Annotated in this window: 56 protein-coding genes, 1 tRNA gene and 3 pseudogenes; 4 read left to right on the top strand and 56 right to left on the bottom strand. The window is 58.4% G+C overall.

Translation table 11 applies throughout. From position 1 onward, the window contains the following. The 18 genes and pseudogenes from QQS53_RS10340 to QQS53_RS10255 all read right to left on the bottom strand — a co-directional run. A pseudogene (locus QQS53_RS10340) lies at positions 1 to 645 on the bottom strand (hypothetical protein); the annotation flags it as partial. A gap of 11 nt (positions 646 to 656) precedes the next feature. After that, positions 657 to 971, bottom strand: coding sequence for a collagen-like triple helix repeat-containing protein (locus tag QQS53_RS10335; protein ID WP_472775754.1), 315 nt, complete (start codon positions 969 to 971; stop codon positions 657 to 659). Between the two features lie 1,375 nt (positions 972 to 2,346). Continuing rightward, positions 2,347 to 3,675 carry a hypothetical protein gene (locus QQS53_RS10330; RefSeq protein WP_472775753.1) on the bottom strand — a complete coding sequence of 443 codons (1,329 nt, stop codon included), beginning with the start codon at positions 3,673 to 3,675 and terminating at the stop codon, positions 2,347 to 2,349. Positions 3,676 to 3,684: 9 nt separating this feature from the next. Continuing rightward, a complete protein-coding gene (locus tag QQS53_RS10325) occupies positions 3,685 to 4,761 on the bottom strand; it encodes a phage tail protein (RefSeq protein WP_472775752.1) in 1,077 nt (358 codons plus the stop codon). A 58-nt stretch (positions 4,762 to 4,819) separates the two neighbouring features. Beyond that, positions 4,820 to 5,212, bottom strand: coding sequence for a hypothetical protein (locus tag QQS53_RS10320; RefSeq protein WP_472775751.1), 393 nt, complete (start codon positions 5,210 to 5,212; stop codon positions 4,820 to 4,822). A gap of 411 nt (positions 5,213 to 5,623) precedes the next feature. Continuing rightward, positions 5,624 to 6,001: a hypothetical protein gene (locus QQS53_RS10315; protein WP_472775750.1), complete on the bottom strand. Its 378-nt coding sequence runs from the start codon at positions 5,999 to 6,001 to the stop codon at positions 5,624 to 5,626. After that, positions 5,994 to 7,643 (bottom strand): GH25 family lysozyme, encoded by a 1,650-nt coding sequence (locus QQS53_RS10310; protein ID WP_472775749.1) that lies wholly within the window; start codon positions 7,641 to 7,643, stop codon positions 5,994 to 5,996. Before QQS53_RS10310 ends, QQS53_RS10315 begins: the two co-directional genes overlap by 8 nt. Positions 7,644 to 7,704: 61 nt before the next feature. Further along, on the bottom strand, positions 7,705 to 9,189 hold the full coding sequence (locus QQS53_RS10305; protein WP_472775748.1) for a Gp37-like protein: 1,485 nt from the start codon (positions 9,187 to 9,189) through the stop codon (positions 7,705 to 7,707). After that, the gene (locus tag QQS53_RS10300) at positions 9,183 to 10,112 is read right to left on the bottom strand and encodes a hypothetical protein (protein ID WP_472775747.1); all 930 of its coding nucleotides are present in this window, start codon (positions 10,110 to 10,112) and stop codon (positions 9,183 to 9,185) included. The genes QQS53_RS10305 and QQS53_RS10300 overlap by 7 nt, the downstream gene beginning before the upstream one ends. Beyond that, positions 10,109 to 15,610: a phage tail tape measure protein gene (locus tag QQS53_RS10295; protein ID WP_472775746.1), complete on the bottom strand. Its 5,502-nt coding sequence runs from the start codon at positions 15,608 to 15,610 to the stop codon at positions 10,109 to 10,111. Before QQS53_RS10295 ends, QQS53_RS10300 begins: the two co-directional genes overlap by 4 nt. A gap of 356 nt (positions 15,611 to 15,966) precedes the next feature. Continuing rightward, complete coding sequence (locus QQS53_RS10290; protein WP_472775745.1) at positions 15,967 to 16,434, bottom strand: DUF7426 family protein; 468 nt, start codon at positions 16,432 to 16,434, stop codon at positions 15,967 to 15,969. 76 nt (positions 16,435 to 16,510) lie between these two features. Beyond that, a complete protein-coding gene (locus QQS53_RS10285) occupies positions 16,511 to 17,098 on the bottom strand; it encodes a phage tail tube protein (RefSeq protein WP_472775744.1) in 588 nt (195 codons plus the stop codon). Between the two features lie 9 nt (positions 17,099 to 17,107). Continuing rightward, entirely contained in the window at positions 17,108 to 17,548 is a 441-nt protein-coding gene (locus QQS53_RS10280) for a minor capsid protein (protein ID WP_472775743.1), read from the bottom strand. After that, on the bottom strand, positions 17,545 to 17,874 hold the full coding sequence (locus QQS53_RS10275; RefSeq protein WP_472775742.1) for an HK97 gp10 family phage protein: 330 nt from the start codon (positions 17,872 to 17,874) through the stop codon (positions 17,545 to 17,547). Before QQS53_RS10275 ends, QQS53_RS10280 begins: the two co-directional genes overlap by 4 nt. Continuing rightward, positions 17,867 to 18,250 carry a hypothetical protein gene (locus tag QQS53_RS10270; RefSeq protein ID WP_472775741.1) on the bottom strand — a complete coding sequence of 128 codons (384 nt, stop codon included), beginning with the start codon at positions 18,248 to 18,250 and terminating at the stop codon, positions 17,867 to 17,869. Before QQS53_RS10270 ends, QQS53_RS10275 begins: the two co-directional genes overlap by 8 nt. Then, positions 18,238 to 18,654 carry a head-tail connector protein gene (locus QQS53_RS10265; RefSeq protein WP_472775740.1) on the bottom strand — a complete coding sequence of 139 codons (417 nt, stop codon included), beginning with the start codon at positions 18,652 to 18,654 and terminating at the stop codon, positions 18,238 to 18,240. Before QQS53_RS10265 ends, QQS53_RS10270 begins: the two co-directional genes overlap by 13 nt. A 72-nt stretch (positions 18,655 to 18,726) precedes the next feature. Beyond that, entirely contained in the window at positions 18,727 to 19,620 is an 894-nt protein-coding gene (locus QQS53_RS10260; RefSeq protein ID WP_472775739.1) for a major capsid protein, read from the bottom strand. Between the two features lie 11 nt (positions 19,621 to 19,631). Next, positions 19,632 to 20,360, bottom strand: a complete 729-nt coding sequence (locus QQS53_RS10255) for a hypothetical protein (protein WP_472775738.1) — start codon at positions 20,358 to 20,360, stop codon at positions 19,632 to 19,634. 102 nt (positions 20,361 to 20,462) lie between these two features. Between QQS53_RS10255 and QQS53_RS10250 the strand changes: the two genes are divergently transcribed. Beyond that, complete coding sequence (locus QQS53_RS10250) at positions 20,463 to 20,636, top strand: hypothetical protein (RefSeq protein WP_472775737.1); 174 nt, start codon at positions 20,463 to 20,465, stop codon at positions 20,634 to 20,636. A 52-nt stretch (positions 20,637 to 20,688) separates the two neighbouring features. On the opposite strand, the gene QQS53_RS10245 is transcribed toward QQS53_RS10250, so the two are convergent. The 17 genes from QQS53_RS10245 to QQS53_RS10165 form a co-directional block, all read right to left on the bottom strand. Next, positions 20,689 to 21,789, bottom strand: a complete 1,101-nt coding sequence (locus QQS53_RS10245; protein WP_472775736.1) for a phage minor capsid protein — start codon at positions 21,787 to 21,789, stop codon at positions 20,689 to 20,691. Further along, positions 21,789 to 23,327: a phage portal protein gene (locus QQS53_RS10240; RefSeq protein ID WP_472775735.1), complete on the bottom strand. Its 1,539-nt coding sequence runs from the start codon at positions 23,325 to 23,327 to the stop codon at positions 21,789 to 21,791. The genes QQS53_RS10245 and QQS53_RS10240 overlap by 1 nt, the downstream gene beginning before the upstream one ends. A gap of 2 nt (positions 23,328 to 23,329) precedes the next feature. Next, entirely contained in the window at positions 23,330 to 24,595 is a 1,266-nt protein-coding gene (locus QQS53_RS10235; RefSeq protein WP_472775734.1) for a PBSX family phage terminase large subunit, read from the bottom strand. After that, positions 24,592 to 25,056 (bottom strand): helix-turn-helix domain-containing protein, encoded by a 465-nt coding sequence (locus QQS53_RS10230; RefSeq protein ID WP_472775733.1) that lies wholly within the window; start codon positions 25,054 to 25,056, stop codon positions 24,592 to 24,594. The genes QQS53_RS10235 and QQS53_RS10230 overlap by 4 nt, the downstream gene beginning before the upstream one ends. Positions 25,057 to 25,107: 51 nt before the next feature. Then, the gene (locus tag QQS53_RS10225; protein WP_472775732.1) at positions 25,108 to 25,620 is read right to left on the bottom strand and encodes a ParB N-terminal domain-containing protein; all 513 of its coding nucleotides are present in this window, start codon (positions 25,618 to 25,620) and stop codon (positions 25,108 to 25,110) included. Between the two features lie 41 nt (positions 25,621 to 25,661). Beyond that, complete coding sequence (locus QQS53_RS10220; protein ID WP_472775731.1) at positions 25,662 to 26,303, bottom strand: hypothetical protein; 642 nt, start codon at positions 26,301 to 26,303, stop codon at positions 25,662 to 25,664. Between the two features lie 98 nt (positions 26,304 to 26,401). Then, positions 26,402 to 26,593, bottom strand: coding sequence for a hypothetical protein (locus QQS53_RS10215; protein ID WP_472775730.1), 192 nt, complete (start codon positions 26,591 to 26,593; stop codon positions 26,402 to 26,404). A gap of 212 nt (positions 26,594 to 26,805) precedes the next feature. Next, a complete protein-coding gene (locus tag QQS53_RS10210) occupies positions 26,806 to 27,372 on the bottom strand; it encodes a transposase (RefSeq protein ID WP_472775729.1) in 567 nt (188 codons plus the stop codon). Then, positions 27,372 to 28,244 (bottom strand): hypothetical protein, encoded by an 873-nt coding sequence (locus tag QQS53_RS10205; protein WP_472775728.1) that lies wholly within the window; start codon positions 28,242 to 28,244, stop codon positions 27,372 to 27,374. Before QQS53_RS10205 ends, QQS53_RS10210 begins: the two co-directional genes overlap by 1 nt. 604 nt (positions 28,245 to 28,848) lie before the next feature. Further along, on the bottom strand, positions 28,849 to 29,076 hold the full coding sequence (locus QQS53_RS10200; RefSeq protein ID WP_472775727.1) for a DUF3310 domain-containing protein: 228 nt from the start codon (positions 29,074 to 29,076) through the stop codon (positions 28,849 to 28,851). Then, the gene (locus tag QQS53_RS10195) at positions 29,077 to 29,592 is read right to left on the bottom strand and encodes a hypothetical protein (RefSeq protein WP_472775726.1); all 516 of its coding nucleotides are present in this window, start codon (positions 29,590 to 29,592) and stop codon (positions 29,077 to 29,079) included. Beyond that, the gene (gene dut, locus QQS53_RS10190; RefSeq protein WP_472775725.1) at positions 29,592 to 30,134 is read right to left on the bottom strand and encodes a dUTP diphosphatase; all 543 of its coding nucleotides are present in this window, start codon (positions 30,132 to 30,134) and stop codon (positions 29,592 to 29,594) included. The genes QQS53_RS10195 and dut overlap by 1 nt, the downstream gene beginning before the upstream one ends. A gap of 539 nt (positions 30,135 to 30,673) precedes the next feature. Continuing rightward, positions 30,674 to 31,039 (bottom strand): RusA family crossover junction endodeoxyribonuclease, encoded by a 366-nt coding sequence (locus tag QQS53_RS10185; protein ID WP_472775724.1) that lies wholly within the window; start codon positions 31,037 to 31,039, stop codon positions 30,674 to 30,676. 167 nt (positions 31,040 to 31,206) lie between these two features. After that, entirely contained in the window at positions 31,207 to 31,971 is a 765-nt protein-coding gene (locus tag QQS53_RS10180; RefSeq protein ID WP_472775723.1) for a DNA-methyltransferase, read from the bottom strand. A 1-nt stretch (position 31,972) separates the two neighbouring features. Further along, positions 31,973 to 32,590 carry an NUMOD4 motif-containing HNH endonuclease gene (locus QQS53_RS10175; protein ID WP_472775722.1) on the bottom strand — a complete coding sequence of 206 codons (618 nt, stop codon included), beginning with the start codon at positions 32,588 to 32,590 and terminating at the stop codon, positions 31,973 to 31,975. Continuing rightward, complete coding sequence (locus tag QQS53_RS10170; RefSeq protein WP_472775721.1) at positions 32,590 to 32,892, bottom strand: WhiB family transcriptional regulator; 303 nt, start codon at positions 32,890 to 32,892, stop codon at positions 32,590 to 32,592. The genes QQS53_RS10175 and QQS53_RS10170 overlap by 1 nt, the downstream gene beginning before the upstream one ends. Next, on the bottom strand, positions 32,892 to 33,161 hold the full coding sequence (locus QQS53_RS10165; protein ID WP_472775720.1) for a hypothetical protein: 270 nt from the start codon (positions 33,159 to 33,161) through the stop codon (positions 32,892 to 32,894). Before QQS53_RS10165 ends, QQS53_RS10170 begins: the two co-directional genes overlap by 1 nt. Before the next feature lie 158 nt (positions 33,162 to 33,319). On the opposite strand from QQS53_RS10165, the gene QQS53_RS10160 reads away from it, so the two are divergent. Continuing rightward, positions 33,320 to 34,006 carry a hypothetical protein gene (locus tag QQS53_RS10160; protein WP_472775719.1) on the top strand — a complete coding sequence of 229 codons (687 nt, stop codon included), beginning with the start codon at positions 33,320 to 33,322 and terminating at the stop codon, positions 34,004 to 34,006. A gap of 3 nt (positions 34,007 to 34,009) precedes the next feature. Here the strand turns inward: QQS53_RS10160 and QQS53_RS10155 are convergent. The 20 genes and pseudogenes from QQS53_RS10155 to QQS53_RS10060 all read right to left on the bottom strand — a co-directional run bounded on the left by QQS53_RS10155 (position 34,010) and on the right by QQS53_RS10060 (position 44,886). After that, positions 34,010 to 34,933, bottom strand: a pseudogene (locus tag QQS53_RS10155) (DNA cytosine methyltransferase). Between the two features lie 13 nt (positions 34,934 to 34,946). Beyond that, positions 34,947 to 35,090: a hypothetical protein gene (locus tag QQS53_RS10150; protein ID WP_472775718.1), complete on the bottom strand. Its 144-nt coding sequence runs from the start codon at positions 35,088 to 35,090 to the stop codon at positions 34,947 to 34,949. Continuing rightward, positions 35,083 to 35,532, bottom strand: coding sequence for a hypothetical protein (locus tag QQS53_RS10145; protein WP_472775717.1), 450 nt, complete (start codon positions 35,530 to 35,532; stop codon positions 35,083 to 35,085). Before QQS53_RS10145 ends, QQS53_RS10150 begins: the two co-directional genes overlap by 8 nt. Next, positions 35,525 to 35,875, bottom strand: a complete 351-nt coding sequence (locus tag QQS53_RS10140) for a hypothetical protein (RefSeq protein WP_472775716.1) — start codon at positions 35,873 to 35,875, stop codon at positions 35,525 to 35,527. The genes QQS53_RS10145 and QQS53_RS10140 overlap by 8 nt, the downstream gene beginning before the upstream one ends. Positions 35,876 to 36,029: 154 nt before the next feature. Next, positions 36,030 to 36,377, bottom strand: coding sequence for a hypothetical protein (locus QQS53_RS10135; protein WP_472775715.1), 348 nt, complete (start codon positions 36,375 to 36,377; stop codon positions 36,030 to 36,032). Between the two features lie 200 nt (positions 36,378 to 36,577). After that, the gene (locus QQS53_RS10130; RefSeq protein ID WP_472775714.1) at positions 36,578 to 36,838 is read right to left on the bottom strand and encodes a hypothetical protein; all 261 of its coding nucleotides are present in this window, start codon (positions 36,836 to 36,838) and stop codon (positions 36,578 to 36,580) included. 120 nt (positions 36,839 to 36,958) lie between these two features. Further along, complete coding sequence (locus QQS53_RS10125) at positions 36,959 to 37,165, bottom strand: hypothetical protein (RefSeq protein ID WP_472775713.1); 207 nt, start codon at positions 37,163 to 37,165, stop codon at positions 36,959 to 36,961. Positions 37,166 to 37,721: 556 nt separating this feature from the next. Further along, positions 37,722 to 38,006: a hypothetical protein gene (locus tag QQS53_RS10120; protein ID WP_472775712.1), complete on the bottom strand. Its 285-nt coding sequence runs from the start codon at positions 38,004 to 38,006 to the stop codon at positions 37,722 to 37,724. A gap of 3 nt (positions 38,007 to 38,009) precedes the next feature. Further along, positions 38,010 to 38,264 (bottom strand): hypothetical protein, encoded by a 255-nt coding sequence (locus tag QQS53_RS10115; protein ID WP_472775711.1) that lies wholly within the window; start codon positions 38,262 to 38,264, stop codon positions 38,010 to 38,012. Between the two features lie 13 nt (positions 38,265 to 38,277). Further along, the gene (locus QQS53_RS10110) at positions 38,278 to 38,742 is read right to left on the bottom strand and encodes a single-stranded DNA-binding protein (RefSeq protein WP_472775710.1); all 465 of its coding nucleotides are present in this window, start codon (positions 38,740 to 38,742) and stop codon (positions 38,278 to 38,280) included. A 2-nt stretch (positions 38,743 to 38,744) separates the two neighbouring features. Further along, positions 38,745 to 38,960: a hypothetical protein gene (locus QQS53_RS10105; protein WP_472775709.1), complete on the bottom strand. Its 216-nt coding sequence runs from the start codon at positions 38,958 to 38,960 to the stop codon at positions 38,745 to 38,747. Next, positions 38,960 to 39,202 (bottom strand): hypothetical protein, encoded by a 243-nt coding sequence (locus QQS53_RS10100; RefSeq protein ID WP_472775708.1) that lies wholly within the window; start codon positions 39,200 to 39,202, stop codon positions 38,960 to 38,962. The genes QQS53_RS10105 and QQS53_RS10100 overlap by 1 nt, the downstream gene beginning before the upstream one ends. A 366-nt stretch (positions 39,203 to 39,568) precedes the next feature. Beyond that, positions 39,569 to 39,994, bottom strand: coding sequence for a hypothetical protein (locus QQS53_RS10095; RefSeq protein ID WP_472775707.1), 426 nt, complete (start codon positions 39,992 to 39,994; stop codon positions 39,569 to 39,571). Then, positions 39,988 to 40,365: a hypothetical protein gene (locus tag QQS53_RS10090; RefSeq protein WP_472775706.1), complete on the bottom strand. Its 378-nt coding sequence runs from the start codon at positions 40,363 to 40,365 to the stop codon at positions 39,988 to 39,990. Before QQS53_RS10090 ends, QQS53_RS10095 begins: the two co-directional genes overlap by 7 nt. 518 nt (positions 40,366 to 40,883) lie before the next feature. Beyond that, positions 40,884 to 41,327 carry an HNH endonuclease gene (locus tag QQS53_RS10085; protein WP_472775705.1) on the bottom strand — a complete coding sequence of 148 codons (444 nt, stop codon included), beginning with the start codon at positions 41,325 to 41,327 and terminating at the stop codon, positions 40,884 to 40,886. A gap of 159 nt (positions 41,328 to 41,486) precedes the next feature. After that, positions 41,487 to 41,828, bottom strand: coding sequence for a hypothetical protein (locus tag QQS53_RS10080; RefSeq protein WP_472775704.1), 342 nt, complete (start codon positions 41,826 to 41,828; stop codon positions 41,487 to 41,489). Positions 41,829 to 42,547: 719 nt separating this feature from the next. Beyond that, a pseudogene (gene recT, locus QQS53_RS10075) lies at positions 42,548 to 43,375 on the bottom strand (recombination protein RecT); the annotation flags it as partial. A 21-nt stretch (positions 43,376 to 43,396) separates the two neighbouring features. Continuing rightward, entirely contained in the window at positions 43,397 to 43,585 is a 189-nt protein-coding gene (locus QQS53_RS10070) for a helix-turn-helix transcriptional regulator (RefSeq protein ID WP_472775703.1), read from the bottom strand. 2 nt (positions 43,586 to 43,587) lie between these two features. Then, positions 43,588 to 44,586 carry a YqaJ viral recombinase family nuclease gene (locus tag QQS53_RS10065; RefSeq protein WP_472775702.1) on the bottom strand — a complete coding sequence of 333 codons (999 nt, stop codon included), beginning with the start codon at positions 44,584 to 44,586 and terminating at the stop codon, positions 43,588 to 43,590. Positions 44,587 to 44,694: 108 nt separating this feature from the next. After that, positions 44,695 to 44,886, bottom strand: a complete 192-nt coding sequence (locus QQS53_RS10060) for a hypothetical protein (protein ID WP_472775701.1) — start codon at positions 44,884 to 44,886, stop codon at positions 44,695 to 44,697. A gap of 190 nt (positions 44,887 to 45,076) precedes the next feature. Here QQS53_RS10060 and QQS53_RS10055 point away from each other — a divergent pair, with 190 nt between their 5' ends. After that, entirely contained in the window at positions 45,077 to 45,448 is a 372-nt protein-coding gene (locus tag QQS53_RS10055; RefSeq protein ID WP_472775700.1) for a helix-turn-helix transcriptional regulator, read from the top strand. 212 nt (positions 45,449 to 45,660) lie between these two features. Here the strand turns inward: QQS53_RS10055 and QQS53_RS10050 are convergent, their stop codons facing one another. Beyond that, on the bottom strand, positions 45,661 to 46,851 hold the full coding sequence (locus QQS53_RS10050; RefSeq protein ID WP_472775699.1) for a tyrosine-type recombinase/integrase: 1,191 nt from the start codon (positions 46,849 to 46,851) through the stop codon (positions 45,661 to 45,663). A 68-nt stretch (positions 46,852 to 46,919) separates the two neighbouring features. On the opposite strand from QQS53_RS10050, the gene QQS53_RS10045 reads away from it, so the two are divergent. Then, a tRNA-Ser gene (locus QQS53_RS10045) sits at positions 46,920 to 47,043 on the top strand. The last annotated feature ends 29 nt before the right edge of the window (positions 47,044 to 47,072 follow it).

Raw genomic sequence — 47,072 nt, 5'->3', positions numbered from 1 at the left:
GTCCATCTGCGGCACCGTTGTGAGCGACTCGCACCCCTGGAACATAGTGCTCATTGTGGCCACACTGCGCGTGTCCAACTGAGGCACAGTCTTGAGCGCGGCGCAACCGTTGAACATTCCGTACATGCCGACCGTGTTGCGACTGTCAATCTCGAACGGGAGTTCCGTCACGGTCTGGTAGTCCTCGCCGTACTCTTTGAGCTTCCCGCGCAGCCAATACATCGCCTCCCAGTCCCCCGGTGTGGCGGGCATAACCTCGACGGGTTTGCGCTGCGTCTCCGTGAACACATACGTGCCGGGGTCTGCGAACAGCTTCTTCCCCGCACGTATCACGTCCCCCTCCGCGATAGATTCCCCGGTTTCGGCGTAACGCAGGCCACCACCCCCACCTGTGCGGGTGTAGGTGGCGTTCGCCGCGAGGTACAGACCGTCGCCTGCGATGGACTGCACGAGTGTGTTGTCGCCGGTGACGGAGCCAGTGTCCCACTTAGGGGAGGAGAATAATCTGCCTGGTTTCATGGTCACGGTGAACACTCGGGGTGTGAACGCGGTGTAGATTTTCCGCCCCATGTGCCAGATTTCCTTGACCTTGCGTCCCCGGTGGTACACCGATTTAACCTTGCGTCCCTGATGATAAATAGGCATAATCCCCCCCCTTATTCGTAGACGATGTGCAGCTTGCCGTCCCTAGCGTCCGTGTCACCCACCACGATCAGCGCGTCCGTATACGCCTTCGCATTCGCCAGCGTCGTGTCCACATAGGACTTGTCGGCAAGACTCCCCGCGTCCGTGATATCCGCCAGTGTGTGAGTGTGCGACTCAGGCGGGAACGTTGACGGCTTGTCCGTCAGGCCGGACCACGTGGTGGTACCCGGCTCACCGTCAGCACCAGGCTCACCCGGCTCACCAGGATCGCCCTTGTCGCCCTTCAGGCTGGCGCGCTGCTCCGGGGTCAGCTCCTCAAACGTCATCGTGCCATCCTGGCCGGGGTCTCCTTTAGGCCCCTCAGGACCACGGGGCCCCGTCTCACCCTGGTCACCCTTAGGCCCCTCAGGACCTTCAGGACCTTCAGGACCAGCCGGACCAGCAGGGCCAGCGTCACCCTCAGGACCCTGGGGACCAACATCCCCCTGAGGACCTCGGGGGCCAGTATCGCCGGTTTCACCCTTGGGACCTTTAGGGCCAGCCAGCGAGGGGCTGGTTTTACCATTAACGGTGAGCTTGTCGCCGTCCCACGAGGTGGAATCGGCTATCTGTGCGGCACGGTCAGCATCAGACTTTGCACTGTCAGCACTACCGGCCGCCTGTGACGCGAATTCCTCCGCATCCGTAGCAAACTTCTCCGCACCCGACTGGGCGGACACGGCCCTAGACTCCGCCGTTTTCGCGTTCTTTTCCGACCTGCCCGCATCCTGCGCAGACTCCTCAGCCTGCGACGCCAACGTCTGCGTGTTAGACGCGAACCGCTCAGCCGACGACGTGTGTTCTTCCGCAGTCCCAGCCGACGACTGCGCGGCCTCAGAAAAGCGCTCAGCCGCCTGCGCCTGCTCCGTAGACCTATCAGCCTCCCGATTAGCGCGGTCAGCCCCACCAGCAGCATCTACAGCAGATTCTCCCGCCGTTTTAGCTGACTTGGCCGCCGCTGTAGCACTATCCTTAGCGCTAGTGGCAGCGGTAGTAAACTCCTTGCGCACATTACCAGCGGCAATATCAGCAGCACTTTTTGCTGCGGCATCGGCTTCCGCCCGCACAACATCCTCAAGGGGGATACGCGCCATCTCATACGAACCTGCCTCCGACCGCACACGAAACACCAACTCAGCCCCGTCCACGATGATGCTTTCCAACCCCACGCCGGCAGGGCCGCGCACAATCGGGTCTGGGGTGTTCGCCACGGGGGCTACCATAGTGAGGTCGACTTCCCCATCCGGTACCGCATCAAACACGATAGGCCGCAGGCTAAACGACCAGCCATCAGCCTGCATGTTCGCAAACGTCGCCTTCCACCGCACAATACTAGGCTCACAGCCTTCACCACCGGCGGCGAGGTACACTCCTTCCCCACCCCGGTGCATGATGATGCCATCACTAATCCGGCATTGAATTGGTGCGAGCACCAAGGATTCGGGGCCGTGGGGCCCTGACCACTGAACAACATCGCCCTTGTTCACGCTGGGAGTGAAAGTAACGACGCCGTTAACCTTCACCAATTCTGGGCTGCGGTCTTCATCCCATGAGTCAATTACGACGGCGCTTACGGCGCGACGAACGCGAGTCCATTGCATGGTCTACCCTCCAAAAATGTGATGGGCCTATTGTGCAGCCAACGGGGCGTTGTGCAGCAGGCTAGATCCGGCGTGGCATGACATCAGGGACAACAAAGATGGTTACCGACCGGTAAGCCAGATGCAGGCCGCCAGGAGTCATCCAAAAGATCCCAACGTTGTCGCTGCCCTCTTGGCGACCATCTACGATACGTTCGGATACGATGTCAACTTCGCCACCTGTAGTATTGGCGAACGCCACAAAATAACCAGACCACGTGCCCTTGATGACGATTTCGAGCGTTCGCTCAATCGTGCCCGCTTTGTAGCGTGCAACAACATGTCCGCCGTCTGGGCTAGGTTGCTCAGCGCGTAACCCACTCACGTTTGAGTAGAGGAGTCGTACCTGTGAGCCGTTAATCATCGAGATGGCGTTCGTGTTTGCCGACGTGGCCTTACCTACCGCTTCGACGGCTGCCGAGTTCGCGGCAGCAGCATTACGAATAGACACCACCGAACGATTCGTAGCAGCAATCGCCGTACTGTTAGCCTCATTCGCCGCCACCAACGCCGTAACCGCCTGATTAGTAGACCGAATAGCGCGAGAATTAGCCTCCGACGCAACCACAGTAGACTCCACCGCACGGCCCAACGCATCCACCGACTTATTCGTCGCCGTAATCGCACGCGAATGCGCATCAGACGACCTCCCCAACGCCTCAACAGCCTGAGAATTCGACGCAGTAGCCCGCGTCAAAGCCACAACAGACTGATTCGTCGCCCCCACCGCAGCAGTATTAGCACTAATCGCAATCCGCTTACCCTCATCAGAGGTCAAATCAGCCTCACGAGCCACCCCCAACGCATCCTCCGACTGAGACAACGCCCCATCAGCCGTAGACCGCGCAAGCGCCGCCTCCTCCACAGCATCAGAGGACTCCGACCTAGCCCGCCTCGCCTCCGCCACAGCATCAGCCGAATCGCGCACCGCCCCCGCCGAATCCTGCACAGCCTGACGCGCCTGCTTACGTGCGTCATCAGACACCTGCAAAGCCTGCCCCGAGGTAGACACCGCCGCCTCAGAACGAGTGCGAGACACGTTCGCCACCGACACGGCCTTATCAGATTCCACCAGCGCCGCGTCCGCTTTCTCCAACGCCGCCGCCGACTGTGCCAAAAACCGCGCAGCATCCAACACCCGCTCACGAGCCTGCCGAATCAAATCATCCACAGTGGCTTTCTTCGTCACCGACTCATTTAACGCTTGAAACAAATCAGGACGAATACCAAAAGTATCAGCACGCGACCGCGAATTCTCAGGGTTCACGGGCTGCCCGTACACCTGTTCCCGCCGCTCAGCCTCCACACCCTCCAGCCACGGGTCTTTACCCGGATCCATCGGACTAGTCATAGCCTCCCCCTAGGAGAAATCCGTATTCGTCGGCATCGCCATAAATGACAGCGACGCCCCAGAACGCCAAAAGTCCCATCCACCAATCGTGCCCCTAGTTTTCTTCAGCACAACATAAATGCTGGTAGCCGTATTCGCCTTCACCACACCGACACTATTGCCAGGTGTCATCCGAGAATCCACAGCAGGCACAATCACCGTGTAATCCTCACGCCGCTGGTACGGCTTGCCCATACCCCGGCCCACAATGTCGCCGCGCTGGGCGTTACCCACGCGCACTTCCGCGTCATACTGCACACCAATCGGAGTCTCCACCCGCAACTGCCCGCCAAGGATGACGGGCTTCCAATCGAATGGCAGACCCGGCACCGTAAACGAGGCAATGAGTTTTTCCGAAACATTGCCAGACCCGATAAGCGACTGCGAAAACGACGTGAAATCATTCTCCCCCAGCACCCACGGCCCCACTGGGGCAAGCACACTACGCGGTACCCACTTCGACCCGTTCCACGTCAACGACTCCCCCGGCACCGGAGGACGCGACACATCCACATCCGGAGACGACGACACATTCGACGCCTCACCCTCATCGCCCTTCTCACCCGGCGGCCCCACCGGCCCCTGAGGCAGGACAAAGTCAAGAACAAACGTATCCTCAGTCGAGGCCGCCTGATTCACAGACACACGAGCATCCCCACCAGGCACCACGGAGCCAATCTGCACTCGCGGCGTCACACCCGGCTCACCACGCAGACCAATGAAATTCGGGATTTCGAAATAATCCTTACCGTCCCACACCCACAGGGACTTGGACTTCGTGTCCGGGAATGCCGACCCTCGGTCAACGTCCCGCAGATTCTGTGGCAGCTGCTTCTTATCGGTGATTAATGCACGGAACCAGAAACCAGGGCCAGGGTCGCCCGGCTCACCTTTTTCACCACGGCGGCCACGCGGCAACTCCAGGTAGGCGGCCTCCGGGGTGACCTCAATGAGGGCACGCTGCGTGGATAATAGATCCTCGGTGTCTACCCACTTGAGGATGAGTTTGGTCTCTAAGTCCTTGTAGATGGGGGTTTGGTCGGCCACGATAGTCTCCTAGGTGCGCATAAATTTTGGGGCTACTAGTTTGGTGTACTAGTCGCCCCTAGTTGTCCTTCTGTTGTTGTTCTTTCCACTCCATCAGCGTCAAAAAATCCGGCGGTGGCAGCGTGTACCCCTTGTCTGCCGCCCACACTTCCCAGCCATGCACGAGGCTGGTCACCCAAATGATGTAATGATGCTGGTCCCGCACGGTGCGCTGCAATGTGACGTATTCTTCAGCTTCTTTCTCCGCAGCTTCCGCCCTACGACGCCGCAACCATTTCCCGGGCAGGGCAAGGCCAGAGAGCTTTTCTGATAGGTTTTTCTCCGACAGGGCAGCATTCGACCCCAACACGAGCACCACCACACCAATGGCAAACCCGTACGGGGAATTCGACGCCCACTCCCAAAACCGTTCTTCACCCATTCGCCACCGAGCCCCCGTCCAGCTGCTCATCCTCCAGCTTTTCACGCGTACGGCGATCCACACCCATCCTCCACCACAACGACAAGGACAGGACAGAGTACGTACCAGCGTGCCCCAGGTGGTCAGTTACCAGGCGGGCGTCCTCCGGGGGCCACGGCCAGGGCAACATGCTGGGTGCCCAAATCTGAACCGCAAACATCATGTTGACCCCAAACCCCAGGAATCCCACCCATTTACCGGCGACGGGGGAGCGAGCTAGAACCGCGTACCCACCAGTAACAGCCAGCACGATACACGCGATACCCCACGCCTCCGGTTGGGAGAGATTCTCCACCCAGATAGGGCTCCGGTCGATACTGTCCCCTGTGATGTAGTCCACGCCACGGGACAGCATCATCACCGACAGGATGCCTATCATCGCCTGCATCGTACGAGTCATCACTATGCCCCCGGATAGATGCCCGGCTGGTCGCTGTCCTCCACCTCTACCGGCTCCACCACGGGGGTGACTCGCGCAATGAGGGATTCCAGCTGGTTTTCGACACGGGCGATACCAGCATCCGCTCGTGTGGAGGACACTGCCGCGTTGAGGACGTCCGCTTCGGTGGAGCGGTCACCGGATCCCCGATGAGTCTTCGCAGCTGCTACACCTAGGCCCAGCGCCCCCAACGTGCCCGTGACCTGACCGATTACCTCAACCGCATCGTTTACTTGGTCGCCCGTTACTAGGCCAAGGGTCATCGCGACAAAAAGTGCTACGCCTAGGACGATGTAGACAAACTTGCGTACCGGCCAATCGGCCTTGCTCATGTTATTCATTGGTGTTCTCCTTGTCTGCCAGGGTGGAGACAGTGCCGTTGAGAGTAGACACTGCGCTAATAAGCTGGGTGAACGATTCCGTGATCTGGTTGAGGGCGTTCTCCTGGGCGCTGACTTTTTCCTCCAGTTTGTTCTGACGGTCGTAGGTCAGTGCCAGCAGCTCAAACAGTGTGACGCCTTTGCCGCCGTCAATCTTCTTGTTGGCTGCGGTGAGTACGCTGTTTAAGTCCCAGCCGGAGAAGGTGGGTTCGCCGTCCTTGTTTTTGCCGGGGCCTGCGAGCTGGTCGAGTGACCACTTGATGCGGTTTTGGTCGATACTGGTCAAGGTGAGTCCTTCTTTCTTAGTGGTTGGTGTCTTTTTGCCAGTGAATATTGCTTGTAGTTGGTCGCGGGTGCCTTTAAAAGCGTTGACGTCTACGGGGAAGCGGCCGGCGACTTCGCCGTTGCTGCCGAATTGCAGGATGTCGGGCTTACGGTCACCCAGTGGGTATGGCCAGCCGGGGTGATTTGCCCCGCCGTCAGCGTGATACGTGGCGGAGGCGGGCCCGCGCCGGTTCCACCCGTAGTGGCTCACCCACAGGTGGCCCAGCCCCTGCATGGACGGCTCGCCGCCCGGCATACGCTCCCAGTACCACGCGCCGGAGTAGACGCCCGGGACACGGTATCCGCGCCGCTCCAATTCTCGTTTGGCCTCCCACACATCCTCACCGCGCAGCAGATAGTGACGCGGATCGCTTGGTGGGAACCGGTTATCGACGCTCTCGACGTCAATCCACACGCCGAGGTCTCGGCGCCCGCCCATCTGCTGGTCGATGACATCCACCTGCTGACTAATCGTCGTGCCCTCCGACGGGGCGCGCAGATACCAATAGGTAGAGACCAGGAGGCCCGCGCCCTCCGCGTCCGCCAGGTGCGAGCGGAAGGTTTTGTCGCGGTAGGTGCCGTCACACAGGCGGAGGATGGCAAAGTCGAAACCCTCCTGCTTGGTCTTGCGCAGGCTCATGCCGTTCTGGTGCTCGGATACATCAACACCTAGGAGGGTGCCGTGCGCGGCAGGTTGGGCTGCTGGTCGTGGTGCGGGCGCGGTCTTGCTCTTGGCCGTGGAGTAGGCGTAGCCCTTGGGCACCATGAGTGAGCAGATTTGGTCAAAGCTGCACCAGTAGCCATACGGGGTGAAGCCCGAGTCGGCAATCCACAGTTTGCGCTGTCCCTCGGTGGAGTAGCCCATGGCCGCGATATAGTGGTACACTACGCCCCCGCCGTAGGCTGGTGACTGGGTGGACGGGGCCACCGCCTTAGGGTAGTTCGACGGTGGGGCCACGATGTTGATAATCACACCATGGCCTGCGTCGATGGATCCGGTCATCTCCCGCCAGATGACATCCTTAAGCTGGCCGCTGGGATAGTTGCCCACGTCGCGGTGACGGTAGGCCGCGCCCGGAATCAGCGCGTTCAGAACGCGGGGGAACTGGCCGATGTAGTCCGTGCCGTTAACCGTGGTTCCGAGCTTTCCTGCAAGTTCACGCTCCTGAATTAGCTTGCCCGTGGCTGACAGCACGACTGTCTGGGTAGATGCTGGGCCGCAGTAATAGTAAGTGTCTTGGGTGACATCGCGGCGCGAGTATGGAAGTTCTTTGAGCACGCCCGCCCCTCTTTCTGATTTGTTGTGTACGCCCTTCACCCTGCACGAGTAGGGCCGTTGTCTAGAGTGCTAGGCCGAAATCGCGCAGGGTTTCTGAGGCCTTGTTCATTTTGTCCGTAAAATCAATAAACGGGTTAGACGTGTTCTTCCGCTTACCAATACGTGGACTAATCCGCACGCGCTCATCATGCGAATCTGTCACCGTCACGCCGGTGACGATGTCGGAGACCACCACGCCCGATAAATGCTCCTCAAACGTCACACGGTCGCCAATCCGGTAGCCGTAGCGAATCTTGCCGTTATCGGCCCGCTGGTCATCACCCAAGCACTTCGACACACTATGCCCCATAGTGATCTCCACGCTTTTGCCACCCTGCGCGTCCAATAGGGCACGCTCCGCCAAGGCGGACGTATCAAACGTGAACGCACCAGCACTGGACTGGGTAAACCCCTCACGCAGGTGAAACGGCCCCATATGGCCCGCACGAGTCACATCATTACGGTCAGTGAATGCGAGCACGGTATCTTCTGCTTGGCCCGTCAGCCAGTTACCTAGCGCGCCACCTAATGCCAATCCCAGCGGCCCGGCGGCCACGCCACCAATAGCCGACAAGATGCCCTGCACCGCAAGGTCAATACCAAGGCCGATGGCCTCGTTCACCCAATCGTCAGACTTGCCTCCCACAACTTGCCGGGCAGCGCCCGGGGACTTACCGGATAGTTTGAATGAGTCAATCTCACCCGACCGGGTGTTAAACCGCACGTGCGGGCGGTCGCGGACTTTCTGCACACCAATAATCAGGCCCGGCGCGGTTGGCCCACCAATGGGGTTATCGTCGGGGGAGAATACTTGGTCAATGTTTGCGTGGGTAACGCTGCGTTGTCGTGTCCACGGGTCATTCGAGGTCAGGGGCACAATTTTCCCTTTTGGAAACGGTTGCCCCGGCCACCACATCTGCGCGATTAGCCCATAGTCATGCTGGTTAAGGACGTCACGCAGGAGGGAATCAAGCGGGGTCATGCGTGCCGACAAATCCACCCGTGGGGAGCGATCCTCCATCCGTTTCGGGGGCATAATCAAATAGGCAGGTAGACCGGAGCGGGCGATATTCTCCGACAGGTAGTGGTACACCACGGATTCGAGGGGGCCACGCTGGTGGTCATGTTTCCCCTGCACGGCCAGGCTTGTGCGCGTATTGGCAAACGCCAACACGCTGCCCAAATGCACCTTGTCATCAATCAGGTTTGCAGTGATTGTTTCCCGGCCTGGCTTGCCGCCTGCTTCGAACGAGTCCACGCGGCCGGTCCACCGCCACCCGTTGAACTCAGCAGTGACCGGCACCACGTCCGTATCGCACTGCATGATACGCCCAGCTAGCTTATGGTCAGCAGGAATAACCAACGTGCCCGTTCCTGCGTTCAGACCGAACTCTTCGTTCAGCTCGACACTAATGTACGCCCCAATGCGTATACGCTGCGTGTAATCATTGTTATGCACATACAGATTCAGCGGGTTAGCCGTGTACGACTCATTGATATCTACCATGCTTGCTCCGCCTTCGGGGTGTAGCCAACCTCCACGCGGAAATCAGCGCCTGGGTTCACCGGCGTAATCGTCAACGGCACCGTATTGCCACGATGCACGCCACGCGGCGGTAAGGGCTTCTTCCAATACGTATCCGGGAACATAGGCTGTAAATCCTCCCCCGATGTGGACATCAGGGACGGCCACAGTTCATCTGTGTCAATCCAATAGCCGTCGATGGGGTTCATCCCTTGTTCAATGTCTCGTGTAGACCGCAGGGTGCGCGGGTCAGGCAAGTACACGGATTCACCGTCCGCGCCAATGAACACACCCTCATGGTCGCCGGTGATAGTCCACTTCAGCCATGCTGGTTGGTCACCCAAGTTCAGCATGTGGGCAAGGGGTGCGGTGTCACGGTAAAAGACTTTCTCTTCATCAAACTTCGACCAAAAAGACCGGTCAGTCCGAAGAGTGACCAACTCCCCAATCTCACCCACAGATCCTGGAATCTGGTCGAAGTAATTCACCTCGCTTACCGACTCAAGGCGGGCATCAATCCACCAATAGCCAGACTCCTTTGACACGGCAAAAAGCCGCACCGTTTCCTTCCCTCGGCCCAAAGATTCACGCCACAGGGAATGCTGCCGCCGCGCCCACGCACTAGACCGACGATCCTTCACCCACACCTGAAGGGTAATCGTCGCCTGCTCATCAATCGTGCCCTTATAAATCGCACCATCCATGCCAGTAATCGTCTGATAATCATGCGTCACCGGGGCACCCTGCAATCCCGTGGGAGGCACATTCAGGCGTACGGGGGAGCCAGGCCCACCAAACCACCAACGGGTATGATGATCCACCCCCACCAGGAAAAAACGCAGCAAGTCGGTGGACTGGTACTCATCGCGGCGCGTCCACGCCAAATCAGTTTGCATCAGGCTCATAACAGAAAACTCCTCATTGCCTTTCCTAGCTGCTTATTGGCGTTATCCACCTGGCCCTGCAAATACTTCTTCGGGTCATTAATCTGCACCGGCCCGTTGAATACTGCGCCGACCGCGTTGTGTGCCTGCTGGCCAGCTGCCTTCGCCCCCATCTGCCCACGGTAGGAGGCGGCATCCATGTTGACGCCCAGTGCTTCGGCACTGATAGACCCGCCGGTGGAAAAGTCCAATTTGCCCTGCACCAAGCCCGGCAGGCCAGACCCAATCAGGTTCAGCATCGACATGACATCCACGCCCAAGCGTTTACCCGTCTCAGCCCAAATATCTAGAGAACGGGCGCGCTTATCCGAAGACAGTGGGATATACGCCTCCGGCCCTGCCTCAGCCCACAGCACAGCAGAATCACCCTCATTAATCTGCGCCTGCCTCACCCCGCCAAGAATGCCGCCGTTAGCCATGGCGGTGATTTTCGCCCCTTCAGCGTTCTTGTACTTGTTGAGCAGGTCTTGCGCTTCACCCATGCGGGTGGCATACCGGTCAGGGAATGCGGAGCCTTGCACACGCTGGGCGTGCATTCCAGGGTCACCTTGGTTGTAGTCCGCGTCATCCAGTTTGTCGTAGAACATTCCCGCCGACTTGGCTGGATCCATGCGGTCAGCCAGTGTGCCCCACGCACCGTTATTACGCTGCTGGAAAAGCCCAACACTGTCGTGGTCACTACCAACCGCGTCATGCGGGTAACCCAGCGACTGGGGGTCAGCACGGTTAGCGTACATCTTCAGACCAGACTCAACCAGAGCGGTAGCCAACGCAATCTTGATACCCGTATCCGTGATACCCCGGCGCTGGCCCTCTTTAATGATGGCGTCCGCGTACTTGTTGCCAGACGTGCCACCAATACCCTTCGTCGTCTTCACCAAGTCACTGGTCACATCCAGCGAGTCAGCAGTACCGCGCAGAGCATCCGTGTTGCTAGCCACCGAATCCGCCACAGCCGCGTTCGTGTCCGCAACCTTCGAGTACAGGCCAACAACCTGCCCCCAGGACACCACATCGTCGGCCATTTTCTGGCCCGTGTGCTTCGAGTACAGGGCGGCCACCAGTTCGAGGAATGACCCGTCCTTAATGAGGGTGCCAGCCCCGCCATTGAGTTCGCGGGTTGGCTCGCCCGACACACCCGCCGACGTCGTGTCAGTAGCACCCCGCAGCTGGCTCACAGTACGACCCATACCCGGAGCGCCGATCACACCATTCAGCGATTCCAGATCATCGAGGCCCTCGTTCCCCAGTGGTGTGGCGCCGCGCTTGTAGTACCAGTCCGTGAAGCCGCGGCCCTCCAGCGGGCCTGCTTTACCGCCGATGGTGAACCCGCCGCCGGTGTTGCCGCCGGACTCAATGTAGGTTCCGTCCTCCAGCTGCATGGCAGTATGCCCGCCGCCGGGGCCGCCGTTCATGAAACCGACACGAATATCGCCTAGGCCGCCCTTGCCGGGCCGGTAGCCCTTGGCGCGTAGCCACGCCGCTTCGTTAGCTGTAGCGGTGCGGGAGTCCCACTCGTCGAGCCCTTCGGAGGCGTTAACGGCTAGGGAGATGGCGCCGGAGCAGTCCACGCCGGATGGTGACCAGCCGCCAAAGATATAGGGCGTGCCGTCCATGTAGGCGAGACGTTTTTTAACAGCAGCGGCCTGGAGCAGTGCACCGTCTGCGAATTGTTGGATTTGTCCTTCATCGTCAACGAGGCGGTAGCCAAACTGGTTGGCTACTTGGCCCAGGATTTGACTGCTGCGCGTGCGCTTCGACTCGGCCAGTGGGATGTAGGCTTCGCCGCCGGTTTCGGGTTCAGCGAACACGCGGTACGAGCCTGCTGGGGCGATATGGGCCTTGTGCTCCGGCTCGTGATTGGAGCGGATGCGGCGTTGTACCGCGTTGTTGACGGCGCCGCCTGCTGCGAAGGCTTGTACTGGTGGGGTGAATCCGCCATCTGCGCGTTCGAAAATATCCCTAATCTTGCGGGTGATGTTAATCACGTGGTCGGAGAAAGTGTTAGTATTCTCCGCCGACAAAGTAGTCCGAATATGGTTACGGGTCTCATTCGCATTATCGGTAATCACCACGCGCCCATCCGGCAAAGTCGTGGTCTTCACCCCCAGGTCAGCTAGGCGCTGCTTATTCTCATCCGAGGTGTCCGTAATCTCCACAAAACCACCCGGCAGGGTAGTCGTACGGATACCCAGCTCAGCCAGGCGCTGCATGTTCTGCGGAGACGTGTCCGTAATACCGATATGTCCACCCGGCAGGGTCACTGTCTGAAATCCCAACGCGGCTAGACGCTGCCGGTTCTCCGGCGTGTCATCCGTAATCCGCACATGACCCGGCGGCAGCATCTGCGCACCAATACCGAGCGCGTTAAGGTTCGCCAGAACCTCACCCGTGTTGTCCTTGACGTAGACTTCCCCAGTCTCCAGCTTGACCGCCGCGCCAAGTTCGGTCTGACGCCCGATGACCTCAGCGATATTGTCCTTAATCTTGACCTCGCCGGTCTTTTTATCCTTCACGGCAATACCCAGCTGGATGAGGCGTTCCTGCACCTCCGGGGCGTTATCCGACAAGGTGATAGACCCATCAGGTAGGGCACGAATCTTAGCGCCCATATCCGTAAGTACCTGTGTAATATTCGACCCGTCAGGGAACGACACCTTCACTGTCCCGTCGGGAAGATCCTCCACCTCAAGGCCAAGCTCCTTAACCTGCTTGCGCACCTCCGGCGCCATGGAGGAGACATGAATAGTCTTATCATCAGGGATGCTCACGATGGAGTCACCGAGCAAGTCCATGAACTTGCTGGTCTGCTCAGACTGACGTTCCAGGTTGTTGAGGGCGTCCGCCATCACGGCAGCCTTATTGGCCTCCATGTCCTTATTCAGGTCACCAATCTGCATACCCAGTTTGGCGGCGGCGTCTTCCGACCCGTTGATTTCGTCGCGGAGCTTACCCAGCATCTCCGCGCCGCCCTCAACACTGTTGACCTTTTCCACAGCTTCTGGAACGCCTTGCAGCGCGTCCTTAAACGTGCCCACATCAACACCGGCCTGGTACCACGCGTCAGTCTGCATCGTGGCGGCCGCGTTTTGGTAGGCGCGGGAATTACTAATCGCCTCCTGCATCGCCCCGCTGGTCGCGGATTGGACTTCACGCTGCGCCTGCGCGTTCCCGTTAATCGCGTCCGTGAGAGTACCGGTAGCAATACCAAGTTCGCGGGCGGCGTCCAGTGCTCCAGTTTCCTCCAGCTTCTTTTCCTGCAAAGCGCGGGTCTGCTCAGTGATAGCCCCCGTCGTGGGGTCGAGAGAGTCCTTCAGTTCACGCTGTGCCTGGGCGTGCTCTTCTTCTGCTTGCTTGGCTTCTTGATGTTTTTGCACCAGGTGGCCGATGACAGCCGAGGCACCCATAATAGCGAGACTCCACGGCCCGCCCATGGCATCAATGAGGCCGGAAGCGGCGCGCTTCACACCCCCAAACGCGGATCCCATAAGTGATAGGCCGCCGTTGGCTAGGCCCGCTGCTGCTCCACCCATACGGGCGGTGGAGGCAACCATGGTGTGGCCTACTTGGGAGATGACGCGGTCAGCGGCGGCAAACCCATTCTGTGTGGTGATTGCCTGCTGCTGGGCGGCGCGTGCGGCTGCCGTGTGGGAGGCCGCTACACCGCGCAGGTTTGCGGATGCACGCATGTACGCCCCGCCAGCGTTAGTCAGCGCAGAATCCAATTCAGTGTTGCGGGAGCGCAGAACACTCAGCGCACTACCAACGACCCCTAGTTCCTTGCCGTAGCCCTTCGCCAATGCTTGCTGGACGCGCATCTCCTGCCCAAAGCGGGCAACAGCTCCGCCACCGGCACTCAGCTTGCCGGTAACACCCGTAACATTCGCGGCCAAGCCCACCAGCGCAGCAGACGCAATCGGCACCTGCCAGCCACTCAAACCATCATCAAGACCAGACAGGGCACCCTTCGCTGCCTCAAACGCACCCGCCATGTCATCCGCGCCCGGTACGAGCACACCAGTAATAGCATCACCAGCGGATTTAGCCACACCTGCCAGGAATTGGATTTGGCCGCCAAGGTTTTCAGCCAGCTGTCCACCAATCTTAAAACCAGGCCCAGTAATCGCATTCGTGACCGCTTCAATACCACCAGAGACCACATCAAGTGCCGCAACCATGCCGCCTTCGGTGGCCTCAAAAATCGACGTTTGGGCGGTCTCCCACGCATTCTCCACACGCCCAATAGCACCCGTAATACCCTCAGTCTGGGCGGCAGCAACATCCGCCGCCTGCCCCTGCCGGGTAACAGCGTCACGAAGACTATTAAACTCACCCGTGCCCTGCTCAGCAGCAATACCAGCAAGGCGCATAGCATCAGACCCAAACAGGGTTGCGGTGGCGGCCTGGTACTGCTCATCACTCATTTCACCAGCGGCGCGTTTCAACTGGCCCAGCAGGTCGGCCATACCCACGAACTTGCCGTTCGCGTCATACACCGTCAAGCCCAGTTCTTCAATCGCTGCTTGCGCCGGGGCACCCTGGTCAGTCAGAGACAACAGTGCCGTTTTCAGCAGCGTACCGGCATCACTACCAGTAATGCCGGCGTTAGCGAACATGGCAATAGAGGTTGCGGTGTCCTCAATGCTCATGCCGAACTGATTAGCAACCGTGCCGGACTGCTGGAGTGCTGCGGCCACATCCCCAATCTCAGCCGAGGACGCGTTAGCAGCACCCGCCAACACATCAGACACGCGGGCCGCCTGATCAGCCTCCAAGCGGAACGCCTGCAATGCCTGAGACTGGATAGTCGCCGCCGACGCGGCATCAGTCTGTGCCGCCGCCGCCAACTGGAGTGTGCCCTTCGCCGCCGCCATCGACTGCTCAACCGAGAACCCACCTTTAGCAAGCTCAGTCATCGCAGCAGCAGCATCAGCCGCCGACGTATTCGCCAGCTCATTATCATTACCCAGCTGCTTAGCAGCGTCAGACACCGCCCGCATCTGCGCCTCAGTAGCACCAGACACCGCGTTCATCGTATTCAACTCAGACCGGTACGCCTTACCCGCCTGGATCGTGTCAGTAAACGCCGCCCCTACGCCACCAACAGCTGCCGACAATCCGACAACACCGGCTACACCGCCAAGGTTCGACAGCACACCACGCAACGAGATACCACTATCGGTGGCGCGGTCGAGTTCGTTAGCCACATTCGGGTTAAACTCAACCTGCTTACCCGCCGTTCCGGCCTCCCGCATCTCACCAGCAAGCTCACCAGCTTCACGAGCAGCACGCGTAACATCCCCCGTACCCTTCGGGGTGACATCAATATCAATATTTTCAGCCTTATCAGCGGACTTTTTCACATCGTTCAAGTCACGCTTGACACTACTCAGCGACGAATTAACGCCCGCCGTGTCAACACGGATTTTTGCGGACAGAGTACCGACATCCAAGGCCATGATTCGCTCCTACGCGGTGGTCTCACTCGTTAGTTGTAATTCCGCCCTCAGGCGGGAATTCTGGTTAATAAGGTCTTCAATACGGACACGCAGCCACCGCCACGAACGCCGTTCCAGGACACCGGATTCCACATCAATCTGGAACCGCTCATGCAGGTCACATTCCACCCGCGCCCAATGGGAAAGAATGTCCGACCACTGCACACGAGCAACACCCACAGTGTCCTTCTTCCCCGCCTCCACGGGAGTAGGCGCGTACCAGTCACGCAGACCAGTCTCCGGGTCGTACGGCCCGCCACCCGTGTCATCCTCACCGTAAGCACCGGGGCGGGGGTCGTACTGCCCGTAGGGGCCGTCTAGGAGGTAGTCGTCTTCTTGCGGCGGGTGGCTTTCTTCGCCTTCGGCTTGGCCTCCGCCTCCGCTTCGGCCTCCTGCTTGTCCTTCATCCACTGCTCCGCCGCCTCCGGCACTAGTGGTAGATGCTCTTTTCCCAAGCGAGTCTCCCACCACAGTTCACCGAACTCAGGGGACACACCATAATGCGCCATGGCAGTGTTCCCCACGTGCATGATCTCTTCGTAGGCCACGCCGCCGGCGTTCATTTCATCCCATAGCCCACCGGTCATGGTGTCCGATTCCGGGTCATACTCCGCGCCGAAAAGCTCAGCGATGATGTACACCTCCTGCATGGGGTCGGATTCTGGGTCGAGGAAGTGCCGCTTAATCCGCAGCCCGGCCTCAGCGGTGGGGCACTTGACGGTGTAGGTCACGCCGTTAATCGGTAGATGCAGGTCGGGATCGTAGAATTCGCGTAGATCACGCACAGGACTTCTCCTTTGGCTGGGCATAAAATTACCGGGTCACACCATATGGTGCGCCCGGTACGTCGTTGTCCGTCAGTTAGTAGGATTCAGATCCCTCGGAATCAATGCCACCGGCCATGACCGGGGCGTCGCCTTCTTCACCTTCAGCCGGGACGGACTCAGCATCAGCCGCAGTGACCGGCTTAATCTCCATCGGCTTACCACGGGACTGGAGCTTGAACGAGAACGAGTCCAGGTCTTCGTTACCGCCAGCGTTGTCTTCCCATTCAACGGAGAAGTAGGAGTCGAAGCCCTCCTCAACGCCGTCGGTGCGCCAGCACCGTGCACGAACAGTGTTATCAAGGCCCATCTTGCGGCCCTTTCGACGCAGGATAGTCTGGCCCGGATCCTGCTTGAACTTGCCCTGTTCCTTCTTGCCCTTGCGCTTACCTTCACCCTGGAACACCATTTCGAGGGCGGTAGCAATCTGGGACTTGTAGCCCTGCGCGTTGATATCGGAATCGTCCTGCATGGTCGGGGAAGTCTGCGGCGCGAACTGGGACAGACCACGCACGAAGATCCACTTCGGGTCTTCGGCGGTATCGTCCTGCACCTGAAGTGCCCAGTCGCGGGCGAGGGTGGAAGAAAGGTCGAATGAACTTGGTGCCTTGGCAACGTCTGCCATTTTGGCCTCCTAAGGGTTTAGTGTGAATTCGTACGAATCAACCCGGTGATAAATTCCGGATTCGGTGCGTTCCTCACTGGTCAGCACACGCTGCGACCGTAGAACGCGGGTGCCGTTGTCCACGCCCAGCTGGTAGTGGGTGGACTCATGTAGGGCTTGGTAGATGTCGGCGCTTACTCGTTGCGCGTAGCGTGGGTCACGTGTGCCTTTGATTCGGAATTGCACACGGATACGCGGCGTACCAGTGTCCTGCTGCGGCGTGTCCGTGGTGCCGTGGTGATAATCAATGAGGCCGATGGATGGGCCTGCCTCATCAGGGAGCACGCCTAGGTACACGGCGGGCGGAGTGTATTTCTTATAAATGCCAGCAGGGTTCCATTGGGCTAGGCCCAGTGCTGTGAGGTGCTGGGCAATATCCTCACGCAAGCCCATAAACGTAGGGGCGGTCATAATGCTTTCCTTATCTCCTTGGCAATAGCATCCTGCACATCCGCCTGGCTATCCAGCAGCGCGGACTCTAGGTATTTGGCTTGCCCGTCCTGGTGATGCCAGCCCAATTCTTCATGCTGCCGGGCCGCGTACTTTGTATTGAATGACACCACAGCATCCGCGCCTTCCTGCGAGACTTTCGCACTGTTGCGCAGGGCGCCAGTCTCCACGGGAGCACGATTAACGGCCACTTCCCGTACGAGTTCAGCAGCAGCACGCACACCGCTTTTCACGGCCTGCTCCACCCCGCGCAGCACCACTGTTCCGTTCCACTCCAACCTAGCCATAGGGAGATTCCCCCTCCCCGTGCTTCCCACCGGTCGGGACAGTCAGCGTCAACTTCTGGTGGTCTGGTGTCTGGTTAGCAGCACCATCAAACGCGGCCCGCTCCGTGACCTCCCACGGCCCCACTTCGAACGGCTCCGGCAATTCCACCATGTCGCCGCGCTCAGCGACCAAACCAATCGGACAATACACCATCGTATCCGTGACTGTCTGCTCCCCCATTGGGCCCATCACCCGGCGGGTGGCCTGCCGTACGAAACCACGAAACGGCACCGGCTCACCTGCCTGCCAACCGTACGGCGATTCCCCCGCACCCCGCACCAGCACACACTCATGCCTAAACCACTGTTGGGCGAAATCCTCATCTACCGCACCCACGGGAAACCTCCTAACAGGCCAGCGTTCCCCAGAATCAGCATGGCCTCTTCGCACAACTCCCGCGCCATCTGGTCACGCACCGCGTTGACAGAATCCGTGTTGTATGCCACGGAGGCATCACCAATAGATGAGGACGTCACCCCCACATTCGCGGACTCCATACTCACAGGGTTAATATCGTTTTCCACCCACATCGTGACCTGCTCGCACGTCGCGTCACGTAGAGCATCCATCACATCCGGGTCTTCAGGCATACCCGACGGGGTGACCTCAAACCTGGCAGAGCGTACAGCGTGCTGCACCAAAGACGATGCGCGCCTAATCAACGGCTCCAACTTCACGTCCTTATCGAACGTGTAACCAGCCCACGCGACAACATCATCCGGATGGGCAAATACAAGCATTCTTTTTCTCCTAAATATGCGAAAAGCGGGGCGGGGCAACAATCCCCTACCCCGCTAAACAGCTGTCAAAGACTAGGCAGCAACCGGAGCGCCAGCCGGGTCAACAACATTAATATCAGCGGTAGCGATACCCTCCGGGCGGGTAACAGCAGCACCGTACACATTCAGGCCGCGCACAATGTCACCAAAGTGGGACGGGTCACGCAGCGCTTCAGTCTCAACCAGCTGGGATGCGAACGCGAACGCATCCGGAACACCAGCAATCGCCAGCTCACGGCCAGAAGTAGACGGCGCGTTATTAGAAACGAGCACGTCAAAGCCAACCGCACGACCAACGATGCCGTTACGCAGACCATCCTCATTACCGGAGGCATCCACACGAGTAAAACGCGGATCCATCAGCAGCGCAGAGTACGTCTTCGGCCCAACAACAACGTAGCGACCAGCAGTCGGCACAGACTGCGCGTTCAGCTTCTCGGACAGCTGCACCAGAGTCTTAAACGCCGTGGTCTGCTTATCGCCAGCCTTAGACGGGTCATCATTGACCACCTGGAGTGTACCCAGCTTGTTAGCGGCCAGTGCACCATCCTTGAGCAGGCCTGCAAGATACTTGTCAGCACCATCACGCAGGCTAATACCCGCAGAGTGAGTAGCCGGGCCCTGGAAATCACCGGCGGCCTGAACCTTGTCTACATCGTGGACGCGGAAAGCAAAGTACTTGCCCTGGTCGATGTGGAGGGTGGTTGCCTCAGTGTTGACTTCCTCAACATCGATGGCGGTGCCCTTTTTGTATTCCTTAATGGTGGGAGCGGTCAGGCGGGAAATATGGACGGTATCACCAATACCGGTGATCTGGCCGAGCCATGCGTTGGATGCAACGTTGGGCTGGCCGTAGATGAGGTTCTTCTCGTACGGCTCCTTGATGGCCGCGTTCCAAATCTCGGGAATGAACTTATCAACAGACATTCAGACTCTCCTTAGTCAGTCATGAGGTGGGATAGCTTGCCCGCCTTGACCGCCTGGTTGATTTCATGAGCACTCATGTTCTTCAAATCGTCGCGGGTCAGCGGCTTGTCTACCCCTCGGTGGGTGTTGGACGTATCCACCCCGGATGCCTTGTGAATCGCCTGGATAAGGGAAGGGTGGTTTTCGAGTTTTTGGGTGACGATCTTCTCCACCTGGGAGTTGAAATCATCTGCATCTACATTTAGTTGCTGCCACGCGTTGTCCGACTGGAGCAGTGCGCTGAGCAGTTCGGTATCGACTTTTCCATCAACGGTGGCGACGGCTTCACGCACCGCATCATTCCGACGGTAAGTATTCAACTGCTCGCGCATGGTGTCGCGCTCCTTAGCGGCTTCAGCTTCGCGTTCCTGCGCCGCCTTAATCAGCTTCTCCGGGTCGGTATAGTCATCCTCAATGAGGCCGATCTGCTTACCAATGGTCTGGACGAGTTCGTCGAGTTCTGCCTGCGCCTTGCTGGTGACTTGTTCTTCGGTGTTCTTGGCCCGGGTGCGGTACTTAGCGGCTTCGTCGCGGGCCTTGCGGATTTCTTGGCGCGCCCAGTCGGGCAGTTCGTCCACACTGTTGGGCTGGGAGGCCTGGGCATTATCCTGGGCCTGGTTTTCCTGCTGCTGGGTGGTGTCGGCGGTCGGCTCCTGGCCGTTGTAGTCCTGCGCCTGGCTGGTTTCGTTGGTGTCGGACACCGGTTATCTCCTACGGGTCGGGAAAGTTGTACCCGTTTACTGTGTAAGAATTACACCGTTGTCCTTTGCATCGTAGGTAGTTGTATGGGCTAATCTGAGGGTATGAAGAATTTTGTTTTACGCGGCTGGGCCCTGGTGGCATCCCTGGTTGGGGCGTTCGCGATCGGTGTTGCCGCCACTATTGGTTTTGCTTTCGCCGTGGATGACGGGTCGGATTCGTTTACCCGCGAGGATTACGAGACACACCAGGAAATAAGCGAAAAATTCGACTCCTAGGCCCGCCCGCTGGGGTATGGATACCCCTCCCCTTTAACGTCACTGTGACGATTTAACCCTTCGGGACACGCACCTGCTCACGATGACTCCGACGCGGCAAATCCCACTCAGCCACATGGTCACGCAGCTTCTTCTGATATGCGCGCTTACGCTCCAATGCGGCACGAACATCCGCTTCTTCGACGGCGGCGGCCTCCATCCGCTTCGACGCACGAATCTGCCGCTCAAAATAACGCTGCTTCTGCGTCGCCTTATAGCCAGCGTGGTTATCGTCCAAGTGGACAGGCGCGCCTAGGCGGGTGAACCCAGGCACATACGCCGACGTGGTGTGACGGCAATTCGGATGATGCAGACCGCTTGCTTCCGCGTCCCGCAACGTAGCCTTCACACTGACAATGCCACCGTTGACGCGGTGCGTGCCCGCCGAAAACTGGCCCGTCAACGACAACACCTTCCGCTCAAAAGGCGCACACTGCGGCGCCGGGTTCTTATGGGAAGACACCACAACAAGGTCAATACCATTCGCAATCATGGTCTCCGTATGCCCGGCGCGCAAAGCCCGGTTAGTCGCGGTACGTACAGCCATTTCCGCGTAGGTGTCCAATCCCCATTTGCGGCCTGCTTTATCCGTGAAGAATCCTAGGCCGTCGCGGGCCATGCGGGTAAACGCCCGTGATGCTGCCTCCCTGCTGGTCATCGCCCCTGTGATGCTGTATCCGGTTGCTTCGCGGGTGATGTCTCGCCAAATGTCATCCACGCGGCGGAGGATGTTTTGATGCACCGGTGTCATCACGTCATAGGTTTCTAGTACCAGGGCGGTGACTGCCGCATCGTTTACTGCCGTTCTAGTTGGGGTTAGGTACTCGGTTGGGATGTCTGCAAGTTCTGCCTCTGCATCTGCCCGGCCCCGCATGTAGGCGCGGTCGATGGACTCTCTCCATAGTGTGGGCAGGCGGTCCTGCAATGCTTGGGCCATGCCCTCCACATGGCCGCGTGCCTGACGGATAGCCAACAACTGTGCCTCCGCCCATGTGGGTGACTCCCCCGCCCGTCGGATGGCATCAGCAATCAGCCGAATCAGATACAGTTCGGCCCGCTCATACGTGGCAACCACATCATCGTAGGTGCCATCGATACGTGCTGGGTCGAGCACTATTCATCCTTCGGGTCGAGGGGTTCATCTGCACCTAGAATACCCATGTAGTCAACAGGGGAGGCGCCCGTGTTTTCGGCGCGGATGCGTTCCACCTCCGTATCGATCTGGGCCTGACTCCAGTCAGTGCGCAGCATCCCGACCTTTTCTTCGGTGGAGATAGCCCGCGCCGCATCCAACGCCTGAATAGTGGAGGCCTTGTCCAGCATGGTTTCCTGCACCGGTGGCACCATCTGCACAGTCACCTTCTCAGTCGGGGTTGTGCGGTTGTTCAGCCACGCATCCACCTCCAGCAGGCCATTAGCCAGGTGGGATAGCCCGGCGCGCACATACCGGGATTTAGCCTTCCATGTTTGGACGCTCGATTGGTATTCGGATTCAATTTCACGTGCGGTCTTCTGCGCGGCGTTACTACCCGCAATACCAAACGTGGCGGGGCTGTAGTTCGCCCGCCGTAGGACTTCCAGAACCGTCTGTTCAGCAAGCCGCAAATACGACTCGAACCGCAGGGATGGCTGGTAGAAATTGATTCCCGCGTTTTCATCCGGGCGGGCATTCATCGTGGTGAAAAACTCACGATCTTCATCAAAGGCCATGCCGCCGCCGAACTTGCCACGGTCAAGCCAGTGTTCCGGCACCGTGGCGCGCTGCCGACCGAGGCGCATCTCACGCTTAATATCAGTCCACGTTTCATCTAGCAGGTCAAACAGGCCGTACAGGTCGGGGGATAAATCCGGGCGGCCAATGTGCTTGAGCTGGCCGTCACGGCGGAAACCAACCACCGGCAGGGCGTTCGGGATGTAGGTTGCGGCAATCCCCGTAGTGTGGGATTCAATACTGGAATCAGCATCCACCAATTGGGCTAGTCCACGGGTAGCATCATGGTCAGACAAGCCCATAGCATGGCCTAGGTTGTCCGCATTACCCATGTACAGCCCGTATTGGATTCGGCCCGGCACATAGCGAGACAGCAAGCGCCACGTGTGCTTTTCATCCGTAGGTGCCAGTTCTTCCACAAAAGTGACAGCCGTCAACTCACCATAGGAGAACTCTGGGTAGGCGGCATCCGCATCCACGAAATCAATCCACGGATGGTCTTTAATATCCGTGTCCCACATGATACGGCCGTACACTCCACCAAGTGCGGCGGCAGACTCCCCCATGACCAACAGTTTCGCCGGGAAAAGATCATCATTCAGCATGTGGTCGAGGCGGTCTTGCCCATCCCCATCCACCTTGAACATCGGTGGTGTATCAAACAACAGGGTGGCCGACGTGGCGGCAATATCCGCCGCCAACGGCAAATGCAGCTTCCGCGTAGCCTGCCCCTTCGGAGCCGGGGCACCCCAAAAGAAACGAGACACCGCGCCTACCACCCCGCCCTGGAACTGGGAGTCACGATACGTTGGCGACCCCGCATAATGGGCATCCAACTGCTTAGAGTCCCCCTCCCACCACACGGAGGCGTGGGAAACCATCGTATTGACCGGCTCCCACTTCTTCGGGGGCCAAGGCGTGCCAGGTGCGGGAAGAGTCACTGTTATTCTCCTATCAGGCGTGACCACAGGTAGCGAGACGAATAGACGGAGTACCGGAGGCCATCGATCGCATCGTCCTTTTCTTTCACGGGTTTGTCGATGCCTTTATCGCTGGCTTTATCGTCCCACCGGTAGCCGGGGAATTCCTCAATGAGTTTTGTACACGTGGAGGATATGAGCAGCTGGCCATTGTCCAGCAGGGATGCCACGGTGCGGATACCATCCAACACGTCATTGTCTGCTTTGGTGACACGTCGGTGCCCGTCCTCATGCAGCTGGAGGCTAAATGAGGCGGCGGCCGGGTCAACGAACACCCATTCCGGTTCCGGGTGGGCTTCCCGAAACTCGGCTAGCGAGTCCGACAGGGCTTTATCAGTAAGCCGCCCCGGCAGCCATTCATCCACCGCGTACAGGCGCCCATCGTCACCAACCCCCAGCAGGATACCAACCGTCGGGTGAGTCGTACCGTAGTCAATCCCCATCGCCACATGCCCCCGCATCGTGGGCATGTCATCAGGATGAATCACGTGTTTATCCTCGTCCCACATGTCGTAGATAGCGCCCTGGGCGGCGACCCACTCGCCAAGAATGAACCGTCGGTACCATACACCGGTGTACTCTTTAGCGAGGTCTGTTTTGTACTGCTGGGTCAGTGACGGGTTATCCGCCATGGTGAAATGCCAATAAGTCCAGCTGTTGAGTTCATCACCCGGTTGAGTGTGGTCGTCCCAGTGTGGGGTGTTGGGGATTCGGGATAGGTAGTCTTGCCGGAGCCAGTGGTTTTGGGAGTCAGGGTTGGTCGTGGCGAAAAGCTTGGAATAGTCTTTCGACAGGCGGGATAGTAACTGCTTGACGAAAGTGACATGCAGGAGAGTGATTTCGTCAGCGAATGCTAGGCCGATGGTCATACCGCGAATCTTTGATTCTGCGCCCGCATCGTTCGCACCAATAATGTGGACGTGGCGTCCGAACACGCTGGCCTTGGCAGCGCCTTGGGTGTAGGTAACATACTGGCGGACGGGGGTGAACAAGGCTAGGGTTTCGATGGGTTCGAAAACGTTACGGTAAATGCTGTCACGATTCTTACCCGTAATCACAATCGCGGCACTTCCACCGTAGGCGGCGATAAGCCCCAACATGAGCACCGTCCACGCATAGGTTTTACCCGAACGCACGGAGCCGTCCCAAATGTTGACGCGCCCCGTGGAGCCTATAAACGCTGCTTTCTGCCGCGCCGACAGGCCCATGATCTCCGAAGTGTCAATCACTCCTTCTTGTCCTCACCATCCGCCCCATTGGTGTCATCCTGCCCAGTCAAGGCGGTGATAATCTGCTTCATCGCTTCCTGCGCAGACTCCAGACCATCATTGTTTTCAATCTTGTACAGGCCCATCAGCTCTGCCCGGTGCTGCATGATGCGCACCATTGCGTTAATCGATTGGGTGTGACCGCGCAGGGCTTTGTCTTGCAATCCCAGCTCCATGCGGTTGAGCTTGTCTAGCTCCATGTCGCGCAATTCCACAGCGGATTCGCGGGGGATGTACTCCAGGTATCGACGAACGTCATTACGGATAGTGGCCGGGCTTACGCCCATCTTCTTAGCGATAGCAGGATACGACATACCGGCGGTGCGGAGCTTGTAGACTTCCGCCCGACGCTCCACCATGCGGGCAGCGGCCTTGTCGTGATGTAAACGGGCCATGATAAAACCTCCCGGGTTCTTCGACATCGTTCTTCGACGTCTCCGCTTACTGTAAAAACCCGTGGCCGTTGTCCCCGCTTACACCATCGTGACTGTGAGGCCCTCGGCTGTGAGTTTGGCACGCAGGCGGTTCATTTCCGCCGCGTCCTTGAGCTCTACCAGGAGGTTGTAGCCGGTGGGCATGTTCTCCGGTTCCTGGGCGGCGGCGGTTTCATCCTCTACCGTATCCAAGGCTTCGAGGAGTTCGTCTACTTCGTCGCGACTGAAGCCCGTGCCGGACAAGTCCGGCAGTTCTGTCAGCAGGTTAACCAGAGACTCCACGTCATATTCGGCTTCATCATTGGCCTTATTGTCCACGATGACGATTCGCCGCGCAGTATCATCATCCACGTCCACGCGGTGCACATCAATCTCAGTCCACCCCAGTCGCTGCGCCGCCATAACCGTGTGATTACCAGCAAGGATAGTTCCATCCTTGTTTACCACGATGGGTTTGTATTGGCCTAGCCGGTCAAGGGATTCGGCAATAATATCGATGTCACCCCGGCGGGCATTGCCGGGGTAGAACGTTAACGCGTTGATGGGTGTCATTGTCATGGGGGTAGCGTAGACCCGCCAGACGGTTGTTCGGGCTAGTCCTCATCCCCTAGGTGGAGTGTGACCCCGTGCATGGCCATGGCGAGTCGGCAGGCCGCCTGCTCCCACTCCAATGACCGGCCTTCCAGCTGCTGCTCCTCCATGGTGGAGGGGTAGAGCAGGATGACGCCGCGCTCCTCCATGTCGGCTAGGGTGTCCACATCATCGAGTAGGCCGTCTAGCATATCCTGCACGCCGCCGCTGATAGCCAGGGGAATAGGGGCGGTGCCTGCCACCCACCGTGCGTAGGTGCGCCGGGCTACCCCTAGCATGCGGGCCATAGCATTGGTGTCCAGCCCCAGGAGGTGCTGGGTGGCTTGCAGGTCGCCACGGGTGATGGGCGTGGACTCTTCCTCGTCGTGGGTGGTGTGCCAGGCCACGGCCGACACGTCCCAGACTTTGCAGGCTAGGGCGTCCAGCAGGTCGTCGTCCAAGGGGCGCGGGGTGGAGGGCTGCTCGTCCTCGTCCAGTCCGGACTCGTCCAGCGGGTACACCGCCTGAACCTGGTCTTGCCAATCGTCCATGATTTTGCCGCTGTCTAGGGCCTCGTCGATGAGCTGCTTGCGCAGGTCCTCCAGCGACTCGCCCGTGGCCTCGTGAGTGAAACCGGCCTTTTCTGCGGAAATGATGATGGTCATTGTGGTCTCCAGTCTTATGTATGGCTGTGTATGTTGTGTGGTTTATGCGCCTTCCCGTCTAGCCCTCCGCTGTGGGGAGGCTAGGCGGGGCAGCGGGGCTACAGTGCGTGAGCTGCGGCAATCTCCCAGAAGTCAACATCGTCGCGGATGATGAATTGCTTGGCGATGCCTTCCCCGTCGGTGGTGATAACCTGGTCGGCGATGGCGTCGATGTCGTGCTGGTCGGCGTATTCGCCCAGAACCTCGATGATTTCGCGGTGGATGGCCTCGTTGCGGGTTTCGTAAAACATGGAATCAATCTCCCTTGTTGTGGCCGGGCACCTCTTTCCCTTGCCTGTGATACCTATGTTAGTCGATAGCCCGTCAGTTGTCTAGTTGGTAGACACCGTTATTTATGTGGTGTTCATCACAAAGAAAAATCCCCGCCGGAGCGGGGAAGAGACATCCGTGTAACACAATAAAGGCTCACCCCGCCGCAGCAGGGAGGACTGGATGTCTAGCCCTAATCATACTCTCCTAGCAGTGGAAATTCATCCATCCAGGAATACACCGTCTGCCTAGTTACCCCCGCCGCACGGGCGAGCTGCGCGATCGGCACCTGCTTGGAGTGGGCTAGGCGGGCGACCCGCTCATGCAGCATCCTCCGGTCAAGCTCCAGCTGCTGCTGCCGCTCCACTAGACGCTCGCGCTCCTCGCGCACCTCACGCACCAGCGGAGGTTCCTCCTGAGACGGCGTAGTAATTTCGTACGCCTTGATGTGGATAGGCTCAAATCCAAGCGCCTGCACCAGGTCGCCCTGCACCATATCCAGCGCCGTCGCACCCAGTCCGTATTTCTTCTTCGTCTCCTCGGTGACTACCCACGTGCCCCCGGCCTGCCCGGTCTCACCCACTACCTCCCCATCCTGGGAGACCAGCACGCCTTTCACGCCGCTGCCTCCCGTCCAGGCGGACGCCCACCGCGCCAGCTGCCTATGTGCGCCCATCGGGCCGCCGCCATGCTTGGTCAGCACTTGCTCGCACTTCTTCGCGTTCCACGCGTTTATCGTGCCGTGCTCGAAATTAATCATTATTCCTCCTCGAAAGCGCGGTCAATAGCGGCATCAATATGGGCATCCAGGTCATCGTCCTGGGCGACAGCCTCCACAAAATCCGCACACTTGGGGTAGGTCTCATACCGCAGCATCGCCCACGCATCGTCGGCTAAATCCCACGCCCGACACTCCCGCGGCGCGTCCTTGGACATGACCAGGGCATCCACATCATAGGCAGGCAAGACACCTGCCTGGCCACCTAGGGCCTCATGCAATTCCCGCAGAATATGATGCCGCGCCAGGTGGCGAATACCCGCATCATCAGTAGGGGGCGCGAGGAGGGCGCGCCGATGAGGCCGGAATAGGCCATCCGGCCAAGGAGCTAGCAAATTCCCCGCGATACCCTCCGTAGCAAGTATCGCCAGGCCACGCACGTCATGGTCATGGTCGCCCTGCCAGTCGAGGAAAACCCTTACCTCGTGCGTGGTCGGCACCTGCGCGTCCGGCAGGCCGTAAGCTTCCTTGGCAACCTCGACGGCTTCATCCTCTTCTTCCGGGATAACGTGCTCCTCAATCCACGGGATGGCCACACGCAGAATCTCGGTGATGAAATCCATCATGTTGCCAGCCAAACCCATGTAGTTGGCTTGCAGTGCGTCGATAATCTCCGATGCTTCAGCGATGGTGGCCTCGTCCAGGTCGGCGGTCATGGCGTGCTGGAGGATGCTGTACTCGTGGGCGACGTAGGCGCGGGCCTCACGGATGGTCAGGGTTGTGAAGCCGTGCGTCTCAGTGAAGGCGGCGATTTGGCGGGCGATGTCGTCCACGTTGATGGCGTCCAGGTTGTAGTGGCACTGCTCGCGAAGGCTTGCGATGAAGTTCTTTTGCGGCTGGGTTGCGGGGCGCATTGTGGTGTTCCTTCCCTTTGTTGTTCTACCCTTATTCTAGTGCCTACCCGCTAGACATGTGTAATTGCTAGACTATGATTTCCGTCACAAAAAAAGAACCCCGCCCCCAAACATAAAAAATCCCCAGCCCGGGCAGCACTCACATAATTCGCGTAGTAGGTACAGTAACCCAGACCAGGGACAACCCCGCCAAGCAAAGGCGACGGGAAACCTCATCACCAGCCAGTCATGCAAAACACCACAGAACGGAAAAGCGGCCGGTGACTACAACCCAAAGTAGCACAGCAACACAACATCATGCAACACGAAGCCCGGCGCGCCACGCAACAAACCTATCCCGCCACGCCACCGCCGTCGCCTCATCAGCAAAATCAGCCAAACAGCCCCGCGAAGTCTCCGAAAAACGATCCCCAGTCACCACCCACCGGCGACCAACCTGCACAACAAACAACTCCTCCATCAGAAACGCCACATCATCCGAAAACGACGCACACGCGGCACACGATGACACCAACCCCCACCCCGTAAGTCACGCTCCAACGCCTCCAACGTGCGCTTATCCGCCGCCACCTGGGCCGGATGCTCACGTCGACACTTCTCATAATCACTCATCATCTTGGTTCTCCAATCTGCTAATCTCGCGCAGCACATACCACTGCGCTTTACGTAAATCCCCCAGCACATCGCCTTTAACCTGGCCATCCATGCGGCCAGCACGGGCAAGATACTTCACGGCATTACCCGCGTTGAACGACAAATTCTCCGCAATATCAATCGGGGTAGCACCGTGACTAAACCCCCGATAATGAGGCGGATTAACGGCATCACCCATTTAGGATTCCTCCCGCAGCAAGTCCTCAGAAATATGAACCTTCGCCGCCTCAATCAGCCCCAGGACTTCCCACAACGGCATCTCATCAGGAATACGATACGTCGTACACGCCTGCCCATCATGGTCAAGAATACGGCGCAAAATAATCTCATCCTCCGTAACACACGTGTCCAAGCCGTCGGGGTCACGCACACTCTCATGCGGCTGGATAACCGTCCGGTCATCACTGGTGAGGGCGACATCAATCATTTTGTGCTCAGCTAGGGCTGTGGCTACCTTGTACCCGAATGCAGTGGGGAGCCAGGCGCTCCGGAGGCGTTCGCGGCTAATATCCAAGCCCGTCAGCACCAGCATCAGGATGGCGTGGTACCCAAGCAAGAGCACCTGAGCTAGCGTCGGGTTGAGGATGGCCGCTAGGGCCAGCAGCAGAGTGGATATAATGACGGTAGCCACCCGCACCCAACTGAACGTTGCCGTCGCCCGGTAGAGTTCCCACCAGTGTTTAAGTTGCTTCACTACTTCACTCCTGTCGACCCGTGGCCATGGTCTCCACGCCCAGACCACGCGGATAGCTCCTGTACTGATTTCACGCGTACTTCGGTGACGGGCATGATCACTAGCTGGGCGATGCGGTCATGACGCTGCACTATGGCGCCTCGGCTCCCTAGGTTGACTAGGTTCACCTTCAAGGGGCCGGTGTAGCCTGCGTCGATGATTCCCGGCGCGTTCAGTACTGTCACGCCCTGCTTATGCGCCAAACCACTACGCGGGCATACCAGGCCAACATAACCGGCGGGGATGCTCACGCGGATTCCCGTGTCCACGAGACAGCGCTGCTCGGGGCGAATATAGACGCCAGTAGCGGCCCGGAGGTCGAGGCCCGCGTCATGCTGGTGTGCTTTGGTGGGGTAGCAGCGCTTGTCGCCGGTGATTTCCAGCAGGGGCCGGTCAGAATAGGGTTTGCTGGGCGCCTTGCTGGTCTTCGTCAGTGCGATTAGGCACGCGGCGAGGATGATTAGCGTGATGAGGAGGATGACCCACGCGGTGGTTATGTCCATGTCGCTTTGCTTTCCATTTGAATACGGTTGAGTGTTTCGGCTGGGTGGATTGCCAGTCCTTGGCGCGGCGGCGTTTGGCGTCACAGATTCGGCAGTACCCGTGCGCGGCGTGTGTGAGCACGTCTGGTGTGACGGGTTGGGTTTTAATTCGTGTGACCATGGGTTTGCCGCAGCCTTTGCAGTTGGCTGGTGGTTTATAGCGTTGGTCGGCTCCTACATGAGGTGGTTCAACTCCGGCAATGGCGGCTAACTGGTTCGCGGTTTTTTGGTCACCGGTGCACCAGATACCGGCTTGGATAACGTCGGTTGCTGGTGCGTGGTGGGCGTGGTCGAGTGTGTCCCCGGCGGTGAGTGCCTGTAGCGCACACTGCTTAAGCACGGGGCAATGCCCGCACATTTGTTGAGCGTCCACAGTATCGGGGGACATGATTTGGGGGTTGGTGAAGATTGTTTTTCCAGCGCATGGGGGTCGTGTTGCGGGGACTGTCACACATACAACAGTACTACATGATGTTACATCCACAACCCTTCGTGCAACTTTAGTAGGTAATCTCCAGCCAACAGTGCGGCCCCACACCCGGTCGCTTATCGTGAATGATGGGCACCTGCTCCGTAACAAACTCCGGGTTATCATCCGGCACGATGCCCGCATCGACTAGCCCATCAATCAAGGGCTTCTGCGTGGGCCAAATATTGGCGGGGTCACGGCGTTTAATCGCCCGGTCGGGCTGGTAATGCAGGCGCACGGTGATATGCGATTGGGGCTTGATGCGTGCCGCTTTCGCCCGTATACAGGATTCATGCCGCACCTCCTTCACGATGCGGGCGCGCTGTGCCCAATGCATCCGCTTGTTGGCGTTAAGGGGCGGTCGGCGGAATGATAATTCCATCGTGTGTGTGGTCATCCGAGTTCATCCCGCATGTCATCCAGCATGACCTGATAGTCGAAAGCTTCCTCCCAGTCGTAAAAGTCCCACTGAGGCGGTAACCCATCGAACATTATGTTTCTCCTTCTTCGTCGTAGGTGACCCATGTCCACTGGTCGAGCAGACGGGCCAGGTCATCGTCTGGGTCACGCATTGATGGCACCCCAGAGCGGTAGGCCGACGGTGACGGCGTGCTTCATTTGTGATTCAAATGCGGCGACAAATTCCTTTTTGATTTCGAAGCCGTAGGCCTTTCGCCCTAGGTTTTCGGCCGCCACCAGGGTCGAGCCGCTACCCGCGCACGGGTCAATGACCACATCACCTGGGTTCGTGTACAGCTCAATCAGCCGCTCCAACAACGGCACGGGCTTCTGCGTGGGATGCACTTTCGGCGTAGTACTGTCGCGTGGCCACGGCTGGCAGGTTTTCACCATTGCCCCGTGGTTGTTAAACATGGGGAGCTTGTCTCGGTAGAACAGCAACGCGTATTCCATGTTGCCGACGGCCCGCATATTGGTCTTCAGCACCTGGGGCGAGGATGGCTTATAGAACACGAAATTCGTGTAATGCTTAAACCCCGCCTTGCGGGCTTCCTCAATCAGTGGCCACTGCTGTTCGAATGAGCAGAACACAATCATGCATGGTGCCTCACCCTTGGATTTGGGTTCAGGCCGCAGCATGCGGCTGGCGAAGTGCATGAACTCCGGCACGTTGAAATTCTTATCCGTATCAAAGAATTGCTCCCCCGCCAGCTCGGATTCGCCGTTCTTATTGTCCCCACCGATGTACCAGGCGGGGCTAGAGCCATAAGCGTTAGCGCCTAGCGAATACGGTATATCGGCGATAAGCAACTGGGCCTTAGGGAAGTTGTATCGTTTGAAATTCTGGAAGTGATCGTTGATGAGCTCCACCTTAAACACCTCGTTCTATTAGGCAGTCCGACATAATTTTTTCGAGATGCTTGTCCCCGTATTCTTTGAAATTCGCCGATAAATCGACACCCTTTCGACGCGCCTTTTGGATTTGAGAATTAGCGCGACTACATGCCAAGCATTGCCGCACGCCGCGTTTCAAAGCGCTGGGCGTTAGGTTTGGCAGTTCGAGGGGATGCCCCTGGGGGCAATGCGTCTTTGAAAGCTGATTGTGCGTGCCATGTTTGATTCGGTCATGCACATTGTCGCTGTAGGTACCCCACCTAAGATTCTCAATTCGATTATTCTGCGGGTTTCCATCGTTATGGCACACTTGCATTCCCTCGGGGAACTCGCCAGTGAACGCAGCGAGGACAAGGCGATGCACCATTCTCTCGAATGATTTGCCGTTCACCCGTGTGGATGTTTGCAAGTATCCGTTACGGTTTACATGCATTGCCAAGACTTTTCCTCGGCGGTGGTATTGCCTACCGTTACGTTGAGTTTCCACGCGGTCAATGCTGCGGATTCGACCTAGGCTTGACGCTTCATATATGCCATTTGTTCCAGGTACTGGAAGCCATACTTCGTTCTGAAAATGGTCGTGAAACAGTTCCACTACTCCACCCCCAGTGCGATACGCTCAAGCACGTCAAGCATCGCGTCACGCCGCTGGAAGTCATAATCCCACTCGCTGGAAATGAACACCCCGGCGCGCACCAGGCCCCAGGAGCCGGTGTTGATGGCATCCTGCGCGCATTCCTGCACCACGGGGCACCCGGCGCACAGTTCCCGCGCCTGGGCCTGCTTATTTCGCTCGCCCTTCAACTCGTACTTGTTCGGGTCGTCGCCCGCGCATTTAGCCTGTTCCCACCATCGTTCATCCATGATGTGAGCATGGCCCATAGTTGCCGTTGTCATTAGGCTGCGGCCTCCAGTTCCAGGCCGTAGTAGCTTAGGGTGTTGCGTGCAATTTCGGCGGCTAACGCAGTCTCAGCTACGGCGGTGAGGATGGTGCGGTCTCCCTCGCGGATGGTGAGGTGGATGCCTGCGCCTCCTACTAGGCTGTATTCGGCGTGAATGTCGTAGGTGTCGGTTTCGTAGACGATTTCGTCGTATTGGCAGTCGTCGGGGTTGGGGGTGATTCCGAGTAGGTGGATGAATTGGTTAATTTCGGCGTTTGGCCTCATGGTGTACTCCTTGTGGTTGGTGGCCGTGGCAGCGGCCGTGTTTTGCGTACAACCTAATGTTACACCATGATGTTTCATGCACAACATTGCGGGGGTAGTGCGGGGGTAGGTGACGGAGGGGCATCAAAGTGCCCTCCCACCCAGGTAAAATAATCACCATGAACGCCCAGAACACCCCGCCTGCATACTCCCGAAGCGTATTATCTGTAGTAGATGCAATAAACAAAGACATCTCGGCTGCGTCATGGCGCATGGCGCAGCAGTATTCCTGGGCGCAGAAGCTGGTTGCCGAACGCACACGCCCAGTGGCGGCCGCAAACGACGCAGCACGCATTGATTTTTCCCACGTGATGCCCGACCACCTGGTCAATCTAGAGAAGACTTTTAAAACAAACCTCCCTAACGTGGAGTCCCCATTGTCCCCCGCGTTTCGTGCCTCCATGCTGGTAAAAAACCTACCCAACATGGAAAAAATCGCCCTAGCTGGGCTGCCTAACTTCAACGACCGGTGGAATAATCTTGCCTATTCACTCCAACGGTCACTAACCCAATGGGAATACCTACCACCAGAAAAAGCTGTCGAGGTAGCCGCCCATAACCCTGAAATACGCGACCGGGCCACAGAACTCATCGAGAACGAGCCGGAGGACGTGGAAGAGCTAAGCCAGAAAGTAACTGGACGTAGTTTCGAACAATTAGTGGCCGTCATATGGGAGGTAGGCTACGAATTAGTAAAGGGGATAGCGTGGAGTCTTACTCCCCAATACCCGGTCGCCTTGCTAGCCGTCATCGTTTTGGTTGCAGCGGCTAAGACAAATGACCGGAAAAGCGAGTCCCCGGAATGACCGTTATGCGTGGCCCCTTCCGAGTAGTTCTGTGAGTGCTGCGGCGGCTTGCTGTGGGACGACGCCGTTTCCTAGTGCCTTGATTTTCTGTGAGCGGGTCAGGCTAGGCACGCCGGTGACCCAGCCGTCTTTGAGGCCCATGGTCCATTCGATGAATTCTGCGCTGGTGGCGGCACGGATTTCCGGGAAGCGTGGGTGCAGACTAGGGCCGATATGGTCGGCGATGATGGGCGGGGGTTCACGCCCGGTCACGAGCGCCCATTGGAGGATGGCGGGGCCGTGCTCACCCCAGCGGTTTTCTAGCTCCCACTGGATGTCGGCGGCGCCGTTAAGCCCGGCCAGAAACTGGTGCATGTCGTTATCCCAGGTGATTTCCGGCGCTGGTCTGCGGGCGAGTCCGCCCGTTTCGAGTCCGAGGCCGTCGGCGTGGGAAGCAAGGATAAACAGGCGTTCACGCTGGTGGGGTGCGCCAACGTCGGATGCTCGCGTACATGCCCACTGCGCATTCCACCCGATTTCGGCAAGGTCACAGAGCACGGTGTCAAGTCCGATAGCAACGTGATTTGATACGTTCTCAAAGAATGCGATTCGGGGTTGTAGTACGCGAATGGCGCGGTAGACATGGGGCCAGAGGTGTCGTTCGTCATTGGTTCCTTTCCGGTGCCCTGCCTGAGAAAACGGCTGGCACGGTTACGGATAGCCTGCGGTGATGATGTCCACCGGGGCTACGGCACCACCTCCCCAATCAATCTGCGTCACGTCCCCGAGGTTGGGCACGTCCGGGTAGTGGCTGTGGAGGATGGCGGCCGGGGCGGGGTCGATTTCGACGTGCCAGGCGGGCTGGGCGTCGAGCACCTGCATGACGCCTAAATCCAGGCCGCCATAGCCGGAGAAAAGACTGCCGATCTTGAGAGTCTTTTCGGACATAGGACAGCACCTCCTAGGGGTGGTTGTCGTTATCCGGGTCAAGAAGGTTCAACGGGAGTAGCGCCGCGAGCTGTAGGGCCCGTGCTGTGACCTCCGGGGGCTGGTCCGCGCAGGCTTTAATGATGCGGACGGCCCGGTCGAAGTGAAAATCACTCATCCTGGTCTCCTATCAGTGATTCGAGTGTTTGGCGTCGGCGTAGCAGTGTGCCGACGCGCTGAACGTTTGCGTCGGAGAACTGGCGGCCCAGGTGCTTCCTGTGCTTCCTGGTGCCGACGCCCCCGGAGAAAGCACGGTCAGTGGTCAGTGGCTGGGTTCGCCTGGCGAGCTCTGCGTCAATGCGGTCACGTTCGGCGCGCCACTCCGGAAGGTGCTTCGCCCGGTGCTCTGCGCGCTTCTGCTCCTGGGCGTGGCGCTTCGCTTGCTTTTCCTCCCAGCGGCGTTTCGCTACTGTGGAGTGCCGGGCGCATAGAAAACCGTGCTTCACGTCTTTCCCACACTCCGCGTCGCGGGACTCCACCCACGCCACGCACGTCTCACCCCACCCGTCCGGTGGCGTGAGAGTCACCATGGAGGCAAGCGCCCGGTCTTGGTTACTCATTGGTTTCTCCTAGGACTTTTTCTTTGAGGTAGCCTGCGATGACTGCGGGCGATTGGGATTCCCCGGTGGCGGCTTTGAGTTCCATCGCGGTGATTAGGCCCTCGATGTGGCCGCGTAGGCGGATTACTTCTTCCGCGAGTTCCGGGGCAGCGGCTGCGAGTGTGAGGTCATCGTCCGAGCATGAGGAGCCTTCGCCGTTTGCGTCTATCGAGATACACATTCCCCAGGCAGTCGGGTCGATGATGCACCGATCATCTGGGGCTTCTCCAGGAACGTATTCCCACGGCCCGGACACGGCTTGGTCGAGTAGGAGCCGGAGGTGATTGGTGCTCAGGTTAGTCATTGGTGTTACTCCCATTCGTATCCAAGTAGTGCTGCGGTCAGGCCTGATGTGATATGGTGTGTGGCTATAGCACCCCCTACGCCTCTAAATGTATGCGCCTCTAGGGGGCCCTTTTTGATGATGACTAACTCACTTGAGGTTGGGTTAGCCACTGCTATACCTCTGTGAGTGTGTAGCGCCGCCCAGTCGGGGTGAGTGAGGCGGGTGGGCAGTAGACGAGATGCCTTTCGCCGTTTTCACGGAACTCGGCGAAGATGTTTTGGGTGTCCACGCTTTGGAAAAGCATGATTACTTTTCCCCAAAGGCTGCTGTCGGCTTCTGCGAGGTAGTGCTCGTCGTCGTCCCATTCGACCTCGGCCATGGTGGGGCGTGGACGTTCTGGCAGGACGGCTTTAATCGCCTCCAGGTCGCGGTTGTAGGCCTCTAGACTGCGGTGCCCGGCGTCCATCCGGTCGAGGGCTTCCCACGCGTCGATTATCTGGTCGCGGGTGTGTCCGCTCATTTACAGCACCTCCAGCTGGGTCAGTGCCCACAGCAGCATGTAGATGGGGTGATTCGGGTCAGCCAGGCCACTGTCGGGGGTGTAGGCCAGGTTGAGGTTGAGCATTAGTGGTTCCTTGGGGTTGTCACACGTGTGGTGTGGTTGTTTGTGATCGTTCTTGGGGTGTTGGGTTTATGCCCACTTTTGTTGTGGGCATTCGATTAAATGTTGCTGTCGATAACTTCAAATTCGTAGTTTTCGCAGACCCGGAAGTTGGGGTTTTCGTGGGTGTACCAGCCGTTGTGGATGGCTTCGTCGATGAGCCAGAAGTCTGTGTGGTCTGGGTGGTTGTTGGTTTCGTGTTCGACGGTGATGGTGTCGATGAGGTTGGGTTGGTCGTTGGTGAAGTTGTCGTCCCAGTGGGTGATTTCGATTAGGCTTTTGATGTTGGGGAGGTCTACGGGTTCGTCCCAGTGGTTCATGGTGTGTCCTTTGGTGGTTGTGGCTGGCAGGCCGTGTTGTTTTGACACTGTTTATGTTACATGATGTTGTTGTATGGTGCTACTTTATGGGGGTAGTGGTTGCTACCCCGTCTTGGTGGTTTATTCCCACAGTTCGTCTATGTCAACGAATCTTCCCGCCCGGAAGTCCTCAACACCCTGGTTGAAGGCGCGTAGGGCTTCCGGGTTTGAGTACAATTCCACGAGTTCGTCGTTGAGGTCTTCTCGGCGTACGTAGGTGGGCACGCCTTCGGAGTCCAGGAACTCCACTAGCTCTTGGTTCTCTCCCCTGTTTTTAGAGCTAGTCATGGCAGTTTTGGTGTTGCTTCATCTGCGAGGGGTGCCGGGTTTTTCGCTGAGGATGTACCGGGCAGCTGCTTTCGCCTGGTCGATGAGTTCCCGCAGTCTCTCGCTATTGCTATCGGGTGGGGTGTCTGCTAGGTAGTTGCGGGCCCATTCATGGGCGATTTGGGCGTCAGTTTTGTTCATTGTTGTCTTTCTCCGTGGTTCGTGTGGCGTCCCAGTCGCAGGAAAGTCCGCCGCCTTCACTTCGCATGCAGGTAAGCTCTCTCCCGTTTTCTAGTGTGACGTGTCTTTCTTGCAGTCTTTGGCCGATGCTTCTTTCTTCACTTATGGTGCCGGCGCATCCTGTGAGGGCGGTTGAACTCAGGGCTAGGGTGACTATGGTGGTTATTTTTTGGTCATACCCATCTTTCGTCGTGCGGTCGGTTTTCAGAACAGCTGCATTTGAATTCGTCTTCCGGGATGTATAGACCCAGGAAGGGGGCTGTTATGCAGTTCACTGCCATGAAGTTCATGCGCCGTTTGAGTCTGCACCACACGACTGACCAGATTTCACGAGTGCTCACGGCTTTGTGGCGTTCCAGGCGTTGACGATTTTGGTGGCGATGGTGCTGTTGCCTAGGGTGCGGGGGACTGTGATTTCGCACATGTAGTTGTCGTTGCTGAGTTGGGCGACGACCTGGTTGGTTTCGTCGACGTCCATGACGTTGAAGCGTTCGCCTGTTTCGAGGCTGCCGTTGCTGGATGCGTATCCGTCGCCGGTGTTGGTGAAGCGGGTGGTGGTGTTGGTCTTAAGTATTCCGGCGATGCTGGTGGCGGTGCTGTCTACCTTGGTGACGTCGGCCATGGGTTAGTCCTCCTTGGTGTTGTTGTGTGGTACGTATCTTGCGTAGAGGTGGGTGTTGCGCACGCAGGCTTCGAATTCTTCGCCGTAGTGGCCGCGCCTAATTCTGTTGGCGTAGGTGTTGCGGGAGCGGGGTGTGAGGTTGTGGTCTGGCCATTGGTACCAGGCGTTGTCGGGGTGTTTGCCGGTGGCGTAGTTTTTGATGTCTTGGAGGATGGGGTCTACTCGGTATTTGCGGCGTTTGGGGTCTGGTAGGTGCATGGGGGTGGCTCCTTTAGAAGGGGGGTTCGTTGGTGTTGGGCCGGGGGGTGGCTCCTAGTTGGTTTTGGGCGTTGGTTTGGGCTTGGGTCATGGTGGTGTCCTGGCCGCTGTTGTTGGGCTGTTGGGAGGCGGTGGGTGTTGGGTAGACGGCGCTGGCTAGGAGTTCAATTTTGGTGTGCTTGGTGCCGTTGTTTTCCCAGCTACGGGTGATGAGTTTGCCGCGTACGGTGACTTGGTCGCCTTTTCGGAGTCCGGCGGCGATGGTTGCCCAGGGGACGGGGTTGTTTTTGTATTCGGGGTTGTCGTTCCAGGCGGTGACGTCGAGGTAGAGGGCGCGGCTGGTTTCCCATTCGCCTTGCTGGTTTTTGCGGTTGTCGGTTTGGGCGAGGGTGAAGTTTGTGACTTCGGTGCCGTTTGGGGTGTATCGGTGTTCTGCGTCGCGGGGTAGGCCGCCGGTGAGGGTGATGGTTTCGATCATGGTTAGTCCTTGGGGTTGGTTTCGTAGGTGCCGTCTTCGTTGGGGTGGATGAGGTCGGCGTCTTGGAGCATGGTTAGGGTTTCTTGGCTGGTCATTCGGGAGTGGGTGAGGACTTCGGTTTGGGTGAGGGGTGCGCCTTTGGTGGTTTCGTAGTCGCGGAGGAGGTGCCAGGCTCCCCAGGCTTCGGCGGTGAGGTGTTGGTATTTGTCGTTGGTCATTAGTGTTGGCCTTTTCTGGTGGTTGTGAGTGCGTCGTTGATGGCGTGGAAGGCTTGTTCTGGGGTTTGGTTCATGCCGCCGTGGTTGGGGCTGAGTGACCAGTGGATGTGTTTGCCTCGGTTCATGATGGTGAGTTGGTGGCAGCCGATGGGGATGGTGGTGCCGTGGAGGCCGTTGTGGGTGTGGATGTCGGCGTTTGTGTCCCAGTGGTGGGTGTAGTTGGTGAATTCGTCGAGTGTCATTGGTGGGAGGTTTCGGTGGTGGTTGGTGTGGTGGGTTGGTCGGTGTAGTCGGGCATGATGAGTAGCCCGATGAGGATGGCTCCGCCGAATATGAGTCCTGGGGCTATTTGGGTGATTGTTTTCATGGGTTGTCTTTCGGTTGGTGGTTGGGGCCGCGTTGGCAGTTGCGGTGTGGTGTTTATGTTACATGGTGTAACACATGGGTGCAACTTGGTATTGTGTGTTGCACTAGGGGTCGTTTTAAGGCGTTGCAATACCCCTGCCCTACCAGTTTGGTCACCTAAGCCCTGTTCGCCTGTCTGCGGGGCCGCTGGGCCCTGATTTGAGCGTCCTGCGGGGCGATGGTGCGCACCGGAGACGCGCATACTAGAGTTTTTTGCGTTTTTCGGCCCACTGTCGGATGAAATCAGGCACTTCCGATTTCGGAGGTTCCACAGCACGCGGCTGGTATCCCCGGTTTATTCCGAAGGTTCCGTCCCGCAGTTCCTGGTCGCGCTGCTCGGTGAGCTTCTGCCGGTGGGCTTCCAGCTGTGGGCCGCGCACCGGGTCTGACTCCCAGCGGCGCAGGACGATTCGTGCGGCCTGGTTGAGTTCTTTCGGGGTGGCCATCCGGTCGCCTACGAGGTCTTCGGCCCAGAGGTGTACGGCTTCCTCCCACAGTGCTGACGGGTAGGTGCCGCGCAGGGATTTGGCCCAGGCGGCGGCGGTTGCTGCGTCGGGCTTCGGGAAGCGGTCTGGTGTGAGTTGTTTGCCGCGCTGGAGGATAGCGGCGGCGGTGGCCTGGTTCACCATGGGAGTTCTCCTTTCGACTGCCAAGACGGCTCGACTAGCTCCCCGTCAATGGTGTTGGGGTCGTGGGTGTCTGGGATACCTAGCCAGGCGTTGATGGTGTTGCCATCGTTGGACGGTTTCTGGGCGGTGGGGGTTAGTTCGTCTTCCCAGCCGTCGCGGCGCAGCCAGGTGGTCGGGTGCGGGATGTATTGCTTGTCGGTGCCTTGAGTGGCGTGGAAGGCGGCGAATTCGCGTGTGCGGTCGTTGAGTTCGTCCGGGGTGACGCGCTTAGTGGCGCGGCGCCACTCCGCTAGCGCTTTGCGCTTGCCGACCTTGCGCGGGTAGGTGGCCCACCAGTCCTCGAACGCGGCCGGGTAGGTGGTGGTACTCACACGCTCATCTTTGGATGAGCATATGTTTTTACCCTGTTCCCCTGTTCCCCTGTTCCCCTGTTCCAACGTCGAGGGTTCGGAGTGTCCCTCCGAGCGTTCGGGGGATTCCTCCGAGTATCCGGCGGGATTCTCCGAATTGCTTGTGACCTGCCAAGATACGGGGTCAAACGGTTCGCCTTCCTCGGGTGACGGGTACTTTGACCCTTTGGCGCGCTTGTCTATCTTTTGGTGCTTCTCCCACGTTGGTATGAGGTAGTAGGAACGTCCCGCGACACGGTAGAACTTCACTCCGAATACTCGATGTATCCCTCCGAGTCCTCGGCGGAATTCTTCGACGGTCATTTCATCGTCGTGTGGGAAAGCAAATCCCATAAGCTCCCGTGGTTCGCAAGTTCCTCTCCCGTAGTCATCGGCCCAGTTCCACATGGCGATAAATAGGAGTCGCCAGTAGGGGTCAAGTTGGCCGATTTGTGGGGATGACCAGAATTCGGGTTTGATGCTGCGGATGCGTGGCATGTTTATCGGCCACCTTTTGAGCTGTTGCAGGATTGGCAGAGTGTTTGCAGGTTGGAGATTTCGTTTGTTCCGCCTTGAATGACCGGGATTATGTGGTCAACGGTTAGGTTGTCGCGGGTGCCACAGTGTTGGCAGGTGTAGTCATCATTGGCGAACACTTTTAGAGCTAGTTTGGTTCCAATGCTTTTTCTCCGTGGCTTTGATACTGGTGATGGAGATGAACTGTAGCCTTGGGCTTCAAATTCGTCCCGCAGAATTTTGAGGATGAATCCCCCGTTCCCATCCCCGTATCTCCACATGGGGCCACACTCTTGGGCCATTTGTCTCGCCAGTTCACGGAATCGACGTGACTGCTGTTGTTCGAGTTGGAGTTCCCGCGCATTCCGGGCATCTGCATCTTCCGATTCGACAACGTTGGTATTGGCGTTATGTTGTGTTTCAGCCATGGCACATCCTCCCTGTTTGTGTGCTGTGGTTTGGCCCGTGTGGTGTTGTGGTTGGCACCGTGCGGGTCTTTTTGTCATGGTGCGCCCGGGTGCGCGTTGTTCGTCACTTGCGTAACCGGGCGTTGTAATTACAAAAATGTGAGACATAAAAAAGATCGTTTAGGCAGCATCAAGGCCAGAGTTCTGCATGGCGTCGGTTCCGACCCATTCACGGATTGCCCCGCCCCGGCGGGATGGTGTTTCCGCGTCCACGAAACGACCGGTGGGGCGGATGAGGCCTTCGGTTCGGGCGACTCGGAAGAACGCGCCGATTACGTTCGGGTGGTGTGGTTGTACGTCTTCGCCGATGAGGCGGCGTAGGTGGTCGGCGGTGAATGGCTTGCCGGTTTTGGCGAGTTTGGTTAGTGCTCGGTGGGCGGCGGTGTGCCACCCGTGGTGGATGGCGATTTCTGCGTAGTAGGCGTCCCCAATGGTGGGGAACAGTGGTTGTTGCTGTGGCATGGCAGTGCCTTTCTTAGTGGTGGTGTGGTTGGTTGATTTCCCGGTACTTGGTGTAGATGCGACCGCGGGTATGAACGTCGATGGTCTCGGCCCTTCCAGTCGATAGACTGCTAATGAGTCCCGTGGAAGCACTGAGGGCGCGAGCAGCAGCTGCTAGGCTCCCGTAATGGTTGATGATTGCCTCTAGCTGGCCGATTAGTTTGGGTGTGAGCTTCCCGCGTGGGACGGGTGCGCTTGGCCGGATTCCTTCGGGCTGGTCGTCTGGGTCGTCGATGTCGTTCCATGCGGCGGGTGGCGCCCAGCACTTTCTTTTGTAGAACGTTGACGGTTCTTTAGCCGGTTGTTTCGAAGCGACCGCGTAGTAGTCACATATAGCTTGTGCTTTGTCCGCTACCATTCTCTTGCGTTCGCCTCGATTGAGGGCTGTGAGAGTGGCTTGGCTTACCCCTGTTGCGGTGGATATTTCGTCTACCGTTACCCCGATGGCGATGAGGGCGCGAAGGCGACGGACTATGGGCCAGGCGGGGGAGTATTTTGTGGGGCTGAGTCGGGCGTGTTTGTCACAGTAGCCGCGGCGCTGAACCAGGTTGTGGCAGTTGGGGCGTTTACAGGTTGGTTTGGTCATGGTGGTGGTTGGGGGTTGGGCGCTGGCAGGCGCGAAGGTGAATAGTGTGCGGTGGGGTGTGGTGTGCGGATGCCCCACCCCGCAAGGCCGCGTTCTAGGCCGCGTCTCCTTCCTGCGGCTCCTGGTCTTCGTCTACGACTTCCCCATCCACGGCGTCATGGTTCGGGTAATCAATCGCAGACTCTGCCAGGTCAACTCGGACGGTTTCGTCTGCTGCGATGGCCTTAGCGAATTCGGCGTTTTCTGTGGCCTTCGGCATCCACTTCGCCAACTGGCGGACACACGTCTTATGTGCCATGGCCTCGAAATTGTCGGCCCACGGGCCACGCTTCGGGGACTTCGCGTGCTGGTCACGGTAGGCCAGCATCTCTTGGTGAGACATGATGATGAAGTTGTAGCCGCCCGTGGTGTACTTGGCGACGGCGTAGTAGGCAACCGGGTTTCCCTTTTCCCCATCCATGTAGGGCTTGTGCACTAGCTTTTCGTCCAGGCCGTACTCAATATCTAGGTAGTCGTTTTCGTACACGGTACGAGCAATCAGGGACTGGATTTGGCCTGACCGGTGTGCTAGCTCCACTAGGCCCTGGTAGCCGACGATGAACTGGGCGTTGTACTGGCCGGACTTGTAGTCACGGAACGGGATAAGGTACGCGTGTCCCAGCACGCCGGGGCGCAACCCCAGCTGGGAGCACGTCATCAGGCCACCCAGAACGGACTGGGGGGTGCACTGTGCCAGTGCGGGGGTCTGGCGCAGGCAGGTGAGTGCGTCGCGGATGAGTTGTTGGGCTTCCATGCCCTTGGGGGCGGCCATTTGGAATTGGGATTCCATGGCTTTGATTTGGTCTGCGAGGGTTGAGGGGCGCTGTTTGGCGGGGGTGGTGTTGGCGGCCATGCGCTGTTCGAGGTTGGTTCCCATTGTGGTTTCTCCTTTGGTTGTGTTTGGTTAGTTGGTTGCTGCGAGTTGTTGTTTAATCCACTGCTCCACGTCGGTTTTGAGGTAGCGGACGCTGCCATGCATGTGGAAGTAGCGGGGGCCAGCGCCGCTTGAACGCCAGTGAGCCAGGGTGTTGGTGGATAGCTTTAGCTCTCCCGCAAGTTCTTTTGCGGTGAACATGGGGGCTAGGGCGGTCATGGTTAGTTCTCCTTCGTGGGCCGGATGGTGGTGTGCTGGAATTCGGTGTACAGCTCGGGGTGGTCGTTCTTGAATGCGGTGGTGTCGAACGCAGCGGTGGGGCGGGTGTACGCGTCGATGATGTCCGGGCGCTGGTCTTTCAGTCGTGTCATGTCCAGGCGGCCGCGCTGAGCCTTAGCCCACACATGCTCCCCGGTGGCGAGAATGTCGTGGCCGTCCATGAGGCGGGCTAGCTCGGCCTTGGCCTTGTTCGCGGCAGTGACAGCGGCTTTCTTCTTCTCTTCGGCTTCCTGCCATGCTTCCCACACGGGCTGCACTACGTCGGGGTCTACCTCCCGCGCCGTAGAGCGATGCGCCCATTCTGCGGTTAGTGCCTCCAAGGTGCGGGTGTGCCCGTCCACATCCGGCGGAGTGTCCGCGAGTACGCACTTCCAGAACGCGGCCTCGGCTTCGAACAGCATTTCCTGGATGCGGGGGTTCAGTTCGATTTCGTAGACTCGGAGGTCATTGCCACCGATGAGCGCGGCAACAACCGCTTGCTTAACCCCGGTGACCATCCCTGTGTGATGCACTTGGATTTCGGCGTGGTCTGCGATTTGCCCATCCCACTTCTTATGCTGCGCGCCATGCACCGTCTTGGCTTCGAAGATTCGACCGTCTTCTGTCCACCCGTCTAGGTTGGCGTGCAGCCACGGTGTACCGATGTTGTACACGCCCCGGCCCGGCTTGCTGATGGCCATGCCGATCTCTTCGGCGGTAGCCTCCAGGATGATGGGCTCTAGGCGGTTGCCCCAATCGCGGAGTTTCTGGGTAGATTCACTGACCGGCGGGTCGAGGGGTGCCCGGCCTGTCTTAATCTCCCACAGACTGTAGGGGGATTCGAAAGATGATAGGCCGACGATGGCGCTAGCGTCGGATGAACCGATGCCCTCTTGGCGTTGTTGCAGCCAGTCGTACCTGCCGTGGGTGATCGGGAGGTAGTCAAATGTGGTAGAATTCATGATTGCTCCTGTGTTTAGGTGATTGGTTGTCGCCTAGTGGTTGGGAGTGGCTGGCCCTGGCAGCATTTTTGGGAATGGCAGTTCCCGCTGTCTCTGTGGCCAGTCTTTTTATTGGTTGTTTCGCTCTGCGCGTTGTTCGAGGTAGTCGAGCCATGCGTCTGCGTCTGTGACGCGGATGAGGTATCGAGGCTTGTCGGGGTTGCTGGAGATGTTGATCGCTTTGAGGTCTGCGGCGGCGATTGCTTCACGGATGAATTGTTGGCTGACGTCGTAGACCTTGGCCATGGTGTTGATTTTCATGGAGCGTCGTTCCAGCGGTTGTTCTGCGATGTGTAATCCCTTTCTGCGTGTGACCTATGTTGGTTGCCTACATGTGTAATGTTACATGATGTTGTATTTCAATGCAACCTGTTGTTGTACTGGGGTGTTACATCACAAATGACATGATTGTCATTATGGCAACCCCCAAAAAACCGGTACCGTTACATTCATGAACGAGCACTTCACCCACCTCATCCGCACCCAACGCCGCGTCCAAAACATGAGACAAGAAGACCTCGGTCAAGCTGTCGGCAAAAGCCGACACTGGGTTATACGCCTAGAAAGTGGCGACGAACGAGTGGTGGTCACGCCCGACATGGCTGTAAAACTCGCCCTCGTACTCGGGCTAGACCCCATTGACGTACTCCGGGCGGCGGATGTCCCCCAACAAGAATGGCCAAACTATTCATACACGAGTTCGAACAGTGCTAATCTAAACGTCGTAGACCTCTCCGAACTGTCCGGCACACAAGCTACACTCGTCCGACAGCTCGTCGACGAACTGAAAGCAGGAAACAACACGAATGACAGCAGGCCCTAACCAGCGCAAACCACACGACCTCACCATCATCCCCCAAACCGGCGCCATCATGCCCGGCGACCACCTCACCCCACAGCAGGCCGCCCAAGCAACTCACGATTGGCATCACTTCGGCCACGATGGGCACACCACAACAATCGAACACGTGTGGCATATCGCCATCATTCACCACACCAACGGCGCCACCACGCTACGGGAAGCAGACATCCCCGCTAGCGGGGCGACCACTCCAACGCCGCCCGCGCAGCATCCTGCGACAAATGCATATAATTACGTGTAGATAGCACCGTACTATGCCCCACCACCTGGCGGATGACCTCAGGATTTACGCCACGGTCTAGCATCATCGACACCGCCGTGTGCCTAGCCGCGTGCAACACCACACGTCTAGCCCCGGCCCGCTCGCACAGCTCATACCACGCTTTTTCATCCTCCCGCGCATCCAGAGGGTTGCCCGCATGGTTAGGCCACACTAGGCCCACTCCCCCGGATTCTTCACGCCAAGCCGAAAGCGCCTCCCACAACCTGGTGGGAATAGGCATCATGCGGATAGAGGCCTGCGTCTTCGGCCTCACAAACCACTTACCCAGGTAGCAGGGGCGTATCTCATACCCGGCGGGCGCGTCAGGCTCACGATGAGGACACCGCGCCGCCGTGCCACCAGAACCGCACTCGCATCCTTTGCCGTGCCTCCACGGGATGCGCTGTATCTGCCATGACAGGTCAATCAGGCCTTGGTCGAGGTCTACGCGTGACCATTCCAAACCTAAGCATTCTGCTTGCCGCGCCCCTAGTAGTAGGGCGGTAAGCCAGCGGGATTCCCACCTCGGGCCGTCGCCTGCGCAGGTGGCGATGATGGCGCGGACTTCTGCTTCGCTGAGTGCTTCGCGGGGGTTGGAATGTACTTTCGGTTTCGGCACACGGTCTACTGGGTTCGTGGTGATGATTCCCTCGTACACGGCGGCGCGGAGGGCTGACCCCAGTGTGTTGTGGACGGCGCGGATAGTGCTGTCGCTGAGCCCGTTGTCTTGCATTTTGCGGTGTAGATACCGCACGTGGTCGGGGGTGATTTTATCCAGGGTGTTGTCCCCAATGTGGGCAATGTGCTTACGCCCGTATGACCGGTAGTTTGCGAGAACGTTAGGCCGCAAGGTGGGCGCGGCAATGTTGTCACACCAGTAAGTCCACCAAGCGGCGAGTGTTGGTGTGGTGCCCGGCCTGTAGACGCCGTGTTCCAGTTCTTGGATTTTGGCGGTGACTTTATCGTTTAGTCGGTTCTTCGTTTTGGCGGTAACACGCACGCGCCAGCGTTTGCCATTGGGTCGGTGGCCTAGGTCGATGATTCGGCTCCAGGTGCCGTTTTTGGTGCGGGTTGCGTCGCCGATACTGCGGATTGTGGGCATGGTTGTGTCCTGTGGTTGGGGGTCGATCCAAAGTCGATCCAGTTGTATGTGCCCCGGTGTTGCTATGTGGCAGCGTGCAACATTGGGGGTGAACTGGTATGCTGCAACAATACGCCTTAATGTCGCATCATGCAACATTTAAACCAGCTTCCCAAGCTGAGAGCGCGAGTTCGATTCTCGTCGCCGGCTCCACGCATAACCAGTAATTACACGCTAACCCA

This window comes from Corynebacterium sp. 2571A (assembly GCF_055700935.1).
This window is presented reverse-complemented; position numbering and strand designations above follow the sequence as displayed.

Coding starts and splice junctions, on each gene's coding strand:
- QQS53_RS10125 (WP_472775713.1), bottom strand. CDS start 37,165: ATGACTAGCTCTAAAAACAGGGGAGAGAACCAAGAGCTAGTGGAGTTC.
- QQS53_RS10330 (WP_472775753.1), bottom strand. CDS start 3,675: ATGACTAGTCCGATGGATCCGGGTAAAGACCCGTGGCTGGAGGGTGTG.
- QQS53_RS10145 (WP_472775717.1), bottom strand. CDS start 35,532: ATGAGTAACCAAGACCGGGCGCTTGCCTCCATGGTGACTCTCACGCCA.
- QQS53_RS10200 (WP_472775727.1), bottom strand. CDS start 29,076: ATGGGTGATGCCGTTAATCCGCCTCATTATCGGGGGTTTAGTCACGGT.
- QQS53_RS10315 (WP_472775750.1), bottom strand. CDS start 6,001: ATGAATAACATGAGCAAGGCCGATTGGCCGGTACGCAAGTTTGTCTAC.
- QQS53_RS10275 (WP_472775742.1), bottom strand. CDS start 17,874: ATGGCTAGGTTGGAGTGGAACGGAACAGTGGTGCTGCGCGGGGTGGAG.
- QQS53_RS10120 (WP_472775712.1), bottom strand. CDS start 38,006: ATGGCCGACGTCACCAAGGTAGACAGCACCGCCACCAGCATCGCCGGA.
- QQS53_RS10055 (WP_472775700.1), top strand. CDS start 45,077: ATGAACGAGCACTTCACCCACCTCATCCGCACCCAACGCCGCGTCCAA.
- QQS53_RS10280 (WP_472775743.1), bottom strand. CDS start 17,548: ATGACCGCCCCTACGTTTATGGGCTTGCGTGAGGATATTGCCCAGCAC.
- QQS53_RS10085 (WP_472775705.1), bottom strand. CDS start 41,327: ATGGCTGAAACACAACATAACGCCAATACCAACGTTGTCGAATCGGAA.
- QQS53_RS10080 (WP_472775704.1), bottom strand. CDS start 41,828: ATGCCACAGCAACAACCACTGTTCCCCACCATTGGGGACGCCTACTAC.
- QQS53_RS10250 (WP_472775737.1), top strand. CDS start 20,463: ATGAAGAATTTTGTTTTACGCGGCTGGGCCCTGGTGGCATCCCTGGTT.
- QQS53_RS10110 (WP_472775710.1), bottom strand. CDS start 38,742: ATGATCGAAACCATCACCCTCACCGGCGGCCTACCCCGCGACGCAGAA.
- QQS53_RS10060 (WP_472775701.1), bottom strand. CDS start 44,886: ATGAAAATCAACACCATGGCCAAGGTCTACGACGTCAGCCAACAATTC.
- QQS53_RS10335 (WP_472775754.1), bottom strand. CDS start 971: ATGACGTTTGAGGAGCTGACCCCGGAGCAGCGCGCCAGCCTGAAGGGC.
- QQS53_RS10140 (WP_472775716.1), bottom strand. CDS start 35,875: ATGACTAACCTGAGCACCAATCACCTCCGGCTCCTACTCGACCAAGCC.
- QQS53_RS10130 (WP_472775714.1), bottom strand. CDS start 36,838: ATGAACCACTGGGACGAACCCGTAGACCTCCCCAACATCAAAAGCCTA.
- QQS53_RS10215 (WP_472775730.1), bottom strand. CDS start 26,593: ATGTTTTACGAAACCCGCAACGAGGCCATCCACCGCGAAATCATCGAG.
- QQS53_RS10220 (WP_472775731.1), bottom strand. CDS start 26,303: ATGACCATCATCATTTCCGCAGAAAAGGCCGGTTTCACTCACGAGGCC.
- QQS53_RS10115 (WP_472775711.1), bottom strand. CDS start 38,264: ATGCACCTACCAGACCCCAAACGCCGCAAATACCGAGTAGACCCCATC.
- QQS53_RS10265 (WP_472775740.1), bottom strand. CDS start 18,654: ATGCTTGTATTTGCCCATCCGGATGATGTTGTCGCGTGGGCTGGTTAC.
- QQS53_RS10185 (WP_472775724.1), bottom strand. CDS start 31,039: ATGACCACACACACGATGGAATTATCATTCCGCCGACCGCCCCTTAAC.
- QQS53_RS10260 (WP_472775739.1), bottom strand. CDS start 19,620: ATGTCTGTTGATAAGTTCATTCCCGAGATTTGGAACGCGGCCATCAAG.
- QQS53_RS10160 (WP_472775719.1), top strand. CDS start 33,320: ATGAACGCCCAGAACACCCCGCCTGCATACTCCCGAAGCGTATTATCT.
- QQS53_RS10285 (WP_472775744.1), bottom strand. CDS start 17,098: ATGGCAGACGTTGCCAAGGCACCAAGTTCATTCGACCTTTCTTCCACC.
- QQS53_RS10210 (WP_472775729.1), bottom strand. CDS start 27,372: ATGATTAATTTCGAGCACGGCACGATAAACGCGTGGAACGCGAAGAAG.
- QQS53_RS10295 (WP_472775746.1), bottom strand. CDS start 15,610: ATGGCCTTGGATGTCGGTACTCTGTCCGCAAAAATCCGTGTTGACACG.
- QQS53_RS10225 (WP_472775732.1), bottom strand. CDS start 25,620: ATGACACCCATCAACGCGTTAACGTTCTACCCCGGCAATGCCCGCCGG.
- dut (WP_472775725.1), bottom strand. CDS start 30,134: ATGGACATAACCACCGCGTGGGTCATCCTCCTCATCACGCTAATCATC.
- QQS53_RS10050 (WP_472775699.1), bottom strand. CDS start 46,851: ATGCCCACAATCCGCAGTATCGGCGACGCAACCCGCACCAAAAACGGC.
- QQS53_RS10100 (WP_472775708.1), bottom strand. CDS start 39,202: ATGACACTCGACGAATTCACCAACTACACCCACCACTGGGACACAAAC.
- QQS53_RS10230 (WP_472775733.1), bottom strand. CDS start 25,056: ATGTCGAAGAACCCGGGAGGTTTTATCATGGCCCGTTTACATCACGAC.
- QQS53_RS10095 (WP_472775707.1), bottom strand. CDS start 39,994: ATGGTGAACCAGGCCACCGCCGCCGCTATCCTCCAGCGCGGCAAACAA.
- QQS53_RS10320 (WP_472775751.1), bottom strand. CDS start 5,212: ATGAGCAGCTGGACGGGGGCTCGGTGGCGAATGGGTGAAGAACGGTTT.
- QQS53_RS10205 (WP_472775728.1), bottom strand. CDS start 28,244: ATGCGCCCCGCAACCCAGCCGCAAAAGAACTTCATCGCAAGCCTTCGC.
- QQS53_RS10305 (WP_472775748.1), bottom strand. CDS start 9,189: ATGGTAGATATCAATGAGTCGTACACGGCTAACCCGCTGAATCTGTAT.
- QQS53_RS10300 (WP_472775747.1), bottom strand. CDS start 10,112: ATGAGCCTGATGCAAACTGATTTGGCGTGGACGCGCCGCGATGAGTAC.
- QQS53_RS10070 (WP_472775703.1), bottom strand. CDS start 43,585: ATGACCGCCCTAGCCCCCATGTTCACCGCAAAAGAACTTGCGGGAGAG.
- QQS53_RS10150 (WP_472775718.1), bottom strand. CDS start 35,090: ATGAGTGATTTTCACTTCGACCGGGCCGTCCGCATCATTAAAGCCTGC.
- QQS53_RS10170 (WP_472775721.1), bottom strand. CDS start 32,892: ATGACAACGGCAACTATGGGCCATGCTCACATCATGGATGAACGATGG.
- QQS53_RS10165 (WP_472775720.1), bottom strand. CDS start 33,161: ATGAGGCCAAACGCCGAAATTAACCAATTCATCCACCTACTCGGAATC.
- QQS53_RS10065 (WP_472775702.1), bottom strand. CDS start 44,586: ATGAATTCTACCACATTTGACTACCTCCCGATCACCCACGGCAGGTAC.
- QQS53_RS10105 (WP_472775709.1), bottom strand. CDS start 38,960: ATGACCAACGACAAATACCAACACCTCACCGCCGAAGCCTGGGGAGCC.
- QQS53_RS10135 (WP_472775715.1), bottom strand. CDS start 36,377: ATGAGCGGACACACCCGCGACCAGATAATCGACGCGTGGGAAGCCCTC.